Source organism: Pseudoalteromonas sp. Z1A2 (assembly GCF_011378755.1).
GTDB classification, from domain to species: domain Bacteria; phylum Pseudomonadota; class Gammaproteobacteria; order Enterobacterales; family Alteromonadaceae; genus Pseudoalteromonas; species Pseudoalteromonas distincta.
In genome coordinates, this window is sequence record NZ_WTKX01000007.1 from 1 (window position 1) to 57,671 (window position 57,671).

The 57,671-nt window shown below is 40.5% G+C and carries 53 protein-coding genes and 1 riboswitch; of the genes, 22 read left to right on the forward strand and 31 right to left on the reverse strand.

Features of this window, described 5'->3' with window-relative positions; translation table 11 throughout:
* Window positions 1–900, forward strand: a 900-nt coding sequence (gene tuf, locus GQR47_RS06915) for an elongation factor Tu (protein ID WP_165723659.1), incomplete at its 5' end; no start/stop codon positions are given.
* A 246-nt stretch (window positions 901–1,146) separates the two neighbouring features.
* Here tuf and GQR47_RS06920 read toward each other — a convergent pair.
* The 6 genes from GQR47_RS06920 to GQR47_RS06945 form a co-directional block, all read right to left on the reverse strand.
* Window positions 1,147–2,343 (reverse strand): dipeptidase, encoded by a 1,197-nt coding sequence (locus tag GQR47_RS06920; protein ID WP_024603593.1) that lies wholly within the window; start codon window positions 2,341–2,343, stop codon window positions 1,147–1,149.
* Between the two features lie 64 nt (window positions 2,344–2,407).
* Entirely contained in the window at window positions 2,408–2,662 is a 255-nt protein-coding gene (locus tag GQR47_RS06925; RefSeq protein WP_007378894.1) for a YheU family protein, read from the reverse strand.
* On the reverse strand, window positions 2,659–3,651 hold the full coding sequence (locus tag GQR47_RS06930; RefSeq protein WP_024595257.1) for a hydrolase: 993 nt from the start codon (window positions 3,649–3,651) through the stop codon (window positions 2,659–2,661). The genes GQR47_RS06925 and GQR47_RS06930 overlap by 4 nt, the downstream gene beginning before the upstream one ends.
* A gap of 112 nt (window positions 3,652–3,763) precedes the next feature.
* Window positions 3,764–3,910: a hypothetical protein gene (locus GQR47_RS06935; protein ID WP_004335931.1), complete on the reverse strand. Its 147-nt coding sequence runs from the start codon at window positions 3,908–3,910 to the stop codon at window positions 3,764–3,766.
* 616 nt (window positions 3,911–4,526) lie between these two features.
* Window positions 4,527–4,949, reverse strand: a complete 423-nt coding sequence (locus GQR47_RS06940) for a TIGR02444 family protein (RefSeq protein WP_024595256.1) — start codon at window positions 4,947–4,949, stop codon at window positions 4,527–4,529.
* Window positions 4,933–6,855, reverse strand: coding sequence for an ATP-binding cassette domain-containing protein (locus tag GQR47_RS06945; protein ID WP_024595255.1), 1,923 nt, complete (start codon window positions 6,853–6,855; stop codon window positions 4,933–4,935). The genes GQR47_RS06940 and GQR47_RS06945 overlap by 17 nt, the downstream gene beginning before the upstream one ends.
* A 132-nt stretch (window positions 6,856–6,987) precedes the next feature.
* On the opposite strand from GQR47_RS06945, the gene GQR47_RS06950 reads away from it, so the two are divergent.
* Window positions 6,988–7,191, forward strand: coding sequence for a YheV family putative zinc ribbon protein (locus GQR47_RS06950; RefSeq protein WP_007378899.1), 204 nt, complete (start codon window positions 6,988–6,990; stop codon window positions 7,189–7,191).
* A 32-nt stretch (window positions 7,192–7,223) separates the two neighbouring features.
* Here GQR47_RS06950 and GQR47_RS06955 read toward each other — a convergent pair whose 3' ends face one another.
* Together GQR47_RS06955 and GQR47_RS06960 are read right to left on the reverse strand one after the other, a co-directional pair.
* On the reverse strand, window positions 7,224–7,439 hold the full coding sequence (locus GQR47_RS06955) for a SlyX family protein (RefSeq protein WP_007378900.1): 216 nt from the start codon (window positions 7,437–7,439) through the stop codon (window positions 7,224–7,226).
* Window positions 7,426–8,424, reverse strand: coding sequence for a hypothetical protein (locus GQR47_RS06960; protein WP_024595254.1), 999 nt, complete (start codon window positions 8,422–8,424; stop codon window positions 7,426–7,428). The genes GQR47_RS06955 and GQR47_RS06960 overlap by 14 nt, the downstream gene beginning before the upstream one ends.
* 215 nt (window positions 8,425–8,639) lie before the next feature.
* Here GQR47_RS06960 and fkpA point away from each other — a divergent pair, with 215 nt between their 5' ends.
* Window positions 8,640–9,386 carry an FKBP-type peptidyl-prolyl cis-trans isomerase gene (gene fkpA / locus GQR47_RS06965; protein ID WP_024595253.1) on the forward strand — a complete coding sequence of 249 codons (747 nt, stop codon included), beginning with the start codon at window positions 8,640–8,642 and terminating at the stop codon, window positions 9,384–9,386.
* A gap of 65 nt (window positions 9,387–9,451) precedes the next feature.
* Here fkpA and GQR47_RS06970 read toward each other — a convergent pair whose 3' ends face one another.
* A complete protein-coding gene (locus GQR47_RS06970; RefSeq protein WP_007582240.1) occupies window positions 9,452–9,922 on the reverse strand; it encodes an Rsd/AlgQ family anti-sigma factor in 471 nt (156 codons plus the stop codon).
* A gap of 530 nt (window positions 9,923–10,452) precedes the next feature.
* Here GQR47_RS06970 and hemE point away from each other — a divergent pair.
* A complete protein-coding gene (gene hemE / locus GQR47_RS06975; protein WP_002961084.1) occupies window positions 10,453–11,517 on the forward strand; it encodes a uroporphyrinogen decarboxylase in 1,065 nt (354 codons plus the stop codon).
* Window positions 11,518–11,625: 108 nt separating this feature from the next.
* Here hemE and sthA read toward each other — a convergent pair whose 3' ends face one another.
* Window positions 11,626–13,056 (reverse strand): Si-specific NAD(P)(+) transhydrogenase, encoded by a 1,431-nt coding sequence (gene sthA / locus GQR47_RS06980; protein ID WP_024600008.1) that lies wholly within the window; start codon window positions 13,054–13,056, stop codon window positions 11,626–11,628.
* A gap of 13 nt (window positions 13,057–13,069) precedes the next feature.
* Window positions 13,070–14,203 carry a fatty acid desaturase gene (locus GQR47_RS06985; RefSeq protein ID WP_024589509.1) on the reverse strand — a complete coding sequence of 378 codons (1,134 nt, stop codon included), beginning with the start codon at window positions 14,201–14,203 and terminating at the stop codon, window positions 13,070–13,072.
* A gap of 126 nt (window positions 14,204–14,329) precedes the next feature.
* On the opposite strand from GQR47_RS06985, the gene fabR reads away from it, so the two are divergent.
* The 5 genes from fabR (at window position 14,330) to leuD (ending at window position 20,046) form a co-directional block, all read left to right on the forward strand.
* Entirely contained in the window at window positions 14,330–14,953 is a 624-nt protein-coding gene (fabR, locus tag GQR47_RS06990; RefSeq protein WP_010555448.1) for an HTH-type transcriptional repressor FabR, read from the forward strand.
* A gap of 406 nt (window positions 14,954–15,359) precedes the next feature.
* On the forward strand, window positions 15,360–16,913 hold the full coding sequence (gene leuA / locus GQR47_RS06995; protein ID WP_008171909.1) for a 2-isopropylmalate synthase: 1,554 nt from the start codon (window positions 15,360–15,362) through the stop codon (window positions 16,911–16,913).
* Window positions 16,910–17,986, forward strand: a complete 1,077-nt coding sequence (gene leuB / locus GQR47_RS07000; RefSeq protein ID WP_024600010.1) for a 3-isopropylmalate dehydrogenase — start codon at window positions 16,910–16,912, stop codon at window positions 17,984–17,986. Before leuA ends, leuB begins: the two co-directional genes overlap by 4 nt.
* A gap of 60 nt (window positions 17,987–18,046) precedes the next feature.
* A complete protein-coding gene (gene leuC, locus GQR47_RS07005; RefSeq protein WP_165723660.1) occupies window positions 18,047–19,447 on the forward strand; it encodes a 3-isopropylmalate dehydratase large subunit in 1,401 nt (466 codons plus the stop codon).
* Window positions 19,447–20,046 carry a 3-isopropylmalate dehydratase small subunit gene (gene leuD / locus GQR47_RS07010; protein ID WP_024597046.1) on the forward strand — a complete coding sequence of 200 codons (600 nt, stop codon included), beginning with the start codon at window positions 19,447–19,449 and terminating at the stop codon, window positions 20,044–20,046. Before leuC ends, leuD begins: the two co-directional genes overlap by 1 nt.
* A 93-nt stretch (window positions 20,047–20,139) precedes the next feature.
* Here leuD and GQR47_RS07015 read toward each other — a convergent pair whose 3' ends face one another.
* A complete protein-coding gene (locus GQR47_RS07015) occupies window positions 20,140–21,639 on the reverse strand; it encodes a DUF3360 family protein (protein WP_165723661.1) in 1,500 nt (499 codons plus the stop codon).
* Between the two features lie 416 nt (window positions 21,640–22,055).
* Between GQR47_RS07015 and GQR47_RS07020 the strand changes: the two genes are divergently transcribed.
* Window positions 22,056–23,042, forward strand: coding sequence for a hypothetical protein (locus GQR47_RS07020; RefSeq protein WP_165723662.1), 987 nt, complete (start codon window positions 22,056–22,058; stop codon window positions 23,040–23,042).
* Window positions 23,043–23,128: 86 nt separating this feature from the next.
* Here the strand turns inward: GQR47_RS07020 and GQR47_RS07025 are convergent, their stop codons facing one another.
* Window positions 23,129–24,754, reverse strand: a complete 1,626-nt coding sequence (locus GQR47_RS07025; protein ID WP_165723663.1) for an endonuclease — start codon at window positions 24,752–24,754, stop codon at window positions 23,129–23,131.
* Between the two features lie 303 nt (window positions 24,755–25,057).
* On the opposite strand from GQR47_RS07025, the gene GQR47_RS07030 reads away from it, so the two are divergent.
* From GQR47_RS07030 to GQR47_RS07045, 4 genes are all read left to right on the forward strand, one after another.
* Window positions 25,058–26,872 (forward strand): assimilatory sulfite reductase (NADPH) flavoprotein subunit, encoded by a 1,815-nt coding sequence (locus GQR47_RS07030; protein ID WP_138489932.1) that lies wholly within the window; start codon window positions 25,058–25,060, stop codon window positions 26,870–26,872.
* Between the two features lie 61 nt (window positions 26,873–26,933).
* Window positions 26,934–28,631 carry an assimilatory sulfite reductase (NADPH) hemoprotein subunit gene (gene cysI / locus GQR47_RS07035; protein ID WP_002961104.1) on the forward strand — a complete coding sequence of 566 codons (1,698 nt, stop codon included), beginning with the start codon at window positions 26,934–26,936 and terminating at the stop codon, window positions 28,629–28,631.
* Window positions 28,632–28,674: 43 nt separating this feature from the next.
* Window positions 28,675–29,415, forward strand: a complete 741-nt coding sequence (locus GQR47_RS07040) for a phosphoadenylyl-sulfate reductase (RefSeq protein ID WP_002961106.1) — start codon at window positions 28,675–28,677, stop codon at window positions 29,413–29,415.
* Between the two features lie 145 nt (window positions 29,416–29,560).
* The gene (locus GQR47_RS07045; RefSeq protein WP_154903737.1) at window positions 29,561–30,109 is read left to right on the forward strand and encodes a DUF4124 domain-containing protein; all 549 of its coding nucleotides are present in this window, start codon (window positions 29,561–29,563) and stop codon (window positions 30,107–30,109) included.
* Here the strand turns inward: GQR47_RS07045 and GQR47_RS07050 are convergent, their stop codons facing one another.
* From GQR47_RS07050 to GQR47_RS07065, 4 genes are all read right to left on the reverse strand, one after another.
* Window positions 30,110–30,364: a hypothetical protein gene (locus GQR47_RS07050; RefSeq protein ID WP_154903738.1), complete on the reverse strand. Its 255-nt coding sequence runs from the start codon at window positions 30,362–30,364 to the stop codon at window positions 30,110–30,112. It abuts the gene before it with no gap.
* Between the two features lie 119 nt (window positions 30,365–30,483).
* A complete protein-coding gene (gene acnA / locus GQR47_RS07055) occupies window positions 30,484–33,228 on the reverse strand; it encodes an aconitate hydratase AcnA (RefSeq protein WP_002961112.1) in 2,745 nt (914 codons plus the stop codon).
* A 205-nt stretch (window positions 33,229–33,433) separates the two neighbouring features.
* On the reverse strand, window positions 33,434–33,862 hold the full coding sequence (locus tag GQR47_RS07060; protein WP_154903739.1) for a hypothetical protein: 429 nt from the start codon (window positions 33,860–33,862) through the stop codon (window positions 33,434–33,436).
* Between the two features lie 98 nt (window positions 33,863–33,960).
* Window positions 33,961–34,344: an RNA-binding S4 domain-containing protein gene (locus GQR47_RS07065; RefSeq protein ID WP_154903740.1), complete on the reverse strand. Its 384-nt coding sequence runs from the start codon at window positions 34,342–34,344 to the stop codon at window positions 33,961–33,963.
* A 245-nt stretch (window positions 34,345–34,589) separates the two neighbouring features.
* Between GQR47_RS07065 and GQR47_RS07070 the strand changes: the two genes are divergently transcribed.
* Both GQR47_RS07070 and GQR47_RS07075 read left to right on the forward strand, forming a co-directional pair.
* A complete protein-coding gene (locus GQR47_RS07070) occupies window positions 34,590–34,877 on the forward strand; it encodes a hypothetical protein (RefSeq protein ID WP_165723664.1) in 288 nt (95 codons plus the stop codon).
* A gap of 56 nt (window positions 34,878–34,933) precedes the next feature.
* Complete coding sequence (locus tag GQR47_RS07075; protein ID WP_154903742.1) at window positions 34,934–35,599, forward strand: hypothetical protein; 666 nt, start codon at window positions 34,934–34,936, stop codon at window positions 35,597–35,599.
* Between the two features lies 1 nt (window position 35,600).
* On the opposite strand, the gene GQR47_RS07080 is transcribed toward GQR47_RS07075, so the two are convergent.
* From GQR47_RS07080 to glnA, 5 genes are all read right to left on the reverse strand, one after another.
* The gene (locus GQR47_RS07080) at window positions 35,601–36,059 is read right to left on the reverse strand and encodes a cyclic nucleotide-binding domain-containing protein (protein ID WP_002961116.1); all 459 of its coding nucleotides are present in this window, start codon (window positions 36,057–36,059) and stop codon (window positions 35,601–35,603) included.
* A 29-nt stretch (window positions 36,060–36,088) separates the two neighbouring features.
* Window positions 36,089–37,474 (reverse strand): nitrogen regulation protein NR(I), encoded by a 1,386-nt coding sequence (gene ntrC / locus GQR47_RS07085; RefSeq protein WP_002961117.1) that lies wholly within the window; start codon window positions 37,472–37,474, stop codon window positions 36,089–36,091.
* A gap of 14 nt (window positions 37,475–37,488) precedes the next feature.
* Complete coding sequence (glnL, locus tag GQR47_RS07090) at window positions 37,489–38,559, reverse strand: nitrogen regulation protein NR(II) (RefSeq protein WP_002961118.1); 1,071 nt, start codon at window positions 38,557–38,559, stop codon at window positions 37,489–37,491.
* An 82-nt stretch (window positions 38,560–38,641) separates the two neighbouring features.
* Window positions 38,642–39,163, reverse strand: a complete 522-nt coding sequence (locus GQR47_RS07095; protein ID WP_138489940.1) for a DUF4124 domain-containing protein — start codon at window positions 39,161–39,163, stop codon at window positions 38,642–38,644.
* 113 nt (window positions 39,164–39,276) lie between these two features.
* On the reverse strand, window positions 39,277–40,683 hold the full coding sequence (gene glnA, locus GQR47_RS07100; protein WP_002961121.1) for a glutamate--ammonia ligase: 1,407 nt from the start codon (window positions 40,681–40,683) through the stop codon (window positions 39,277–39,279).
* Between the two features lie 507 nt (window positions 40,684–41,190).
* On the opposite strand from glnA, the gene typA reads away from it, so the two are divergent.
* Window positions 41,191–43,014: a translational GTPase TypA gene (gene typA, locus GQR47_RS07105; protein ID WP_002961123.1), complete on the forward strand. Its 1,824-nt coding sequence runs from the start codon at window positions 41,191–41,193 to the stop codon at window positions 43,012–43,014.
* 353 nt (window positions 43,015–43,367) lie between these two features.
* On the opposite strand, the gene GQR47_RS07110 is transcribed toward typA, so the two are convergent.
* The 3 genes from GQR47_RS07110 to GQR47_RS07120 form a co-directional block, all read right to left on the reverse strand.
* On the reverse strand, window positions 43,368–44,096 hold the full coding sequence (locus tag GQR47_RS07110) for a CBM9 family sugar-binding protein (RefSeq protein ID WP_154903743.1): 729 nt from the start codon (window positions 44,094–44,096) through the stop codon (window positions 43,368–43,370).
* A 67-nt stretch (window positions 44,097–44,163) separates the two neighbouring features.
* Window positions 44,164–45,243, reverse strand: a complete 1,080-nt coding sequence (locus GQR47_RS07115; protein ID WP_154903744.1) for an MBL fold metallo-hydrolase — start codon at window positions 45,241–45,243, stop codon at window positions 44,164–44,166.
* 74 nt (window positions 45,244–45,317) lie between these two features.
* Complete coding sequence (locus GQR47_RS07120; RefSeq protein WP_002961128.1) at window positions 45,318–45,974, reverse strand: DUF2959 domain-containing protein; 657 nt, start codon at window positions 45,972–45,974, stop codon at window positions 45,318–45,320.
* An 87-nt stretch (window positions 45,975–46,061) separates the two neighbouring features.
* On the opposite strand from GQR47_RS07120, the gene GQR47_RS07125 reads away from it, so the two are divergent.
* The gene (locus GQR47_RS07125; protein ID WP_002961130.1) at window positions 46,062–46,967 is read left to right on the forward strand and encodes a virulence factor BrkB family protein; all 906 of its coding nucleotides are present in this window, start codon (window positions 46,062–46,064) and stop codon (window positions 46,965–46,967) included.
* A complete protein-coding gene (gene dtd / locus GQR47_RS07130; protein WP_024597209.1) occupies window positions 46,968–47,405 on the forward strand; it encodes a D-aminoacyl-tRNA deacylase in 438 nt (145 codons plus the stop codon).
* On the opposite strand, the gene GQR47_RS07135 is transcribed toward dtd, so the two are convergent.
* On the reverse strand, window positions 47,394–48,107 hold the full coding sequence (locus GQR47_RS07135; RefSeq protein WP_165723665.1) for a methyltransferase: 714 nt from the start codon (window positions 48,105–48,107) through the stop codon (window positions 47,394–47,396). The two genes, dtd and GQR47_RS07135, sit on opposite strands and share 12 nt — an antisense overlap.
* A gap of 247 nt (window positions 48,108–48,354) precedes the next feature.
* Between GQR47_RS07135 and GQR47_RS07140 the strand changes: the two genes are divergently transcribed.
* Entirely contained in the window at window positions 48,355–49,248 is an 894-nt protein-coding gene (locus GQR47_RS07140; RefSeq protein ID WP_002961136.1) for a bifunctional GNAT family N-acetyltransferase/hotdog fold thioesterase, read from the forward strand.
* 72 nt (window positions 49,249–49,320) lie between these two features.
* Here the strand turns inward: GQR47_RS07140 and GQR47_RS07145 are convergent, their stop codons facing one another.
* The 5 genes from GQR47_RS07145 to dapA all read right to left on the reverse strand — a co-directional run bounded on the left by GQR47_RS07145 (window position 49,321) and on the right by dapA (window position 54,706).
* Window positions 49,321–50,355, reverse strand: a complete 1,035-nt coding sequence (locus GQR47_RS07145; RefSeq protein ID WP_165723666.1) for a phospholipase A — start codon at window positions 50,353–50,355, stop codon at window positions 49,321–49,323.
* 378 nt (window positions 50,356–50,733) lie between these two features.
* Complete coding sequence (locus tag GQR47_RS07150) at window positions 50,734–51,855, reverse strand: succinylglutamate desuccinylase/aspartoacylase family protein (protein WP_165723667.1); 1,122 nt, start codon at window positions 51,853–51,855, stop codon at window positions 50,734–50,736.
* Between the two features lie 5 nt (window positions 51,856–51,860).
* Entirely contained in the window at window positions 51,861–53,066 is a 1,206-nt protein-coding gene (locus tag GQR47_RS07155; protein ID WP_165723668.1) for a PLP-dependent decarboxylase, read from the reverse strand.
* The gene (locus GQR47_RS07160; RefSeq protein ID WP_002958799.1) at window positions 53,066–53,806 is read right to left on the reverse strand and encodes a 2,3,4,5-tetrahydropyridine-2,6-dicarboxylate N-succinyltransferase; all 741 of its coding nucleotides are present in this window, start codon (window positions 53,804–53,806) and stop codon (window positions 53,066–53,068) included. Before GQR47_RS07160 ends, GQR47_RS07155 begins: the two co-directional genes overlap by 1 nt.
* 15 nt (window positions 53,807–53,821) lie before the next feature.
* On the reverse strand, window positions 53,822–54,706 hold the full coding sequence (gene dapA, locus GQR47_RS07165; RefSeq protein ID WP_165723669.1) for a 4-hydroxy-tetrahydrodipicolinate synthase: 885 nt from the start codon (window positions 54,704–54,706) through the stop codon (window positions 53,822–53,824).
* Window positions 54,707–54,896: 190 nt separating this feature from the next.
* Window positions 54,897–55,097, reverse strand: a riboswitch (Lysine riboswitch).
* A gap of 191 nt (window positions 55,098–55,288) precedes the next feature.
* On the opposite strand from dapA, the gene GQR47_RS07170 reads away from it, so the two are divergent.
* Together GQR47_RS07170 and GQR47_RS07175 are read left to right on the forward strand one after the other, a co-directional pair.
* Window positions 55,289–55,987 (forward strand): DNA-3-methyladenine glycosylase I, encoded by a 699-nt coding sequence (locus tag GQR47_RS07170; RefSeq protein ID WP_024597214.1) that lies wholly within the window; start codon window positions 55,289–55,291, stop codon window positions 55,985–55,987.
* A gap of 8 nt (window positions 55,988–55,995) precedes the next feature.
* The gene (locus GQR47_RS07175; protein ID WP_165723670.1) at window positions 55,996–57,405 is read left to right on the forward strand and encodes a protein adenylyltransferase SelO family protein; all 1,410 of its coding nucleotides are present in this window, start codon (window positions 55,996–55,998) and stop codon (window positions 57,403–57,405) included.
* Window positions 57,406–57,671: the final 266 nt, after the last annotated feature.

Below are 57,671 nucleotides of genomic sequence, written 5' to 3' on the forward strand. Positions count from 1 at the left end.
GCTGCTCAAATGGACGGCGCGATCTTAGTAGTTGCTGCGACAGATGGCCCTATGCCACAAACGCGTGAGCACATCCTTCTTTCTCGTCAAGTTGGTGTTCCTTACATCATCGTGTTCATGAACAAATGTGACATGGTTGATGACGAAGAGCTACTTGAACTAGTAGAAATGGAAGTTCGTGAACTTCTTTCAGAATACGATTTCCCAGGTGATGACTTACCTCTAATCGCGGGTTCTGCGCTTAAAGCGTTAGAAGGCGAGAAAGAGTGGGAAGATAAGATTGTTGAGCTTGCAAACGCACTTGATTCTTACATCCCAGAGCCAGAGCGTGACATCGATAAGCCATTCATCATGCCTATCGAAGACGTTTTCTCAATCCAGGGTCGTGGTACAGTTGTAACTGGTCGTGTTGAAGCTGGTATCATCCGCATCAATGACGAAGTAGAAATTGTTGGTATCAATGATACAACTCGTTCTACTTGTACTGGTGTTGAAATGTTCCGTAAGCTTCTAGACGAAGGTCGTGCTGGCGAAAACATCGGCGCACTTCTACGTGGTACTAAACGTGAAGACGTTGAACGTGGTCAAGTACTAGCTAAGCCTGGTTCAATCAACCCACATACTACATTCACTTCAGAAGTATACGTACTTTCGAAAGATGAAGGTGGTCGTCATACTCCATTCTTCAAAGGTTACCGTCCACAGTTCTACTTCCGTACAACTGACGTAACTGGTGACGTACAGTTACCAGAAGGCGTAGAAATGGTAATGCCTGGTGATAACATCAAGATGACAGTAACTCTAATCGCACCAATCGCGATGGATGAAGGTCTTCGTTTTGCTATCCGTGAAGGTGGCCGTACTGTAGGTGCTGGTGTTGTAGCAACTATCGTAGCGTAATAATTAACGTTAAAGTTAATTGTTAGAAAAAGGTCACTTAGGTGGCCTTTTTTAATGCCTATAGAAAAGTGATTAGCTTTGAGTTATAACTTTCTTGCCGTAGCTTGGGTTGAGTTTTACGAAACCCGAGGAAAAAGGTTGCTGAAAATAACTGAGCTCTTAAATATAAAAAAAGCACGGCTAGGCCGCGCTTATATTGAGTTAGCTCTTGGTCTTTTAGCCAATTACTAATATATGATAAAAGCTTTAATGCTTTTTAGTATACTCTTCAGCTTGTTTTAAAACTCTTAATAAATTACCGCTAAGGATTTTTTTAATATCTTTGTCGCTGTAATCTCTATCCATTAAACCTTGGACAAGATTTGGGTAGCTAGATACATCTTTTAAGCCGATAGGTAATGAATCGCCAACTCCATCATAATCAGAGCCAATACCTACATAATCAATACCAATTAGCTCAACTACGTGATCAATATGATCAAGCACCTGCTCAAGGCTTGCAAATGGATACGGGTTTTTAGCGCGGTACGCAGCATCAAAGTCTTTACTTAACTTACTGCCTTCTTTTTTAGCTGACTCTTTTGTACTTTTTAATTGCTTGCCCCAGCTACCTGCTTTAGCGGTAACAAAGCTTGAGCCAAAGTTGATTTGAATAACACCGCCATTTTCTTTAAGCGCCAATAGCATATCGTCATTCATATTACGCTCAAAGCCTGGCGTGTATTTACGAAGTGATGAATGCGAGGCTATTACTGGTGTCTTAGATAGATCCATAACTTGATAAAACGCATCATCAGAAATATGCGAAACGTCGATTAACATACCAATATTATTCATTTCAGTGACAAGCTTTTTACCAAATGGGCTTAAGCCTTTCCATTTACGGCGTATATCGTAAGAAGAATCCGAAATATGGTTGCTTTGCGAGTGCGCTAGCGTGATGTAGCGAATGCCACGCTCGTAAAAATGCTGAAGATTCTTCATATCCCCTTCGATTGGAGAGCCATTTTCCATACCCATTGCGATAGAGAGCTTACCTTGTTTAAATTGCTCCTCTATATCACTACTTGAGCTAGCAATAGCAAACTTATCGGGCGCGCGCTGGGCTATGGCTTCCATACTATCAATCATTTGATTGGCTAGCTGATAGCTTTTACCTTTACCTTCAAATTCCAAATGCGCAGGAATATAAATTGACATAAACGGTGCGTTTAAACCGCCTTTTACAGCGCGAGGGTAGTCAAAATCGCCATCAGTTGTCGCTTTAGTTACATCAACCCAGTTTTTATGAATTCGGTAAGGTACGTCGATATGGGTATCAATTAAAATAGTGTCTTTAGCGAGCTTAATTGCCTTTTCAGATGCTGTTATTGTTTGTTCTGCTTGGGCTTGGCTAGTTAATGCTAGTGATATGGCTACCACTAGAGTGCTGAGTTTTATCATGTTTTGGCTCTTTGGGTAAAAAGCCATTGTGTACGTTCAACTCAAAAGTTACAAGTACTACGCCTTAATCAAACGACTGTGCTTGATGCTCTTCACTTTGCAGCGCTTTAAATTCGCCCTTCGAAATAATAGTTACAGACTCATGAAGCTCTGAAAAAAACACCATGGCTTCGCCATTTTTAAGCTGAAGCTTAACTTGGTTAACTTTAGATTCAATGCTTGCTTCTACTTCGCCATAATCGGTGCCTTCACGTAAAACATAGCTTTCTATTAGGTTGTAAAGGGTATCTTTATCGAGTTGTTCAAAAGGAATAATCATAATTGCTCTTTGTTCGCATTGCCTAAAACATGTTGCCCAAAATAGCATGGCACGGCTTTCTCTAACCAAAATATAGGCTTAAACGGGTTTTTACCGCTAATAAAACCAACGTGTCCGCCCTTGTCAGAGATGCGCAGCGTAACATGCTCACTTACATCTTGCCTACTCGGTACGGCTTTAATTGAGAGCATCGGGTCGTCTTTGGCATGAATAATAAGTGTGGGTATAGCGATATCTTTTAAGTACGGCATAGCACTGGCTTTACGATAGTAATCGTGGGCATTTTCAAAGCCATGTAACGGTGCTGTAAGTTGGTTATCGAACTCTAATAAATCATCAATATTCATTAATTGATCGGTAGTTATAGGAATTTGCTGCTTAATTTGCGGTAATTTACGTTGCATCGACTTTTTCATGCGATCGAGCAAATACTTTTGATAAATTTTACCTAAGCTTTTACGAATAACATCACTTGATGATGATAAGTCATAAGGCGCCGATACCACTGCAGCTGCATTGAGTGGGCAGTTTGTATTCTCTTCGCCTAAGTATTTAGCAAGCACATTACCACCAAGCGAAAAGCCCACGGCAACCATCGCTCTATCTGGGTATTGTTGCTTAAGATGATTTATAAAAAAGGCTAAATCGGCGGTGTCACCGCTGTGATAAGCACGTGGAAGGCGGTTTACTTCAGTTGAGCAGTTTCTAAAGTGCATAAGCACAACTGCATAACCTTGTTTTTTTAAAGCCTTCATCATGCCTTTGGCATAAAAGCTATTTATATTGCCTTCAAGGCCATGCAAAACAACGGCAAGTGGTGCGGTTTCATTATGTGGAAGTGACCATGCGAGCTCAATAAAGTCACCATCGGGCGTATCAAGTTGCTCAAGTTCGTAGCGAGTGTGGTGAAATGGGCGGAAAAAACGCGGCATTATGGTTTGAACGTGACGATTGGTCATCCACCATGCTGGTTTGAACTGAGAGATCATGTTTGTACTACGCACTTTGTATTAAACGAAAAGCTAGTGTACCAAATTTTTCGCTTCAGAAAATAAAAAGCGCCTAACTAGTAAACTAATAAGGCGCTTTAGTGCGTCGTGCTTAATTTTGTTCGGGAATTTCTGCATCATGTATTTTTTTCAAAAAGAAAAAAGCAAAAAAGATACACAAAGAAACAACGATGGTTAAAAACCCAAAAGACATAAATAAAACTGGATCTGTAAAAAAGTCTCTAAAAAATACGTTCATGAGTTGTTCCCCTCGTTGTTGATGGGTTAATCATAGGCGGTGTTTGCTGGTTGCAACGTGATCGAGATCAAGTTATTTACATAAGCAGATGTAGGAGCGAAGCTAAGTTGATTTAGATCATGCTTTAAGGGTTACTAAGTTATTACCACTGAGAGCTAAGAGAGTTTTTTGCTTGAAATAGTGAGCTGATCTTAATTCATGCTTTTCCACTTCCCCTAAAAGCGTAGCGCTTTAAACTTTTTTGAGTAAACCACCTAGAGATTTTTTGCACAAAGAGAAAAGAATGAGAAGTAAATGAGGGTAGAGCAATAAACTGCTCAATATTTATATCTAAGTAATCTAGTTTGTTTTCCTCTAAAAGCGAAGCGCCTCTTAACCTCTTTGTGAGTAAATTACTTAAAGGTCTTTGCGCAAAAAAAAGAAAAAGAGAAGAAGATTAGGACAGGGTAATAAACTCCTCAGCTAAACAACCGCTCAATATTTATATCTAAGTAATTTAGTTTATTTTCCTCTAAAAGCGAAGCGCATCTTAAGCTCTTTGTGAATAAATCACTTAAAGGTTTTTTGCACAAAGAAAAGAGAATGAGCAGTGGAAGAGGGCACAAAAAGTAGCAGCCTAAGTGGCTTTCACATATAGCTCAATATTGTTTGGCTCTGTATGTTTGACTAATTCAAACTCATTTACTGCTTCAATCAACATATGTTGCTGTTGTTTTTCAAGCTTCAGCTCAGCGCTTAGCAACTCTTCGCGTATTGTGGCGTAATCACTTAACGTATTCTGATTAGCTTTTAAATAGCTGCGTGCGGCGCGCAGAGGCTGTAATGCGTGAGTATCAAACTCACTAGTTACATTTATTAACTCATTTAACTGTTGGGAATTAACACTTAAATTTAATGAATCTAAATAAAGCAGTAATAAGCATAAATTAACATTTTTTCCTTGCTGGTTTTGTAGTGCCAGCAAGGTTTTTTGTTGCTCAGGCTTTGCGTACAAGGTGCACGCAAACTGCCAAAAATGGTCGCTATTGAGCAAGTTCATCGGCGAATGCCTGCTCTTTTTCTTCCATTTCTTCAAGTGCTATAAGTAGCTCTTCTTCAATGTCGTTAAGTTTAGGTGTAAGCGTTGCTTGCTTAGCTAATAACTCTTTAAGCTTGGCTTTGTTATCATCGTTGTAGAGTTCGTTGTCGCCAAGGGCTACTTCAACTTCGCTAAGCTCTGCAGTAAATTTATCGAGTTGCTTTTCCAGCTTTTCAATTTGCTTTTTAAGTGGCTGAGTGGCTTTTCTAAATTCAGCTTCTAAGCGCTTTTGCTCTTTACGGTTAACACCTGGGTTTGCTTTAGGCTCGTCGTTTTGCTGCGCTTTAACCGCTTCTTTATTGGCATTCAGTAACCACTGATAATACGCATCTAAGTCGTAACCAAACTGGGTTACTTTGCCGCCATCTACTAAGTAAAACTCGTCGGCGGTGTTTTTAAGCATATGGCGATCATGCGATACGGTAACCATAGCGCCTTCAAAGCCTTGTAGTGCCATAACAAGTGCATGGCGCATTTCTAAATCAAGGTGGTTAGTTGGCTCATCGAGTAGTAATAAGTTTGGTTTTTGATATACCAACATAGCAAGTACTAAACGTGCTTTTTCGCCGCCCGAAAATGGGGCTACAGGCTCAAGGGCTTTATCGCCAATAAAGGCAAAACCACCTAAAAAGTCACGTAGTGATTGCTCAGTAGCTTTTGGGTCGAGGCGTTGTAAATGCATTATTGCACTGGCTTTTAAATCAAGAGATTCAAGCTGATGCTGCGCAAAGTAACCAATATTTAAACCGTGATGCTGAATAACTTCGCCAGCTTGCGGCTCTAAATCACCAGAAAGGAGTTTAATTAGCGTTGATTTACCCGCACCATTTCTACCAAGTAAAGCAATTCGGCTACCTGGTACAAGGTTTAGCTCTATATTATTTAAAATAGTGACGTCACCATAACCCGCTTTGGCTTTATCTATTGTCATTAGTGGGTTTGGTAATGCTTTTGGCTCTGCAAACTCAAAGTTAAATGGCGAGTCGGCATGTGCCGGCGCTAGTTTTTCCATGCGTTCAAGTGCTTTTACACGGCTTTGTGCTTGTTTAGCTTTACTGGCTTTTGCTTTAAAACGCGTTATAAACTGCTCAAGGTGCGCAATTTGATCTTGTTGCTTATCAAACATTGCTTGTTGTTGTAGTAAGCGCTCAGCTTTTTGGCGTTCAAACTGCGAGTAGTTACCTTTGTACACGTTGATAAGTTGCTTATCTACATGCCAAATTTGATCAACCACCGCATCTAAAAACTCACGGTCATGCGATATAAGTACAAGGGTGCCAGTGTAAGCACGTAAAAAACGCTCAAGCCAATAAACAGCATCTAAATCAAGGTGGTTTGTTGGCTCATCAAGAAGTAGTAAATCGGCGTCGCGTATTAATGCTTGGGCAAGGTTTAAACGCATACGCCAACCACCCGAAAACGAGCTTACAGGGTTTTCTATAAGGTTATTGGCAAAGCCTAGGCCATGTAATAGCTCACCTGCGGTTGATTCAATGCTGTAGCCTTTAATGTTTTCAAGCTGAATATGTACTTTGGCTTGTGTGTCGCCATCGTTGTTTTTCTCGGCCTCACGCAGTGCTATACGCATTGCGTAGTATTCTGGGTGGCCTTGAAGTACATAATCAATTGCGCTTATTTCAAGGGCGGGGGTTTCTTGTTTTACCGAGGCAATAGACCAATCTTTGGGAATACTGCAATTACCAGCATCGAGTTGCAATTCAGATTTTAGTAAACCAAATAACGTTGACTTTCCACAACCATTAGCGCCAACAAGGCCTACTTTATGTTCTGGAAATAACGTAGCTGATGCATTTTTTAATAAGGCTTTACCGCCACGAAGTAGTTCTATTTCTGAGATTTGGATCATGAATGCGTTACTTTGCTGTGCCCTTGTTAAGTTGGCGCTATCATAACATAGAACTTAATGCTCTTATCAAGCGTATCAACAAGTGAAGTTATACGATAAAATAGCAGTAGTTCAAACCACAGGAAAAATGTTGTGAGACAAAAGAAGCGATTTATTGCTGGTGCATCGTGCCCTGACTGCAAAGCCATGGATACTATGATGCTATACAGAGAACATGATGTTGAAAAAGTAGAGTGTGTTGAGTGTGGTCATAAAATGGCGCAACCCGATAACGCTGTTCAGGCGTCTACTCGCCAATTTGAACAAGTAATTGGTGTATTTAAACCGGGCGACTAACCCGGTTTTTTATTGCCTAATTTTTACCGGTTTTAGTAATGCGGTGGAGGCGGCTCAGGTGCTTCAGACATCATAGACGATGATGACTGCGACTCTTTAATTTTTTCTGCTAGCAGCTCAGTTTGGCGTTTCATTTTTGCTAACAGTTGCTGGTGCACTTTTATTTCATCATTTAAGACTTCAATTGTTTCGTCTTGAAAAGCCACTTTGGCTTCAAGTTCCATTAAGCGATGTTCAATTGTGTTCATTATTCTCTCGTATAATAAATCGCTCTGCGATACCGCTGGAGCTTTCGGTTAACAACGACTTACCGTTATCTGTAAATGTCACATCTAGCACCACCGCCGATTTAGGCTTACTGCCTTCGCGCGGGGTAACCTGCCAAGTTTGAATTTTTTCACCGCTTGGTATTTGCCATAAATCTACGCGCTTATTTGGCGAGCCAGTTGCAAGCAAAGTGCCTTGTTCGTTAAAACGCACAGCAGTAAAAATTTTCTGACGCGCAATATACTTCAGTTTACTCACAAGATCACCTGTAGTCAGCTTCCATACATTTGCTTGTGCCATACTATCGGCCGTAAACGCATAGCGACCTTGTGGATCGAGCGTTACTTGGGTAACACGCGTTGGGTGATTAAAACGATGAATTACTTGCCCTGTACGTGTATCCCAAAAGTAAGCAACATAATCGTTAGAGCCACTCAAAGCAAAGCGTCCGTTAGGTGATAGGTCAACAGTGTTAACTTTATCTTGATGACCTAAAAACTCAATACGACGTCCGGTTTCTAGGTTTACAAATACGACAACGCCGTCGCTACGGCCGTATAAAACACTACGGCCTTGATTGCTAATGGCAATATCGCGAATGCTGGCTTTTTGTATTTTGTAATAACCTCTATTTTTGCCTGTGGCTATATCCCACACAGCAAACGTGGTTTTTTCGGCGGTAACAGCCACGCTGTTATCAAAAGCAATAGCAACGGCGTATACCAAACTGTCTTGATCTTGCTGCTGAAACCATTGGTATTTTAGTACCTGCTGTTGATTATCCCACAGGGCGACCCCATGGTTGATAGAGGAGATCAAACTGTATTTACCATCGTTTGACAGTGTTGATGAAAACGCACCTTGTGCAGCATGTTCGTAACTTGCTACAGCGTGTTGTTTTTTATCGGTACAGGCGATGGCTAAAAAACAGCTAAATACGATTAAAAAAGTACGAAATATCGACATATTACAGGTATTTCCCCTTAACTCTTAGTGACTGAGAGGTTAGACTAGGACGCGTTAAATGCCTAGGTTGTTTGTCTAATCACTGGATATGTTTTTAGTTTAGCTAACAATGTGGAATTTAGTCATTAAACAAGCAGCCTATCATGTGGGCCGTTAATCTTTAACTAGTAATAATACATTAAAATGACAACTGCAAAGTGTGTCGGAGATTTAAAATGAAAAAGACGATTAGATTGTCATTGATTGCAGCGTCAGTTTTAGCGCTTACAGCTTGTAATCAAGAAGCAAAAAAAGAACAAGCTGAAGTTAAATTAGACACTGTTGAACAGCAACAAGCATACGGTATTGGTGCATCTGTGGGTAACTTTTTAAACAAAGACCTAGCAGACAAAACAGAAATTGGTATTGAACTAGACCAAGCACTTTTAATCCGTGGTTTTGAAGATGCACTTGCTGGCAATGCAAAGCTTGACGAAGAAAAAATTCGTGAAGTATTAACTGAATTAGATACATCAGTACGTACTAAGCAAGAAGAAAAAGCAAAAGTAGAGTCTGAAAAAAGCAAAGAAGCGGGTGTTAAATACCTAGCTGACAACGCTAAAAAAGAAGGCGTTACAGTAACTGAGTCTGGCCTACAGTACGAAGTACTTAGCGAAGGCGATGGCGAAAAGCCAGTAGCAACTGATGTAGTTAAAGTACACTACAAAGGTACTTTATTAGACGGTACTGAGTTTGATAGCTCATATGCACGTAACGAACCGACAACTTTCCCTCTTAACCGCGTAATTGCGGGTTGGACTGAAGGTTTACAACTTATGTCAGTGGGTTCTAAGTACAAGTTCACTATTCCTTCAGAACTTGCTTACGGCGACCGTGACTTAGGTAAGATTCCAGCTAATTCAACACTTGTATTTGAAGTTGAATTACTTGAAATTCAAAATGAAGAAGCACCAGCACAATAATAAGCTTATTGTGTAAATGCAAAAAGGGACCTTAGGTCCCTTTTTTAATGTGCGTAAATAACATATTAGTTTGCGTGATTAGAAAACAAGTTATCAATAAGCTCATCTTCAAGTGCAAAGCGTGCTTCTAATGCCTCGCCAATAACAGATAAGTCATCATCAAAGCCCTTTAACAAGTCTTCTTTGTCTACTTCAGCGTATTTATCATTAAAATCAAGCGCTATGTCGGTTGTACTAGAAATACGCGGGTAAATAGAGTTTGCTAACTCTTGGCTTTGTAAGCCCTTTTTTTCACATGCTTTTGCTATATCGTCATACACTTCAAAATGGCCTGCAGATAGGTAATCCATTAAAAGCTGGCAAAATGATTCAATTAGCTTTGGCTCTGGTAATGCCTGATCTTGCTTTTCGTACGGCGTAAAGCCTGCAATTTTGCAATAAAGTACAATAAGGTCTTGGCGTTCGTTTAGCCATTTATCAATTACTGTGTGGCTACCACCCCATTTTTGTTGAGCTTTTTCTACACGCGTCAGCATAATTATTCTCCTAGGCTGGGTTGGTTTTTAATTAAAAATATAATAACTCACTGTACATCAAGATATATTTAATTTGAGCGTATATCAACAAGTAAAGTAACCCAGTTGTGAGTTGTATCTTTTTATATTAATTAAGATGGGGGAGTTTTATTGCAGGCAAGAAAAAACCACCAGTTACGGTGGTCTAATTTCTTTCAGTGACTTGTTATAACAAGCTTTCTTATTTTTATGAGATGATTTTTATTGTTATTATTTTAAAACTTTTATTTTTATTGTTTTAAGATTTTTATTGTTGTTTTTGTTAACGCGGGACAAACAATAACAAGGTTTTTAGTATGTTGCAAACATATTAATAAAAAGTTTTAAATGTTATTCTTTTTTGCTTATTTTATAGTCAAAATGGATTAAAACACTCCATTATATTGATCTGCCTCTAGGTAAAGCTGTTTTCGTCCCTAAGCAATAGAGGGTCAGGGAATATGGTGGTACAATCTTGCACAATTTATACAAGTCTTAGGATCATTTACGCCATGAGCGAATTAAAAAACGACCGTTATTTACGTGCACTTGCAAAACAACCTGTTGATGTAACTCCGGTATGGATGATGCGCCAAGCAGGACGCTATTTACCAGAGTACCGTGCAACACGTGCACAAGCGGGCGATTTTATGAGCCTGTGCCGTAATGCAGAACTTGCATGTGAAGTAACACTGCAACCATTACGTCGCTACCCGTTAGATGCCGCTATATTATTTAGTGATATTTTAACAATTCCAGATGCGATGGGTTTAGGCTTGTACTTTGAAACTGGCGAAGGCCCTAAGTTTGAACGCCCTATTTCATCACTTGCTGATGTTAAAAAAATTCCAAAGCTAGACCCTACAGACGAGCTTGGCTACGTAATGAATGCAGTAAGCACTATTCGTCGTGAGCTTAAGGGCGAAGTACCACTTATTGGTTTTTCTGGTTCACCTTGGACACTAGCGACTTATATGGTTGAAGGCGGTAGCAGCAAAGTATTTGGTAAAATCAAAAAAATGGCGTTTGCAGAGCCCCAAACACTTCATTTATTACTAGATAAGTTAGCAGATTCAGTTATCGATTACTTAAATGCTCAAATTAAAGCAGGCGCGCAATCGCTAATGGTATTTGACTCATGGGGTGGTGTATTAAGCCCGCGCGATTACAATGAGTTTTCACTACAATATATGCATAAAATTGTAGATGGCTTAATTCGTGAATACGATGGTCGTAAAGTACCGGTTACTTTGTTTACTAAAAATGGTGGTCAATGGATTGAAGCTATTGCAGCAACAGGTTGTGATGCAATAGGCCTTGATTGGACTATTAATATTAGCGACGCTAAGCGCCGTGTGGGTGATAAAGTGGCTCTACAAGGTAATATGGACCCATCTATGTTACACGGTACACCAGAGCGTATTCGCCAAGAAGTAGGCACTATTTTAGAAGACTTTGGTACAGGCAATGGCCACGTGTTTAACTTAGGCCACGGTATTACACCAGATGTAGACCCTGAAAATGCTGGCGTATTCATTAATGCAGTACATGAGCTAAGTGCTAAGTACCATAAGTAATAGCCACTTAAACAAGCTTTAAAACTGTTTAAAAGTAAAAAGCCCGCTAATTAGCGGGCTTTTTGTTATTTATTTATAAAAGGCTTTAAAAAAACCTTACTCAATAACCTACTTAAATAAGCGATTTAAACCATTTAATGCCGCAACACGGTAGGCTTCAGCCATGGTTGGGTAGTTAAATGTGGTATTTACAAAGTAGTCGATATTATTGCCACCATTTTTTTGTTCCATAATGGCTTGGCCAATGTGAACAATTTCAGATGCACGCTCGCCAAAACAATGTACGCCAAGTACTTCTTTGGTTTCAGTGTGGAATAATATTTTTAAACTACCTACTTCAGTACCAGCAATTTGCGCGCGAGCCAAATGCTTAAACTGAGCACGGCCAACTTCATACGGTACTTTAGCGGCTGTAAGTTCTTGCTCTGTTTTACCTACTGAGCTCATTTCTGGAATGGTATAAATACCGGCCGGAATATCAACAATCAGGCGGTCGTCACAGTTACCACATGCAATTGCATCAGCAGCTATACGACCTTGGTCAAACGCAGCACTAGCAAGGCTTGGGTAGCCAATTACATCACCTACAGCGTAAACGTTATCAACTTCTGTTTGATATGTTTCGTTAACTTTTAATTGGCCACGGCTATCGGCTTTTAAACCAATGGCTTCAAGGTTTAATGTATCTGTATTACCAGTACGGCCATTAGCAAATAAAATACAGTCAGCTTTTACGCGTTTGCCTGATTTTAAATGCATAATAACGCAGTCGTCACGGGTCTCTATTCGGTCAAACTCTTCGTTATGACGAATAACAATACCGCTGTTCCAAAAGTGATAGCTAAGCGCGTCAGATATTTCAGCATCCATAAAAGCAAGTAGTCGGTCGCGTGTATTAACCAAATCAACTTTAGCGCCTAAACCTTTAAATATAGAAGCATACTCACAACCAATTACACCAGCGCCGTATATAAGTACGCGGTGAGGGTCGTGTTTAAGGCCAAGTATTGTATCACTTTCGTAAATACGAGAATGCGTAAAATCGACTTCTGGTGGGCGATAAGGGCGTGAACCCGTTGCTATAACAATCGTTTTAGCCGTTAGTCGCTCGGTTGAGCCGTCATTTCTTTTTACTTCAATCGTGTGCTTATCTACAAAGCTCGCATCACCTTGAAACATATGAATGCGGTTACGGTCGTAAAAGCTACTACGTAAATTAGATTGCTTAGAAATAACCGAACTGGCGTGACGTAAAATATCAGGAAAAGTTAAGCGGCTAGGGCGCTCACCAATATTAAATAACGGGTTTGCTTTGTATTCAATATAGCGGCTAACAGAATGGCGAAGCGCTTTTGAAGGAATTGTTCCCCAATGTACACAACCGCCACCAACAGCTTCTTGGCGTTCAATAACCGCTACTTTTTTGTCGTTTTTTGAAAGGTTCATGGCGGTACCTTCACCGCCAGGACCCGTGCCAATAATTATTGCATCATATTGGTATGTCACGGGTACTTTTTTTTGTTCTGGTTGTTTGGCCACAGCCACTCCTAAATTAATTAAAAGAGGCTTTTAATAACCTCGCATTAAGTGCTAGCCATGCCTGTTTTTGATTTTCCCAGGCGGCTTCCAACTCATGGTATTGTGCCATTAATGCTGAGCGTTCACACTGCTTTGCCATGTTATTTTTTTTAACTTCTAACACTTGTTTTTGTAGTGAACAATAATTTTGCAGTTTTTTCAGCAGTAAATCGTACTCTTGTTGTAATAATGTAATCTTATCTTGTGCTAAAGGCAATTTTGCAAGACGCGTTTGCGTTTTGCTCATTAGCGTTTCAGCCTTTGCTTTTTCGATACGTTCAACAGGTGTACGCTTCAATTTATTAGCTAAACCAACAGCTGCTAAAGAGCGGATCATCCATTTTGTTGGATCGTAATGAAACCATTTAATACCATTACGGTAGTCGCTTGCAAAAATATGGTGGAAGTTGTGATACCCCTCACCGTATGTAAATAACGCTAAAAAGCCGTTATCGCGTGCCGTATTTTTTTCGGTGTATGGGCGAGAGCCCCAAATATGTGCAACCGAATTTATAAAAAAGGTAAAGTGTTGGCTTAGTACTAAGCGTAGTAAACCTGCAAGAATTAACATACCCCACACATCACCAACTAATAAACCAAGCGCAAGAGGCAAACCGACGTTCATAGCAATAGCTAGTTTCAAGTAGTGCTTATGTTGCCACATAACGACTTTATTTCGTTGTAAATCACGACAATTACTATAGTCGTTGTAGCTATCGCCTTGGTAGTCACGTAACATCCAGCCGATATGGCTATACCAAAAACCATTGGTAGCCGCGTAAGGGTCTTTTATTGGGTCGTCAACTTGACCGTGATGTATACGGTGATCGCTACTCCAATGCAAAGCACTGTTTTGTAGTGCAAAAGCACCGCCTAGCGCAAAAATAAATTCAACTGCAGGGTGTGCGTTATAGGTTTTATGTGCCCATAATCGATGGTAGCCGGCAGTAATTGATAAGCCCGCATAAAACATGCAGCCTACAAAAGCAATCCAATGCGCGCTGGTAAATCCGTAGCTAATAGCGTACCAAGGTACAAGTGTGGCAGCCGCCAAAAAGGTTAGGCTAAAAAATAGGACGTTTGTCCAAATAATCGGTGGTTTATTCATAATTCTCAATCTCAGCGTACAACTGTAAGCTAAAATAGTATTTCAAACTCTCGTCGTCAAGTATTAGACTGTACAATTGAGCTAATATCACTAAATATTCATATAAAATAATTCAGGGAGCTGTTGATGTCGGGTGTTAGAGCGCAACAGAAACAAAAAACACGACAGGCGTTAATTCAAGCGGCATTTAATCAGCTGAGTGCTGATCATAGTTTTTCGAATTTAAGTTTACGCGAAGTAGCACGAGAAGCTGGTATTGCCCCAACTTCTTTTTATCGTCATTTTAAAGACATGGATGAGCTAGGTTTAACCATGGTAGACGAAGCCGGTTTAACTCTTCGCCAACTAATGCGTCAAGCACGCAGACGAATAGCAAACGATGGCGGCAGTGTTATAAATACCTCAGTGGTTACTTTTATGGAGTTTATTGATAACTCAAGTAACCAATTTAGGTTGTTGCTGCGAGAACGCTCAGGGACTTCTAAAGCATTTAGAGCCGCTGTAGCCCGCGAGGTAAAACATTTTATTTTAGAGCTGGCTCATTATTTAGAAAGCGAAACTAAATGTAATGCTATGCATGCCTATATTCAGGCGGAATCTATGGTAACGCTCGTATTTAATGCGGGTGCAGAGGCGCTCGATATAGAAGGATTGCAACGCGACGAATTGATTGAGCGCGTTATTTGGCAGCTGCGTTATATTACTCGTGGAGCCGGGCATTACGTAAGAGAAACGAATAAAGAAGCATAGCTTAAAAAAATTGTAAAAAGTTAATATAAGCACGGTATATTGCAGTGCTTATTAATTTAAGCGTCGCTAGTTACGTATTTGTTGTTTTAATTCCCAATATAGACCTATGTTGAATTAAAAAACCCAATTGAATCGTTTTTAAATCTATTGTGTAGAATATTTATGCTTGCTTGGTGCGGCTATGAATGTTAAAAATAGGCTTCACTGAACACACACACAAGAAAACAAGATGCATATTATTCGTTTAATTACACTAAAACTTAACCTCTTACTGCTATGGCAAGTAAGCGGGGATTAGTGTGTTTGCATCGAGTTGAACACTAAAAAACCCCGCAATTGCGGGGTTTTTTTTATCTCGCGGCTGGGATTAATTGAAATTTGGGTAATATAGGAATGAGGGGCAGTTATGCAAGAGCAAGATAAAGTATGGATTTTTGATACCACCTTACGTGATGGCGAACAGGCGCTTAAAGCAAGCCTTACTGAAGATGATAAAATTCAATTAGCACATACAATTAGCCGCTTGAATGTGGATGTGATGGAAGTTGGCTTTCCGGTTTCAAGCCCTGCTGATTTTCGCTCGGTGCAACGTATTGCAACCGAAGTAAAAGGTCCAATTATTTGTGGTTTAGCACGCTCAGTTGCTAAAGACATTGAAGCCTGTGGCGAAGCACTTCGCACAGCACAGCAAAGCCGTATTCATACTTTTATTGCTACAAGCCCTTTGCACCTTGAACATAAATTACGTATGAGCTTAGACGATGCAACGGCAATGGCTGTTAAATCAATTAAATTGGCACGTAACTATACTGATGATGTTGAGTTTTCGTGTGAAGATGCTGGTCGTACGCCGCATTGGGATTTATGTAAAATTGTTGAGCAGGCAATTAATGCCGGGGCTTCAACTATTAACTTGCCAGATACCGTTGGTTTTGTAACGCCAGACGAATACGCCGCGATGATCCGTCATTTAATGAATAACGTGCCAAATATTGATAAAGCGCGCTTAAGTGTGCATTGCCATAACGATTTAGGTTTAGCAGTAGCAAACTCGGTAGCCGCAGTGCAAGCCGGTGCGCGCCAAATTGAGTGTACTATTAATGGCATTGGTGAGCGGGCTGGTAACTGCTCGCTTGAAGAAGTGGCGATGATTATGAAAATGCGCCACGACCACTTAAAAGTATACACCGATATTAAAAGTGAAGAAATTTACCGCGCATCTCGTCAAGTGGCTAAAATTTGTAATATGCCAGTACAACCAAATAAAGCGATTGTTGGCGAAAACGCCTTTGCACATAGCTCTGGCATTCACCAAGATGGTGTATTAAAAGCGCAAAATACTTATGAGATTATGTCGCCAGAAAGCGTTGGTGTGCCAAGCAACCAATTAAATATGACTTCGCGTTCGGGTCGTCATGTTATTGAGCATCGCTTAGAAGAGTTAGGCTATCAAAAATCTGATTACGATATGGATGGCTTATACAAAAGCTTTATCGAATTGGCTGACCAAAAAGGCACCGTATACGATTACGACCTTGAGGCGATGATTTACTTTAATCAAATTAACGACAAAGATGAAAAATACCAATTAGAATTTGTTAACTCAGCCTCTAACTCACAATCAGTAGCAAGCTCTACGATTGGAATGCGAATTGATGGCGAAGCTAAACAAGAAGCCGCGACAGGTAATGGCCCAGTAGAAGCGTCGTTTGCAGCTATTGAACGCTTAACCGGTATGAGCGTTGAAATGATTGAATATAACTTAGAAGCAACAGGCCAAGGCGCAAGCTCATTAGGGCAAGTAAATATTATAGCTAAATACGATGGCCGACCTTACCACGGTGCGGGCATTGCAGCGGATGTGGTTGAAGCGTCGGTACGCGCCATGATCCGTGTTTATAACTTAATTTATCGTGCACAAAAAGTGTCTGATTTAAAACAACAAAGGAAAGCAGGATGAGTAAAACAAACTACAGCGTTGCAGTATTAGCTGGCGACGGTATTGGCCCAGAAGTAATGGCAGCAGCAGAGCAAGTACTTGATGCTGTGAGCAATAAGTTTGGTTTTACATTAAACCGTCAGCATCATGCTATTGGTGGCGCAGCCATTGATGAATTTGGTGAAGCATTACCACCAAAAACACTTAGTGCTTGTGAAAGTGCCGATGCCATTTTATTTGGTTCGGTAGGCGGTCCTAAATGGGAAAACTTACCACCAAACGAGCAACCGGAGCGCGCATCGTTATTGCCGCTTCGTAAGCACTTTGGTTTGTTTTGTAATTTACGCCCTGCACAGTTATTACCTGCATTAAGTGCAGCGTCGCCACTTCGCGCTGATATTAGCGAAAAAGGGTTTGATATTTTATGTGTGCGCGAACTAACTGGCGGCATTTATTTTGGTGAAAAAGGCCGCAGTGGTGAAGGCGCTGAAGAGTTTGCATTTGATACGCAAACATACTCACGAAAAGAAATTGAGCGTATTGCACGCTTTGCTTTTGAAGCAGCAAAACTACGTAGTAACCATGTTACCTCTGTTGATAAAGCCAATGTATTAGCATCAAGCGTATTATGGCGCGAAGTAGTCACCGAAGTAAGCAAAGACTACCCAGAAGTAAGCTTAGATTACATTTACGTAGATAACGCCGCTATGCAGTTAGTTAAGCAGCCTAGCCAATTTGATGTATTACTTTGTGATAACTTATTTGGCGATATTTTGTCAGATGAGTGCGCCATGATCACAGGCTCAATGGGCTTATTACCATCGGCAAGCTTGAATCAATCGGGTTTTGGATTGTACGAGCCAGCAGGCGGCTCAGCACCAGATATTGCAGGTAAAGGCGTTGCAAACCCAATAGCACAAATATTAAGTGCCGCATTAATGCTACGTTACTCGCTAGGGCAAGACGAAGCTGCTCGCACAATTGAAAAAGCAGTAGCAGAAGCCGTAGAAGCCGGCGTTGGCACTCCAGATATTTATCCAAATGCCGGTTACAGCACAAGCGATGTGGCAGCAGCTATCGTTTCACGCATTTAATAACATATTAAAGTTGCAGCACCGTTATGCTGCAACTCAAACAGATTAGGGAATTAGCAAGTGGCCCAAACGTTATACGAAAAAATTTGGCAAGCACACACCGTTGCCAGCATAAACGAGCAAACCGACTTACTTTATATTGACCGCCATTTAGTGCACGAGGTGACTTCTCCGCAGGCTTTTGCAGGTCTACGTGAAAAAAACCGTACTGTACGTTGCCCAGAAAAAACCTTTGCAACGATGGATCATAACGTATCGACTAAAAGCCGATCACTTGATGCCGCAAGCGAAGTATCTAAAAACCAATTAATGGCGCTTGATAAAAACTGTAAAGAGTTTGGTATTGTACTTTACGATTTAAACTCCATTAACCAAGGCATTGTGCATGTAATGGGGCCAGAGCAAGGTATTACTTTGCCAGGTACAACCATTGTATGTGGCGATAGCCATACCTCTACGCATGGTGCGTTTGGCGCATTAGCGCATGGTATTGGTACGTCTGAGGTTGAGCACGTATTAGCAACGCAAACGCTACAGCAAAAAAAGGCAAAGTCGTTAAAAATTCAAATTAACGGTGTTTTGCGTCCAACGGTTACTGCTAAAGATTTAATTATGGCGGTAATTGGTAAGTTAGGTACTGCTGGTGGCACAGGTTATGTAGCAGAGTTTTGTGGTGCAGGCATTGAAGCGCTTTCGATGGAAGCCCGTATGACGCTATGTAATATGAGTATAGAAATGGGTGCAAAGGCCGGTTTGATTGCATCTGACCGAATTACTTATGACTATTTAAAAGGTCGTCCGTTTGCACCAAAAGGCGCTGATTTTGATGCAGCCGTTGAATATTGGGAAACATTAAAAACAGACGAAGGTGCACACTTTGATTTAGTTGTTGAGCTAAATGCTGACGACATTCAACCGCAAATTACCTGGGGCACAAGCCCAGAGCAAGTAATTGGTGTTGATGAGTGCATACCTGATCCAGATAAAGAGCCAGATTTAATTAAAGCCGACGCTATACGCAGTGCGCTTAAATACATGGACTTAAAAGCGGGCGATAAATTATCAAGCGCGAAAGTAGACACGGTATTTATTGGCTCATGTACAAATAGCCGCATTGAAGACTTACGCGCGGCTGCAAAAATTGTTGAAGGCAAACATGTTGTAGCCGGTATAGAAGCATTAATTGTACCGGGCTCGGGCTTAGTTAAAAAACAAGCTGAAGACGAAGGCTTAGCTGATATTTTTAAAGCCGCAGGTTTTGAATGGCGCGAACCGGGTTGCTCAATGTGTTTAGCGATGAACGATGACCGCCTAGAAGCAGGCAAGCGCTGTGCATCTACTTCTAACCGTAATTTTGAAGGTCGCCAAGGTCGTGGCGGACGTACACATTTAGTTAGCCCTGCAATGGCGGCAGCTGCTGCAATACATGGTCACTTTGTTGATATTAGAGGAGAAGCCTAATGAGCGTATTTTTTAGTGGTTTAATGGCCCCACTTGATAAAAACAATGTAGATACTGACCAAATTATTCCTAAGCAATTTTTAACATCAACTAGCCGCGAAGGTTTTGATGCGGCATTGTTTTATGATTGGCGTTACCTAGATAACGACGAGCCAAACCCTGACTTTATTTTAAATCGCCCATGCTACCAAGGCGCGCAAATATTATTAACGCGTGATAACTTTGGTTGTGGCTCATCTCGTGAGCACGCGCCATGGGCGCTTAAGCAATATGGTTTTGAAGTTATTTTAGCTGAAAGCTTTGCAGATATTTTCTTTAATAACTGTGGCAACAACCAAATGTTAGCCATAGCGTTACCTGCCGATACGCTTGAGCAATTGTTTGTACTTAGCGAGCAGCACGACGATATTAACATTGAAATCGATCTTGAAAATCAAACACTAACAAGCAGTAAGTTTTCACCGATTAGTTTTGATATTAGTAAAGAAGTAAAAGAGCGCTTATTGAGTGGCTTAGACTTTATTGGTGTAACCGAAACGCTAAACCCACAGATTGATACGTTTGAAAAACAACTAGCAGCTGAGCGCCCTTGGCAGTAATTGTTTAATCTGTATATTGTAAAGTTACGTATTAAAAAGCACGGCAATTGCCGTGCTTTTTTGTGGGTAAATATTAGGATCTGTACCTAGGACTTAATGCCTAAAGTCAGCCATTAACGCAGGTATACCAGGCAACATGCCTACAATTGCCATTACAGTGGTAAGTAGCACAAACATAATAAGTGGAATCACCCAGCGGCTCATTTTAGTTAGCTCAGCGCTGCGCTCTTTGCAGCCAATAAGCCCTAAGTTATCAAGTAGCATAGTAAGCGACCAACCAAAAGCCGGATTAACCAAGGTTGAGGCAAACACCACAATAGCGGCTGATTGCGTTGTTTTGCCTTCGCGTGTCATTTCCATGCCAGCTTCAAGTAGCGGAATAAACACACCCACAATAAGCGCTACGCAGAGTACAGGCTGCCAAATGGCTAAATCCATAGGGTAACCCCATAAACCAGCAATAATACAAAATAATGCAGTTAAAATGGCGCCCGCCGGAATAGGGCGCTTAGCAATAGCGGCAGGTACAATGTAGGTTCCCCACGATGAGGTAAAGTTAGCACCACCGGCAAGTGAGCCAAATGTTTGTCTAACCGATGCGCTTAGCATTGTATCGTCGATATTCATTTGTACTTTTTCAGTACGTTGCGGATAGCTTATTTTTTGAAATACTTGATGACCTAAAAAATCAGGTGACCACATAGCAACAGCGAGCACTGCAAACGGGAGTACAACAACAAAGCTTTCAAGCGTTGGCAGGCCAAGCATCCAACCTGTGTTTTCGCCCCACCAGTATGCTGGGTTCATATTTGGTAAACCCGGTGCAGTATGAAACTCAAAGGGTGCACCTAAAGCAAAAGCAACCATGCCACCAATAAGGCAGCTTAACGGCACGGCTAACCAACGCTTTTTAAAGTGCTCCAATAGCGCATACAATAAAATGGTGGCTAAAATAACAATAAACGCAATATGCGCCATATCAATGGCTTCAGCCCAAGCAAACAGCTTTTTAACTTGCGAAATAGTACCAATAAAGCCTAAATAAATAAGTAGCCCGCCACATACACCTTTACTGGTTAGGCGCGCGAGCATACTTCCTCCTTTGGTTATGGCCAAAATAAAACCAAAGGCACCAATGAGTAAGCCAAACGCCATAGGGTGGCCGCCAGCTGCAACTACAATAGGAATTAACGGTATAAGAGGGCCGTGAGTACCAGCCAAGTTGGCTGTTGGTAAAATAAAGCCTGAAAATAAAATGATAAAAATAGAAACAATGAGTAATTCATAACGTACATTTTCTAAAACAAAGGCATCGCTTAATCCAAGAGGCGCTGCAAATGTTGCCGCAATAGCACCCACCATAACGACTTTACCAATAGTGCCCGCCATTGCTGGAATGGTGTCTTCAAATTCAAATCGGTAATCTCTAAACGGTAAATTAGGACGCCAGCGTTTAGGCTGCATAATCTGTAATTCATGTTCGAGATACTCGTCGCGAGTATTAAACTCTGAACTCGGTTTGTGAAGCTGCTCGTAGCTTTGAGCATTCTTGTGCGTGTTTGATGGTGCATCACCGGGTGGTGTAGTTTGCATGCGTTCTCCTGCAACATTGTTGCTTAATCAAATAAATACGGCTTTTGTTAAAGCAAATGAATATTGAACATGCAGGGTAGATCAGCTTTTAGGCTGCTATGTATAGGCAAAAGGTCGTGCATGGTTGTTTTTAATACAGTTAATCTGACAATCAGCTTTACGTTAAAAATTATAAAACTACACAAAATGATTTAAAATCACTATAAATCAATGGCTTGTTTTTATTTTTAAAGAATTTGATCACTGTTTATAGCGGGAAATAGTGTTAATGGCAGGTTATTATCCTTTAGTCTTAGTGGCTGTGAAAGCCGTTTTATTTCAAGCTATTTGCTTGCAGGAGCCGTTAATATTGTTTTATTTGTGGTGGAATAATACTTCTGTTACTTTCTGATTGTTAATAACAATAAAGAATAGACATGCAACTCAACTCCCCTAAATCAATTGGTATTTTACTTGGTACGCTTTACGGCATATTTATGCGGCTGTTTATAGAGCTACTTGATACTTATAATTTAAGTAGCCTAGTCTCTATATCATTTATGTTTTTAGTGCCCGTTGCAATTGGTTATATTCGTGTTCACTTTGAATTTAAGAGCTCAAAAACATTAACTAAAAGGCAAATGGTCACGATTGCTTGGCAGCCTATTTTTGTTTTTTTATTTGTAAGTGTAATTACTTTGCTTGAAGGGAGCATTTGTGTGGCTATGGCTTTGCCTGCTTTTATGTTTTTTGCCAGCATTGGTGGATTACTTGCGGGTTTTGTTAGAAAGCGTGAAATAAAAAAAGCGAATAGTTCTTTATTATCAATCGCGTTGTTACCTATATTGCTCTCACCTATTGAAGTTAACTTTTTACATTTATCAAAAACATACGAAGTAACAAATTCAATAGCTATTAACGCGCCCATCAATGTTGTGTGGCAGCAGTTAGCTAATGTGAGTGACATAAAACCACAGGAAGTGCCTTTTTCACTCACTCAATTAATTGGTGTACCAAAGCCATTAAAGGCAAGTATGAATGCAAGCGGTATAGGCGCTGTTCGCACAAGTACTTGGCAAAAAGGGGTTATATTTAAAGAAGTTATTACGGACTGGCAACCAAATAAACAGATGCTTTATAGATTTGACATAGACCCAGATGCTATTCCCGATGACGCACTCGATAAACACGTAAAACTTGGCGGTGAATACTTTTCTCCACTTTACGGTGGTTATCAGCTAAGTGAAGATAAAAGCGGCAATACGATTTTAACGTTAAAAACGACCGTGCAAGATAATACAAATTTTGGTGTTTATTCGCGAATATGGGGTGAGGTGATATTTCAAGATTTTCATCATTCACTTTTAACGTTGATGAAAAACAGAGCTGAAAAATCACTTATTGCAGCTGTTTCTTATAATTAGCTTAAAGCATTGTGTTTATAAAAATATTACACGCTAAAAGGTAAAGCCTTTGCATTTGCAAAGGCTTTTGTTTTAACTGCTAACTTTTACCAAATCATTTCTACAAATTCAGGGTGGTCGATATACGGGTTACGATTACCTTGAAATTCAAAGGCTGCTTGGTTACGGTCAAGTTCCATTTGGCTTACAGGATCGCTGTTATGCCAGTTAAGCAGCATGGCTACAACCCAGCTTTCAAACACTTGGTTGCTTGAACCATTAAGCACAGCATTACTTGAGGTCGTTTTGGTTTGCCAAGTGCCTATTACATTTTCGTAGCGCGTTGCCATGTAAAAATAAGCACGTGCAAAGTCACCTTTAAATTCGTCAATTGGCTCAAATACAGTACCTGAGTAATTTAATGAACTTGAGGCAGAACCTAATTTACTTCCGTTAGTTGATGTAAATGAAGCGCTTGCTACTTCACCAAATGGGAAGTTACTACGTTTTGAGTTTACATAACCGTCGGTTGCGTAAATATGATGCACATCTGAGTTCATTGGTTCAATAGTGCCGCCAAACCAGCTTTTAGGAAATGAATGTTCACGGTTGTAACAACCGCCTTCTCCACTATAGTTACCACATTGATCGCTCACCGCAGTATAATTGTAGCTATCTGAGCCGTTTGGTTTTTCGCTATACATATCTAAAATGCTGTTATCGTTTTCAAAGTATTTATCACGTGCAGATGAGTCGTAAAAATTCCAAATAGCTGAGTAACCCTGTGCATTATGATCTTTAATAATATTATAAAGCTCAGTTTTTAGTGCATAACCTGATAACCCTTGAGCAGTAACATAGTAGCCAGTGGGTGTCGGGTTGGTCCCGCCGCCATCACCAGAGCCACTACCTAAAGTAAATGCCGTGCTGTCTGTATTATTAAAACTTGCACCGTTAGCAAGTGTGGTAGAGCCTTGCTTAAGCGCATAACTGCCACTACCTGTTGAACAACACATACCATCGCCGTAACTGTCGCTAATAACAAGTGTGTAAGTACCATCAGTTAGGCATATTTGCTCATCATACTGAGTGTTTGATGCGTAACCACTGCCGTTAGCAACAGCGCTACCTTGATTATTATTAACGGCCCAGCTAGTTTCGCTACCGTAATTATCGGTGTTAAGCGTTAAAGTAAGGCTATTGTCGGTGCAACTTGTTGATGCGTTGCCATCAGTATTTGGTAAAAAGTTATCTACGTATACGGTTTCGCTGCCATCAAATCCACTTACATCGTAAAACCTAAGCCCAACACTAATTGTTTTATCACTGCTTGCTGTATAGCTATGGCTAATTGTTTGCCATTGGTTAGTTTGTGCTTGATTTGAATAGCCTTGATAGCCATCTACATATAAGCGCGCTTTAATTTTACCTTCGGTGTGGTAAACATCAGCCGAAAAGTTATAGGTTTTACCAGCTTCTACAGCAACCTGTTGTAGTAAATCAGTGTTACTTTGCGATCCTGTTGTTACATTGACAGCAGCAGAGCTACTACCGCTTTTAACTGTACTAGTTGAGCGCGTTAAGCTGATTCCGCTATCAATAGTGCTCCAAGAGCTAGGTGTATTACCTGACCATTGTTCAAATCCGCCATTAGCTACATTGGCCATTACAGGTAATGAGCCAAGTAACAAAGCGGTACTAAGTAGATTATTTTTATATTTCCCGTGTAACATAGTTGTTCCTATTTTTATTTTGAATGAAGAATATACCCTACATTAGTTAGGTTACAAAATTGTTAATTTAAAGTGCAGTAAAAAGCAATAACAAGTCTTTAATCTGTTTTTGAAGGTATTTTTATAAATTAATAACTAAATGGAATATCAAAGCAGATTCTATTCTTTTTTTATCTATGCTGAGCCCGTTATCCTACTAACTTAGAAAACCTCAACAGATACGCTCTGGATGAGGTAAAACTCATTTTTAACAATACACAAAGTGTGTTGTGTTTAATTTTCAGGGTTATGGGGAATCGATTCATGTTGTTAGGTCAACTAAATGCTGCGGCAAGCCCGCTATCGCAAGATCAAGTACAAAAGCTGCAAGGTTTAGTGGCTGAACTTAATCCAATTCAACAAGCGTGGGTAAGTGGTTACTTAGCTGCAAATGCTAATTCAGCTGCGTTAGGTGCTCCTACGGCAGGCGTACCGGCTGCGGGTGATGCAGCAGCGCTAACTATTTTATATGGTTCGCAAACAGGTAACGCAAAAGGTGTAGCTACCAAAATGAAAGAGCAGGCTGAGTCGCGAGGCTTAGCAGTTAAGCTTGTTAGCATGTCAGATTACAAACCAACAGCCCTGAAAAAAGAAAAGTTTTTAACTATCGTTGTATCTACTTACGGCGAAGGTGAGCCACCAGAAGACGCAGAAACACTCCACGAATTTTTAGCCACTAAAAAAGCGCCAAAACTAGACGATGTGAAAATAGCGGTTATTGGCTTAGGTGATTCTAGCTATGAGTTTTTCTGCCAGACAGCAAAAGATTTTGAAGAGCGTTTAAATAAACTCGGTGCACAAACTATCTATCAACGTGCTGATTTAGATGTAGATTACGAAGATGAAGCCGCTACGTGGATCGCCGGTGCAGTTGATGCATTTGAACCTGATTTAAAAGCGCAGCAAGAAGCCGCTGGTGGTCAAGTTGTATCAATGCCATTTGGCGCTCCTACCTCTGCAGCAAGCCAATATACAAAACAAAATCCATTTGAAGCAGAGCTATTAACTGTTCAAAAAATTACCGGTCGCGACTCGACTAAAGATGTACGCCACGTTGAAATTTCGCTTGAAGGTTCTGACATTACTTACACGCCAGGTGATTCATTAGGTGTGTACTTTTTAAATGACGATGTATTAGTTGATGAAGTACTTACACTTACTCAAATAGATGCAACAAGCATTGTAAAAGTAGGTGATGAAGAGCTAAGCGTACGCGATGCACTTATTGAAAAACTAGAGCTGACTCAGTCGTACCCAGGTTTTGTAGAAAAATACGCAACAGCAACAGGTACGCCTGAATTATTAAAGCTTGTAGAAGATAAAGCGGCAATGCGTGCGTATATTGAACCTCGCCAAATATTTGATGTGATTCGCCAAAATCCAGCAAAGATTGATGCGCAAACATTAGTAGATTGCCTACGTAAACTACAAGCTCGTTTGTACTCAATTGCATCTAGCCAAGCTGAGGTTGAAGACGAAGTACATTTAACACTAGGTCTAGTGCAGTTTGATGCATTTGATAGCGAGCATTTAGGTGGCTGTACTGGTTACTTAACTCGTCGTGCAGAAGAAGGTTGTAAAGTTAAAGTATTTAGCGAACACAACGACAATTTCCGCCTACCAACTAACGATGATACACCGGTGATTATGGTTGGTCCTGGTACGGGTATTGCGCCGTTCCGTGCATTTTTACAAGAGCGTGATTCGCGTGAAGCGCAAGGCAAAAACTGGTTGTTCTTTGGTAACCCACATTTCACTCAAGACTTTTTATACCAAGTAGAAATACAGGGTTATTTAAAATCGGGTTTACTTAACAAAGTAGATGTTGCATTTAGCCGTGACCAAGCAGAAAAAGTATACGTACAAGACAAATTACGCAGTAACAGTAAAGACGTGTTTGAGTGGTTAGAAGCCGGCGCTCACTTTTATATTTGTGGCGATGCAAATCGCATGGCAAAAGATGTACACAACGCCTTGGTTGATATCGTTAAAGAAAACACAGGCAAGAGCAATGAAGACGCAGAGCAATATTTAAAAGATTTGCGTAGCGCAAACCGCTATCAGAAAGACGTGTATTAATCACGTTTCTTATTTTATTTAACAGCTAGCAGCCGTCACTGTAACAAATTTAGGATTTAAAATGAGCGAACAAGATAAAAACGTAAAACTTTCTGATAACGAACGTTTGAAAAGAGAAAGTAACTTTTTACGTGGCACCATAGAGCAAGATTTAAAAGACGAAATTACCGGTGGTTTTACTGCCGATAACTTTCAGTTAATACGTTTTCATGGCATGTACCAACAAGATGACCGCGATATACGTGGTGAGCGTGCTAAGCAAAAGCTAGAGCCGCTACATAATGTAATGTTACGTGCACGTATGCCTGGCGGTATTATTAAGCCAGAGCAGTGGTTAGCAATTGATAAGTTTGCTGATGAAAAAACAAGCTACGGCAGCATTCGTCTAACTACGCGTCAAACGTTTCAGTTTCATGGTGTATTAAAGCCGAATATTAAAGGCATGCACCAAATGCTTAACAGCGTAGGTATAGACTCTATTGCAACTGCGGGCGATGTTAACCGTAACGTGCTTTGTACTACTAACCCTGTTGAGTCTGAGTTACACCAAGAAGCTTACGACTGGGCTGCAAAAATTTCTGAACATTTATTACCAAAAACGAAAGCGTATGCTGAAATTTGGCTAAATGGCGAAAAGGCAGAAACCACAGAAGAGCCAATTTTAGGATCTAACTACTTACCGCGTAAATTTAAAACAACGGTAACCATTCCGCCTAATAACGAAGTTGATGTGCATGCGAATGACTTAAACTTTGTGGCAATTGCTGATAACGGAAAGCTTGTTGGCTTTAACGTACTTGTTGGTGGTGGCCTTGCCATGACTCACGGTGATACGGCTACGTATCCGCGTAAGGCTGATGACTTTGGCTTTATTACGCTCGAAGATACCTTAAAAATTGCAGAGCATGTTGTATCTGTGCAGCGCGATTGGGGTAATCGTTCAAACCGTAAAAATGCAAAAACTAAATACACATTAGACCGTGTTGGCGTTGATGTATTTAAAGCAGAAGTTGAAAAGCGCTCAGGCGTTACGTTTGCACCAAGCCGTCCGTTTGAGTTTACTCATCGTGGCGACCGCATTGGTTGGGTTGAAGGCATTGATGGTAAGCACCACTTAACGCTATTTATTCAAAGTGGTCGTATTTTAGACTACCCAGGCAAGCCGCTTAAAACAGGTTGTCGTAAAATCGCAGAAGTTCACCAAGGTGACATGCGTATGACGGCAAACCAAAACTTAATTATTGCTGGCGTACCTGCAGATCAAAAAGCCGTGATTGAAGAGATTGCACGTAGCCATGGCCTGATTGACGACAAAGATTCGCAGCAGCGTAAAAATTCTATGGCGTGTGTTTCACTGCCAACGTGCCCACTTGCAATGGCCGAAGCAGAGCGTTACTTACCAAGCCTAGTAGAAAAAACTGAAGCATTACTTGCCAAGCACGGTATACCAGATGACAGCATTATTATGCGCGTTGTAGGTTGCCCTAACGGTTGTGGCCGCGCAATGCTTGCAGAAGCTGGTTTAGTGGGTAAAGGCCCAGGTAAGTACAACGTTTACCTAGGTGGTAATTTAGAAGGTACACGTATTCCTAAATTGTACCTTGAGAACGTAGGCGAAGACGTTTACCTAGAAGCATTCGATAAGCTCATTGGGCAATGGGCAAAAGAGCGTAACGATGGTGAGTGTTTTGGTGACTTTGTTATACGCAAAGGCATAGTTGCTGAAGTAAAAGTATCAGTAACCGATTTTCACGCTTAATTAAATACCAGCGCCAAAGCGCTGGTGAGGTTTGGAATTTACCATGAGTGAATTTAAAAACATTTTACAGCTAGATAAACAAAGCCAAGCGGCTATGTTAGCTGATGCTAATGGTTTGCTAGCGAATATGAGCGCAGAACAGCGTGTTGCATGGGCGCTTGATAACTTGCCTAATACGGCTTTTTTATCATCTAGCTTTGGTATTCAAGCGGCAGTAATGCTGCATTTAATGACCTCACAACGTCCAGATATTCCCGTTGTATTAACCGATACAGGCTATTTATTTCCTGAAACGTATCAGTTTATTGAACAAATGAGTGAGCGTTTATCACTTAACTTAAAGGTGTATAGAGCGCAGCTAAGCCCAGCATGGCAAGAAGCTAAGTTTGGCAAGTTGTGGGAGCAAGGCGAGGACGGCATTAAGCAATATAACCAGCTTAATAAAGTTGAGCCGATGACCCGCGCACTTAAAGAGATCGAAGCGGGCACGTGGTTTAGTGGTTTGCGTCGCGATCAATCATCTACACGTGCTGATAAACAGTTTGTAGAAATAAGCCGTGGTACCGTTAAAGTGTACCCGATTATTGAATGGTCTAACCGCGACGTGTATCAGTACCTGACTAAGCATGATTTACCTTACCACCCATTATGGGAACAAGGTTATGTATCGATGGGTGACGTACATACAACACGTAAATTAGAACCAGGAATGACAGAGGAAGAAACTCGCTTTTTTGGCTTAAACCGAGAATGCGGACTGCACATGGATGGTGACGGTATTTAACGTCACTACGATGTAGTTAAATCGCAAATAAAAACGCAGCTTCGGCTGCGTTTTTATTTTCTTTTATTCGGGTACAAAAAATTGCCTAATTAAGTATTTTTTATTAGACTCAAGGCATTAAAGGATTAATTAAAGCAGGAACGCTATGAAATACTTTACCTACTTAGCTATATCAATTATGGCTATTGCAGTCATCTCTTTGTTTTATCTAAAAAAGCCCGATGGTCAAACATGGCTTTCTGCATCATCAATTAGCAGTGAATCTCAGCAAATTAAAGAAAGAATGGTCGCGCTATCTAGCAGTACTTTGGACCAAGCAGTGCAGGGCGTTCAGCAAGCTGGCGATAAAATTGCGAGCAGTATTTCTGATGAACCAATTGCTGCAAATGCTACCCCAAGTGGTAAAATTTTTAAGTGGCAAGACGAAACAGGCCAATGGCACTTTTCTGATACACCTAACCCGCATGTAAAAAGTATTGAAGTAAAACTCGATCCTAAAGATATTACAGTTATTGCTGCAGAAGACACGTCTATTTTAAATACCTCTTCAACTCCAAACACAATATCGGCTGCACCAGAGGGGATCAGTATTTTGAACCCAGATTCGGTTAAAAAGCTATTTAATGACGCCGAAAATGTAAAAGACAAACTAGAAAAACGTAATAAAGAAATTAATAATTTAAGTGCACTTTAATTATTTAGAATGAGTGCTTTTATGGTTTTTTAAATAACGTTTTTCGGCTTCCATCAATAATACTGTTAAATATATTTTAGTGGGAAGCGACAGCAGCACGCCTACAGCAATGCATGCCGTCGCTGTAATTATTCCTTTAATACCATGCTCGACAGTAAAGTAGTTCGACACAATTAAAGTATGGCCAGTCACGATAAGGCACAACCCAAGCATTATTGTTGTTTTAAGCAGCCTAATTATCATTGTTTGCGACATAGTTACCTCAGTAGGCACGCTTTAAATGTTTAGCATTGATTTAAGACAACAAACAACACATATAAAAAAGCCCAGCTTATTACTAAGCTGGGCTTTTAAATGATTAACTACTGTCTTTGTTAGTCGAGCATATTACGCAGTACATATTGTAAAATGCCGCCGTGTTTGTAGTAATCCCACTCTTTAGGGGTATCAATACGTACGTCTGCACTCAAGGTTACTTTTTTACCTTCGGCATTTGTGGCAATAACGGTAACTTCATCGGTTTTATCGTACAGGCCATCAATATCAAATTGTTCTTGCCCTGTTAACCCATGTGTCTCGTAGCTTTCACCCTCTTTAAATTGCAGCGGTAATACACCCATACCAATTAAGTTAGAGCGATGAATACGTTCATAGCTTTGTGCTACAACGGCTTTAACGCCTAATAAAAGTGAACCTTTAGCAGCCCAGTCACGAGATGAACCCGTGCCATATTCTTTGCCCGCTAAAATAATGAGTGGAGTATTATTTTTTTGATACTCCATTGCTGCATCATAAATGCTCTCTAGCGTATCGCCGGGTTGAGTACGTGTTACGCCGCCCTCAGTACCAGGAGCTAGTAAGTTTTTAAGGCGCACATTAGCGAACGTTCCTCGCATCATTACTTCGTGATTACCACGGCGTGAGCCGTACGAGTTAAATTGCGCTTTATCTACACCTTTCTCTTGCAAGTATAAACCTGCTGGCGCTTCTGCTTTAATAGCACCCGCTGGAGAAATATGGTCAGTGGTTACTGAATCCCCAAGTTTAGCTAAGCAACGTGCACCTTCGATAGAAGGAATGCCCGGTGGTTCTACTTTCATACCATCAAAAAAGGGTGCTTTTTTAATGTAGGTAGATGCATCATCCCAATCGTAAAGTTTGCCATCCGGTATTTTAATTTGCTGCCAACGGCTATCGCCTTCGTAAACGTTAGCGTAGCTTTTTTCAAACATTTCTTTAGTTACGGTTTCTTTAACTAAGTCACTTACTTCTTTAACGCTTGGCCAAATGTTTTTAAGGTAAATATCGTTACCGTTAGCATCTTGAGCAAGGGGTTCGTTGTATACATCAATATCGGTTCTACCTGCAATGGCATAAGCTACAACAAGCGGAGGAGAGGCTAAAAAGTTCATTTTAACATCTTGGTGAATACGCCCTTCAAAGTTACGATTACCCGATAAAATAGAGCTCACTACTAATTTATGTTTTTGAATCGCGTCTGATATTTCAGTTGCAAGTGGCCCTGAATTACCAATACACGTAGTACAGCCGTAGCCAACTAAGTTAAAGCCTAGGCTTTCTAGGTCATCCATCAGGCCAGCTTTTTCTAGGTAGTCGGTAACTACTTTTGATCCTGGAGCAAGTGATGTTTTAACCCAAGGTTTTACATTAATGCCTAACTGTTTTGCTTTTTTAGCAACCAAACCAGCAGCTAAAATAACACTTGGATTAGAGGTGTTGGTACAGCTGGTAATTGCGGCAATAACACAAGCGCCATCGTTTAGCTCAAACTCTTGGCCTTTAAATTTAACCTTAGCGGCACCCATAAACTGCGCTTCGTTAACTGGCTCATCTGGATTTGTTGTCGGCCCTTCACTCTCAATACGAGCTTGTTCTTCATCGCTTTTATCACGACGAGCCATACGTTCGTCTTGGAAGCCTTTTAAATGATCGCCAATAACTTTGCCAGCTTCGTTTAAGGCAATCCTATCTTGTGGGCGTTTAGGGCCTGCAAGGCTTGGTACAACGTCATCTAATTTAAGCTCAAGTGTATCGGTATAATTAGCTTCGTCGCCATCGTTACGCCATAAGCCTTGATGCTTAGCGTAATCTTCAATTACTTTTAAGTGTTTTTCGTCGCGGTTTGTTAAGCGAAGGTAGTTAATGGTCTCATCATCAATTGGGAAAATACCACATGTAGCGCCGTATTCTGGTGCCATATTGGCTATGGTTGCTCTATCGGCAAGTGGTAGGTCGGCAAGGCCGTCACCATAAAATTCTACAAATTTACCCACTACGCCATGATTACGCAGTATTTCGGTTACTGTTAACACTAAATCGGTTGCGGTAGTACCTTCAGGTAAACGTCCGCTTAGCTTCATACCTACTACTTGTGGAATGAGTAAGCTAATTGGCTGACCAAGCATGGCTGCTTCAGCTTCAATGCCGCCTACACCCCAACCAAGCACGCCTAAGCCATTAATCATGGTGGTGTGAGAGTCAGTCCCTACAAGCGTATCTGGGTAAGCGAATTTTTTGCCGTCGCGCTCTTCATTAAAAACAACGCGCGCTAAGTATTCTAGGTTTACTTGGTGAACAATACCGGTTGCTGGTGGCACTACTTTTAAATTATCAAAAGCGGTTTGTCCCCAACGTAAAAATTCGTAACGTTCTTTATTTCGGTCGTACTCAAGTTTTGCATTTAAATCAAATGCACCATCATTTCCGTAGCCATCTACTTGTACCGAATGGTCAATCACAAGTTCAGCAGGCGATAACGGGTTTATTTTTGCAGGATCTCCACCTAGCTTTTCCATTGCGTCACGCATCGCGGCTAAATCTACAATAGCGGGTACGCCGGTAAAATCTTGCATAACAACACGGGCGGGGGTAAAGGCAACTTCAGATGCAGGCTTTGCTTGAGGATCCCAATTAAGAAGGGCTTGAATGTCTTGTTCTTTTATATTTACGCCATCTTCGTTACGAAGAAGGTTTTCAAGTAGTACTTTTAAGGAAAAGGGCAATCGTTTCGCTTTGTCGCCAAGTCCTTTTAGAGAATGAATATGATATTGCTCACCATTTATTGTGAGCTGATGTTGGGTATCGAAACTATTATTCATTATTTGCCCCTTTATGAATTATAAAAATGTTTTGAAGAGTGACCTCTGTAGTGTTCGAGTTGCAAAGTACATACCAGTGTAAAAAATCGCGTTTAGAGAACGAATTTTATACAGTTATTATAGTAGAGATGATGCTGAAAAATTTAATTTCAAGAGATGATTTAAAAGAAGAGATAGGGTCAAAAGTTATTTCGACCCTTATTAATTACTGTAACCAACCTTGTTGCTTACCTTTAATACTCAAGCAAAGTAAAGCGATGGCAATAATGATTACAAAAATAGGCATAAATACCGCACTTGCGCCAAGTAGCTCAATACTATTTATGACCACAAAATTATAATATTGCTGAATTAAAATAGCGCCGAGCGATAGCGAAAAAGTAGGTGTTGCCAGCGCGTTTTTAGCAAGTAAAAACAGACAACCCAAAGTGCTTCCAAATACAGCTACAGCAAATGCAATGGTTGACCAAAGAGGGATGTCAGAGTAGGCAGCTTGTTGATCTAACGGAAGTTTACCTATCATTTCGGGTGTCATCATCATGTGCATAGCAAATGCAATAACGCCAAGTAAGTTCCATACGAGTGCCGCCCATACAACGGGTTTAAACCAATTTTTAGGTGTGTTTACAGACATTTTATAACCTTGTTTTTATTATTAATTAGGTTATTAAAGAGTAAAAAGGCCAACTATACAAGTTGGCCTTTTTATATAAAAAGAGTGCTTTTAAATGCTTAACCAAATGAAATAGGACGACGACCTGTTTTATCATCTACTTTTGGTTTTTTAGTTCGCTTACGCTTACTTTTAGCTGGTTGATTTGTTGGTTGTGGTGCAACTTGCTTTGACTCTGCTTGAGTTTGTACCGCAGGTTTTTCTACAGGGATTGCATCTTCACTTAGTGAGAGTTTAAAAAACTCACCATCAAACTCTAGTACATCACCACTGTATAATTTTTTCCGTTTAATTGTACAAATTTCATGGTTAACACCCACATAGCCTTCAGTAATTAGGTTTTTAGCTTGGCCGCCACCTTCAACTAAGTTTAGTACTTTTAATAATTTACAGAGCTCAATCGGCTCTTCTTCTAATTCTATTTCTATGTATTCTTCGTTCATATTTGCTCTCGGTGGGGTAACGCACAAGCTGTAGTATAAAGGCTTGCAGCTACTTTTGCACCAAAGCAAGTAACTTTAGCTAATTGTAATAGGGAAATAACGACGAAAGTTTTTATGTATTTTATCTGTCTTTAAAAAAACTGAAGCAATTGAAGAGTAATCTTTGCAGCAGTTAATTTTACGTATGGCCTGCTAATTGCTAAAACTTTGGCGGAATAAATATTTTTCATTAAATGGAGTAGGAAATGGGCGTAAGATTAGCAATGAAAAAAGAGCTAATGGGCTTAGATAATTCAGATATGTTGACCGCAGATGATGTTAGGTCACATCTTACTAATCAAGTAAAAGAGCAAAAGGAAAATGCTGAGCGCGGTTTTTCTGTAATTTCAAAATTCAATGATACCCATAGCCGTTTAGTTAGTGGTGATGCCACGAGAAAAACAAAACTTGAATTTGAACGTCATCGTTTATTTAAAGAAGTTTTATATACTCGCAAAAGTGTTGATGCTTGGTTAGATAGCCAAACAAATTAAATTGCGATAAATAGTTACCTTTAATAGACTACAATTGTAATCAAAAAGGGGTAACTATGAAAAGTGGAATTTTAATATGTGTGTTGGCATTACTATTAGCTGCGTGCCAACAACCTACCGTGTATGTATTTAGTGAAAACTTGCAAGATGAACAGCGCAACCAGCTCGATGCTGCGCTAAAAGCACAATCGCTCCCTTATGAATATGTAGAGCTGGCAATCCCACCTGATTTTGGTGAAGCCACATTACTCTTATCAAGTGATAAGATTTATCCTAAAGAAACTGAGCAACTTGCGGCTATAATGCAAGAGCTGGGTTACAAGCCACAAGTTAACTACACGACTCGTTCAAATCACTTTTATGGTGATGGCAATATAGGCTTTTATTTAAAGAATATAGTGGCGGGTACTACCTTTGTTATGCCTAAAAAGTTACGAACAACTCAATGCAGCGAAGAGAAGTACAATGATTTACTTGTCACATTTACAGATAAATATGCTGACTTTAGTTTACCCAGTGGCGCTGTTGTAAGGTTAGGTTGGGAGTTTTTATACGGTTACGTTGTTATTTATTATAAAACCTATTCGCAAACATATCGTCATTCACAGCCGTTTGTAAATACCCCCTTTGGTGCCAAGCCTTCAGATACTTACACTTTTACTGCGCACGTTAATAAGCCCAGTTGGCTTGATTGCTCATTGCAAATTGTTTATATGGATTGAACTAACCGTGAGTTTCTATATGCTCGCTTAATTTGGCAATGCGCAGGCTCATACCTTCAATAATTCGGTCTTTAATTTTTTCGCGGATAACATTAGGTAAGCGGGTTAGTGCTTCAGGGGTAATGGCAAGTACTATGGTGTCGGTTTTAGCGCGAGCACTGGTACTACGCTCTCGGTTATTTATAAAGGCACCTTCACCTATAAATTCACCGGGCTCTATAGTGCCAAGTTCTAGTAAATGGTTATGCTTAAATACTAATAATGCGCCGCTAAGTACAATGTACAAGCGCTTGTCGTTATCGTATTGCTTAAATAAAAATTGATGCTGACTTACTAAATATAACAGGCCGAACGACTCCAATAAGACTTGGCGCTCGCTGAGCGTAAATTCTTTAAAAAAGTGCAGCCTGTTTATAATTTCCATTTGTTTGAATAATGGAATATGTTCGATTAGCTTCATCAATAACCAAATGTGTTAAAAGCGTTTAATCAGCTAATATTGCGCTCTTTTAATTTTCGGGTCAACGTGTTGCGTCCCCAACCAATTTTTATAGCAGCATCTTGCTTATGACCAGAACAATTAGCCAGGGCTGTTTTTATTAAGCGAGTTTCTAGTTGAGCTTGAATGTCAGGCCAAATATTTTCTTTGCCTTTTTTTAGCTCTTGATTAAGCCATTGTTGGAATGCATCGAGCCAATCACCTTCTTCTTGGGTTGGTGAAGCATCCAGAATCTCCGGCGGTAAATCTTGCTCGCTTACAAGCTCACCCGGTGCCATAACTGTCAGCCAGCGACAGGTGTTTTCTAATTGGCGTACATTACCTGGCCAATTAAATAAACGTAATTGCTCAGTCGCTTTAGGGCTCAGTACTTTACTTTCTACTTGTAGCTCTTTAGCGCTTTTATGTAAAAAGTGTTGCGATAAGCTTTCTATATCTTCAGTACGCTCTCGAAGAGCGGGTAAACGTAGGCGCACAACATTAAGACGATGAAATAAATCATCCCTAAACTTGCCTTGTTTAACTAAATCTTCAAGGTTTTGGTGCGTAGCTGCAATAATGCGTACGTCCACTTTTATACTTTGATGGCCACCAACGCGATAAAACTCACCATCGGCAAGAACGCGTAATAAACGTGTTTGCACATCGAGTGGCATATCACCAATTTCATCTAAAAATAGTGTACCGCCATTGGCTTGCTCAAAGCGGCCTTTACGTACGCTATCGGCGCCCGTAAACGCGCCTTTTTCGTGGCCAAATAACTCTGACTCAACAAGCTCTTTTGGAATGGCCGCCATGTTAAGTGCAATAAATTGATTTTCTTTACGTGGGCTATGGTTGTGCAGGGCGCTGGCGACAAGCTCTTTACCTGTGCCAGATTCACCATTTATTAATACGCTCATGCTAGAGGCCGATAGTTTACCTATCGCTCTAAACACTTCTTGCATAGCGGGTGCTTCACCAATAATGTGGGCACTTTTTGGTGGAGCTTGCTTTCGCTTAGTTTTTTTAGTGGAGTTTGCTCTGCATGCGCTCTCGACTAGCGCCACTGCTTCGTTTAAATCAAACGGCTTAGCTAGGTATTCAAAAGCACCTTTTTGGAATGCATTAACTGCAGAGTCCAAATCTGAGTGGGCAGTCATTATAATAACTGGCAGCCCAGGGTTTTGCTCTGCTATAAGCTCAAGCAACGCCATGCCATCCATACCAGGCATTCGTACGTCCGAAACTAAAACAGTAGGTTGACTAAACTTTAATGCGCTTAATACATCTTGCGCATTAGCAAAGCTTTCTGCGTTAAACCCTGCACGGGTTAGTGCTTTTTCAAGTACAAATCGAATAGAAGCATCATCATCTACAAGCCAAACTGTTTTCATGCAAACTCCAAACATTAATCTGCAAATGGCAGATAGATATTAAATTCAGTATGTCCAGGCCAGCTATCACATTCTATATAGCCATCATGTTGATCTATCAGCGTTTGCGCTATTGAGAGTCCTAACCCTGAGCCATCTTCTTTATTGGTGATCATAGGGTAGAACAGTGTTTCACGTACACTGGGATCAATACCTGGTCCGTTATCAGATATTTGGATCAACAAGGCTTTTTTAGGTGCTTTACCTGGGCGACGATGCTGATGATTAATGCGGGTTTTTATTGTTATTTCACCGCCATCTACAAGCGCCTGCTGAGCATTTCGAACAATGTTTAATACTACTTGCTGAATTTTACCTTGATCAATGTATACATCAGGAATGCTTGGGTCGTAATCCTTAACCAAGCTAATGTTAGAACAATTATCTAACGTACTTAGTCGTGCAACTGATTCAAGTGATTGATGTATATTGCCATACGATTTTTGCGGAAGCTGATTTGGCCCTAAAAGCCTATCTACTAATTCGCGTAATCGGTCAGCTTGCTCAATGATAAGTTCAGCACATTGGTCTCTTTCTTGTTGATCAACCTCATACTGCAATAACTGCGCCGCTCCGCGAATTCCACCTAAAGGATTTTTAATTTCGTGAGCTAAGCCTCTAATTAGATTTCGGGCTGCTTGGTATTGATGCATTTGATTAGACGCTTGGTCGTGCTTAATTTCGTCATCAGTTTGGCGCCACTCAAATAAAATATAAAGTGAGCCATCAAACTTAATTTGTCGTGTACTTACGGCTACTTTTGCATGGCGAGAATCGCTAAAAACCACGTCAGCTCTGTGCTGCTGGCAATCTACACCTTCAACTAATGAGTATTGTTCTATACGCTGCAAATCGATTGAATGGTAATTAAAAAGACTGTCGAAAGGCTGATCTAATAGGCGCTTGTTACCAAGGCCAAGCAGTTCGCTAGTACTGGTATTGGCATAGACAACGGTGAAGTTTTTATCAAGCAACATGATAGCGGTTGTTTGATTTTGCCAAATAGCATCGAGTAGCTCAGGGCTAAAGTTTTTATTATTAATCATAGCTGCACCATTTTAGTGCGTGGATATTTACAAGCAAGTTATATAGTAAAATACACTGCTGCACGTTTAGTAATGCCCCAATTTAGTTACTTAGGTTTAGCCCTTTTCGGTGCATAAAAAATATGCAGGGCTCACTTATAGCAATAACTTGGTTTTTACTATTAAAAAGCTTTAATTGTAGTGTGTGCTCACCACGTTCTACATCTCTTATTGCAAAGGTTGAACTGTCACTGGCTGGGCCATGTGCTTTGCCATCAATAAAAAGTTGTATAGTAAAACCAGTTTCAAAGCGTGGTTTTATTCGGCTAGTAACATAAACAGTGCCGGTATTTTCACGAATAGTCTGGTTATGATCAGGTGAGGAAATGGCAATACTAAAGCCCGCTTGTTGAGGCTGGGGTTGCTCGTCAAAAATGTCAGTATTTGTTGCAGGCATATTAAGATCTTGGCTGGTAAGCTTTACCTCTTTAGCACCTTTATGAGGGGTGTCAGAGAACACTAATACGCCATTTTTATCTTTCCAAGCGTATATCTTTGTTTCACCAGCGTAACCATAATTGCTTAATCCTAAAGCAATTAATAGTAATAAAATCTTGTTGTTCACTCTGCAGCCCTGCATTTTTGTCGGTAACTTAACTTTAGTGGAGATTGATTAATTTTACCATTAAAAAAGCCCGCAAAGCGGGCTTGAGAACACACATATTTTATACAGCTAAATTAACAGCTGTAGTACATTTCAAACTCAACTGGGTGAGTTGTCATGTTAAGCTTTTCAACTTCTTTAGATTTAAGTTCGATGTAAGCATCGATTAAGTCATCAGTGAATACACCACCTTGAGTTAAGAATTCACGGTCTGCGCTAAGTGCAGATAGTGCTTCGTCAAGTGATGCTGCAACAGTTGGGATTTCTGCTGCTTCTTCAGCTGGTAAGTCATATAAATCTTTATCCATAGCATCGCCAGGGTGGATCTTGTTTTTGATACCATCAAGGCCAGCCATAAGCATTGCTGAGAAAGCAAGGTATGGGTTAGCTGTTGGATCTGGGAAGCGTACTTCAATACGACGACCTTTTTCAGATGGAACCACTGGGATACGGATTGATGCAGAACGGTTACGTGCAGAGTATGCAAGCATAACTGGTGCTTCAAAACCTGGTACTAAACGTTTGTACGAGTTAGTAGAGGCGTTTGCAAAAGCGTTAATTGCTTTAGCATGCTTGATGATACCGCCAATGTAGTAAAGCGCATCTTCAGAAAGGCCGCCGTACTTATCACCAGCAAAAAGGTTTACACCATCTTTAGCAAGTGACTGGTGACAATGCATACCAGAACCGTTATCACCAACAACTGGCTTAGGCATAAACGTTGCTGTTTTACCGTATAAGTGAGCCATGTTATGGATAACATATTTCATTTCTTGGATTTCATCCGCTTTTAATACCATTGTATTAAAGCGAGTAGCAATCTCGTTTTGACCTGCTGTTGCAACTTCGTGGTGATGTGCTTCTACTACTTGACCCATTTCTTCTAGAACTAGACACGTAGCTGAACGCCAATCTTGGAAGTCATCAACAGGAGCAACTGGGAAGTAACCGCCTTTAATACCTGGACGGTGACCTGTGTTGCCATCTGCATATTCTTTATCTGAGTTCCAAGCAGCTTGCTTAGAATCAATTTTGTACATAGAACCAGACATATCTGATTTGTATTTAACGTCGTCAAATACGAAAAACTCTGGCTCAGGGCCAAATAAAACTGTATCTGCAATACCTGTAGAACGCATGTAATCTTCAGCACGCTTAGCAACAGAACGCGGGTCGCGCTCATAACCTTGAAGTGTTGAAGGCTCTACTACGTCACAACGTACGATTAATGTTGATTCTTCAGTGAAAGGGTCTAGTTTGATTGATTCAGCAACTGGCATTAATACCATGTCTGATTCGTTTATGCCTTTCCAGCCTGCAATTGAAGAACCGTCAAACATTTTACCGTCTTCAAAAAAGTCTTCATCAACTTGGTGATGAGGAATAGATACATGTTGTTCTTTACCCTTAGTGTCAGTAAAGCGTAAATCAATGAACTTGACGTCATTTTCTTTAATAAAATCTAAAACCGATTGTGACATGTGTCCTCCAACTATTGGGTTTTGTTATTGCTGCATAATTGCTTTGGGATTTACTAAGCTGATTTTGTGCCATTTTTATAACTAGCTGTTTATAAATTAAAAAAATATCGTTGCATCAAAATGGAATGTACAAACGCACTATGTTGGTGCGTAAATTTTCCTTTTTGGTGCAAAATTTACAGGGCACAATTTGCTGCTAATTTAATCGCTCGGAAATAGCATAACCTAAATGCAAAAGAGTACCAAAAAGATCAGCAAAATAGCCAAAAAGGCTGTTTTTCAAAAAAAAATTGAAATTTAATTCATATAATTGTCATATATAAAACAGATACTTAGTAAAAGTATTGAGAAAGTTTTGAAATTTATATTGGATAAACTTTCATCCATGTCATTAATGAGGGATAATATGCGCCCTTTTAAATCCTATGCTGGGACATCTCGCGAAAGCGTGGATGAGTGCGTAGATCTTGCAGGATCAATGAGAATTTAATTTCTCTGAGTAAATATATGAGCATCGAACAGTTAAGAAATATAGCGATTATCGCGCACGTTGACCATGGTAAAACAACACTGGTTGACAAACTACTTGAGCAATCAGGTACATTAGAAACACGCGGCGGTAACGAAGAGCGCGTGATGGACTCAAACGACATTGAGAAAGAACGTGGTATTACCATTTTGGCTAAAAACACAGCCATTTCTTGGAATGACTACCATATCAATATCGTAGATACCCCGGGACACGCCGATTTCGGTGGTGAAGTTGAACGCGTACTTTCGATGGCTGACTCAGTATTATTACTTGTTGATGCTCAAGAAGGTCCAATGCCGCAAACGCGTTTCGTTACGCAAAAAGCATTCGCGCAAGGCTTAAAGCCAATCGTCGTTATCAATAAAATTGATAAGCCAGGCGCTCGTCCAGATTGGGTTATGGATCAAATCTTTGATTTATTCGACAACCTTGGCGCGACTGACGAACAGTTAGACTTTAAAGTAATCTACGCTTCAGCAATCAACGGTTGGGCAACACTAGATTTAGACGAACCATCAGACAACATGGAACCTATGTTCAAGATGATCGTTGAAGAAGTATCACCACCGGATGCAGATCCTGAAGGTGACTTCCAAATGCAAATTTCTCAACTAGATTACAACTCTTATGTTGGTGTAGTTGGTATTGGTCGTATTAAACGTGGTTCTGTTGCTCCTAACCAACAAGTTACTATTATCAGTGCTGATGGCACTACACGTAATGGTAAAATTGGTGCAGTACAAAGCTACCTAGGTCTTGAGCGTATCGAAACTGATAGAGCTTACGCTGGTAACATCGTAACTGTAACAGGTATTGGTGAGCTTAAGATTTCTGACACAGTTTGTTTCCCAGGAAACGTTGAAGCATTACCACCACTAAGTGTTGATGAGCCAACTGTAACAATGACATTCTCTGTAAATAACTCACCTTTCTGTGGTAAAGAAGGTAAGTTTGTAACGTCACGTAATATCCGTGAGCGTTTAGACAAAGAATTAGTACACAACGTAGCACTTCGCGTTGAAGATACTGCAAGCCCAGATAGCTTCCGTGTTTCTGGTCGTGGTGAATTACACCTAGGTATCTTAATCGAAAACATGCGTCGTGAAGGTTACGAGCTTTCAGTTTCTCGTCCAGAAGTTATCTTACGTACTGTAGATGGCGTTCTAGAAGAACCGTTTGAAACAGTGACTATTGACTGTCAAGAAGAGCATCAAGGTTCTGTTATGGAACAAGTTGGCCTACGTAAAGGTGAACTTACTAACATGACTCCAGATGGCAAAGGCCGTATGCGTTTAGACTTCATGATCCCTAGCCGTGGTTTAATTGGTTTCCAAACTGATTTCATGACACTTACTTCGGGTTCTGGTCTTATGTACCATACGTTCGATCATTATGGTCCTCACAAAGGTGGCGCTATCGGCGTTCGTAAGAACGGCGTAATGATTGCAAACGCAACTGGTAAAGCACTTACAAACGCATTATTTAACTTACAAGAACGCGGCCGTTTATTCATCGGTCACGGTGTTGAAGTATACGAAGGTATGGTTATCGGTATTCATAACCGTGATAACGACCTTACAGTTAACGCCCTTAAAGGCAAGCAGTTAACTAACGTACGTGCATCTGGTACTGATGAAGCGCAAACGCTTTCTCCGCACCTTAACTACTCACTTGAGCAAGCGCTTGAGTTCATCGATGATGACGAGCTAGTTGAAGTTACTCCACTAAACATTCGTATCCGTAAGAAACACCTTACAGAAAACGAACGTAAACGTGCGGGTCGTGCACCTAAGTCATAATCTATTAATTTAGAATAATGATTTTAAAAGCCGCTGTATTGCAAAATACAGCGGCTTTTTTGTGGATGAAAATAAGAGCTGTTAGCTATAGTCGTCAGTTGAAAGTATTTAGTTAAAAATTATATGACTACTGTTTTGAGATGAAATTTCCATAATATATTTACCTCTAAAAGCGCAGCGCCTCTTAACCTCTTTGTGAATAATTTACTTAAAGATCTTTTGCACAAGGAGAAGAAAGAGAGAGAGCTGAAACAGCCGATAATGCAAAGTATCTGTGTTTTTTGGTGGGGGGGTCGTTGGGTCTCGCTTCGCTCAACCCAACATACATGTTCAATTATTTTATTGGTAGTAACTTACTTTTTAGGAAGTAGGGTTATTTTGCCAAATACGTCGGCATCTATAAAACCACGATTTCTGTCGCCATTTACTGGTTGTACTTCGTGTGAGCCCATAAAGTGCTCGCGCACGTCACTGCCATCGTTATCGCAATACGCTAACATAAACCCGATTACTTGCTTTTCGCTAAGTGTAAGTGGGGTGTTTTTAGCCCCTTCTTTATAATTATTAGGGTAGAGCTTTATCGCTACTTCCCAGGTGATGTTAAAGGGCGCGGTGGTGTTGCGCTTCCAGTTACTAACTAGGTGGTCGGTATACAAATGGGCTTTTTTATCAGGTCCGTAATCGGCAGCTTGGTTATCAAGGCCAATATGGTACGCCAATGCGGTGTGATTAAATTGATGATTACCACCCGATGCATCGCTATCAATAAATACTTCAAGCGCATCGTCATCCCAATATTTATAGGTTGGATCTGCGTGTGTATCTATTAAAACATCATCCACAATATCGGCTTGTAGGTATAAATAGTTTTGATCCCACAATAAACGATAACGCCCTTTAAAGTCGGCATCGTTTGTTGGCAGTGTGCCATCCATTAAATAAGGCATGTCGTGCCAAGCGGCTTTATCCCATGCGCTTTCTGATACGCCATCAATACTAATTGGAGTTGAGGTATGTTCAACATCAATAGCCATTGCTGGCGTGCTTAATAAAAAGCTTAAGGCGAGTGCTAATTTTTTCATTAATCTCTCAATTTTATTGTCGATTCGTCTTAATGTAATAACAATCTTAAAACAGCTAAGTGAATAGTTACAGTGAAATACTTTCGCCTTCGTTTAAAATATACAGCGGCACTTTTGAATCCATTTTATTGTACATATGCAATAAGCGAAGTAAGGCTGAATGACTGCTGTGGTCGCCCATTTTCCAACTTGAGTTACCGTATCCCCACGGTATCATTACTTTGCAGTTAAGCTCTTGTGCTGCGTTGAGCGCGTCTTCTGGTGTGGTGTGAACGTAACGATAAAATTTACCACTTTCTTTACTGTAGTAAGAAGCGATTGGCATTAAGCAAATATCGATATCGCCGTATTTTTGCTGTATGTCTTTAAAATGTTTTGAGTAGCCTGTATCGCCTGCAAAAAATAAGGTGCTACCGTTTTGTTCGAGCAGCCAGCCATTCCATAAGTCTTTATTGTTATCTTCGTAAATAAAGGGCACTAATACGCGAGCGCTAAAATGATGAGCTGGCACGGCGTTAATAACTAAGTCGTCAATGTTGGTTGTTGAGTACCACGGCATTTCGCTAATATTAAAACCGCCGGTAGGGAAGTTGTCGGCCATACCGAGAGGTGTTAAATAGCGAGGTTTATTGCCAATGCTTTGTATGTCGGCTTTATTAAAATGATCGTAATGAATATGCGAATACATTACCGCATCAATATTTTCCAGTTCTTGCTCACTAGGCCAAGCGCCTGCTTTACGATAAGTGCCACCGCTGAGTTTAAAGCCAAGTGCGACTGGAGAATCAAACTGATTTTTTACCGGATCAAACAGCACACTTTGACCATTTGGTGTGTTAATTACAAAACTAGCGTGGCCAAGCCAGCGCACAGTATAGCCAGTGCTAAGTTGTGGTTTAGTTTGCTGGCCTTGGTACTGGCAGTTTTCGCTGCCGGTTTTGCATAGTAAGTCTGGGTGAGCTGGGTAGCAGTTTTCAGTACAGGTAGTGGGATATGTTTTTTCACCTGTGTATAAATTTTTATAACGGCCGTTCTTATCATTAATAACAACAACTGAGTCAGAGCTGGTAATACGATTAATATTATTAGGTGCACCGCAGGCCGTTAATATACATAAGAGAATTGTTGCGATTAAAAAGCGTTTCATTGTAAATCCCTTTTAGTATTCCCTTTAACATAAAAAAGCCTGCAGCTAAGCAGGCTTTTTAAAGTAACAAATGATTAGCCAGCGCTGTTCATTTGTTCAATAAATTTATTTGAATCGGCAATCGATTTGTTCATGTCGTTCATCAACAATTGAATATCGCGCTTAAGGTTAGTGAATTCACCTTTAATAGCCGATACCGCTTGTGCATTTAAGTTATGCTTTAAGTATAAAACGTTATCATGAAGCGAGGTTAATACTGGCTCCATTTTACTCTCTGCGCTGCGCATTGAGCGTAATAGCTGATCAAATTGACGCTTAGTCGCGGTTAGCTTTTTGCTGCTTTCACGCTTAAGTGACGCGCTTTTGTATTGCTCTAACTCATCGCTCCACTCATCAAATAGCGCTTCTGCCACGTCTTCTACTTTATTGATGTTAGTTGACACTTCGTTAGCGGCATTTAAGCTCGACTCGTAATCGTCATTTAACTGATTATAAGTGTCTTGTAGTTCGCCACCATTAAAATCGATTAGAGTCGTTAAGCGCTCTAGTGCCGATTTAAATTCTTCTTGTGACTCTTGTTGCGAGTCTTTGGTTTCTTCTACGCGGTCAATAAGAATATCGCGTTTGTGAACACCCACTTTTTCCATCGCAGAATAATAAGCTGATTGGCAGCCAGTTAAAGTAAGTGTTACTACAAGCATTGAAACACTGAGTAATGTTTGTTTTTTCATTTGAATTCCTGTTTACGAGCGTTAGTGCTGTAAATTATGGCGCTGATTGTTATTATAATCAAAACTATATAAGCACAAGTCAATTGTATGAATGATAAGCTCTCACATTACAAACAGCAAGTTAAGTCCTTTATACGCCAGCAGCCTGGTTGGTGGATGCAGTATTTTAATCGTTGTATAGACGATCAGATAACGGTTAATGCAGGTTACCTTGCTTACGTAACCCTTCTTTCTTTAGTGCCATTAATTGCGGTGGGTGTTGCTATATTTTCAGCTTTTCCGGGCTTTGAATCTACTCGCATGGAAATTGAGAGCTTTTTGTTTACCAACTTTGTCCCTACCTCTACCGATGTTATTAGAGAGCATATTAGCTCCTTTGCCGGTAACGCTAATCAAATGACGGCGGTAGGTATTGGCTTTTTAGCTGCAATAGCCTTGCTGTTAATACGTAATGTAGATGCCACACTAAATCGAATTTGGCGAATTAAGAAAAAACGCCCAATGATGATCTCATTTGCTGTGTACTGGATGGTTTTGAGCTTAGGGCCTGTATTACTCGGAGCGAGTATTGGTGTTACCTCTTATATTGTATCTTTGGTATCGTTTGCTGATCAGGGTATTCCTGGGTTTAGCGGGTTTTTGTTAAAGTTATTGCCGTATGGGATTTCGATGGTGGGCTTTATTATGCTCTACACCTTAGTGCCTAATACGCGTGTATCGTTCAGAGCGGCAATACCTGGCGCTTTTTTTGCGGCACTTTTATTTGAGCTGACTAAAAAAGGGTTTGCACTTTATATTAGCCATTTTCCTTCGTACGAAGTTATTTACGGCGCAGTAGCAACCATTCCTATTTTGTTTGTATGGGTGTATTTATCGTGGGTCGTTGTTTTGCTTGGCGCTGAATTTACTGCGTGTATTAGCCCAAATGATATTCCAGAAACACCAGAACTTGAACTAGAAGATGATGAACCAGCAGTAAAGGACACAGTTTAAATGCAAGGTTTAATACAACGCGTAAAGCATGCCAAAGTAGAAATTAACAACCAAGTAGTAGGTGAAATTAGCCAAGGTATATTGTTGTTGCTGGGCGTTGAAAAACACGACGATACGCAAACGGCCGATAAGCTTTTACACAAGGTAAGTAATTATCGTATTTTTACTGACGAAAACGACAAAATGAACTTAAGCCTTAAAGATATTAAAGGTGAGTTACTGGTGGTTTCGCAATTTACGCTAGCGGCTGATACTAAAAAGGGTATGCGCCCTAGCTTTTCATCTGCGGCAACGCCAAGCCAAGCTAATGAGCTTTACGAGTACTTTGTTGCTCAAGCTAAAGAGTTGGGGCTTACAATAGCCACCGGTGAGTTTGGTGCCGATATGCAAGTAAGCTTGTGTAACGATGGGCCCGTTACGTTTAACTTATCTGTTTAAGTTTTTGGTTACCACGACAATATGATTTACATAGCCCGTAATTTTTTGCGGGCTAACATTACAACCAAATACATCGAGTAATAGCTGCTGAAGTTGCTTTAATTGCGACTCATGCTGCGATAAAAAGTTAATAAATAGCACACCGTTGTTATTTAAAGCCGAGTAAATTTTTTTATAAAATGCCTCTTCAAATAAAAATCGAGGTGCATCTATCTGGCTAAACAAATCTAAAATAATCCAATCAATATTTTGCGCACTTTTTAAAATCTTTTGCGCATCGGCGCAAAGCAGTTGCTCATTTTTATTTGACGAAAAAAATTGGGTATAGCAATCAATAATATCGGCGTTTTTTTCAACCGATGTTATTTGTGCTTTAGGGTATTTGTATTGTAAATAATTACGAATTGCTCCGCCGCCGAGGCCTAGTTCTAACACTTTTTGTGGCGGCTTAAGAGCCTGCCAATGCTTACCTAGGCATAATAAATGTGGAAAAAGTAATAAATCCGGGTTATTTAAATCAATAACAGATTGAAGAGTGTCGTTAATCAGTAACCAGCGTAACGGCTCGTGCTCACGTACTTGAATGTGATCGCCACTGCATTTATGCCAATAGATTAACTGACCAATGCTGTGGCTATTTTCAATAAATTGATCGCCCAGCAAACCCGTCAGTGAATTTATATAATTGATTTTTTCCATCATATTCTCAGCATAAACTAGCAACGTTAAAGCGCAATGGCCTTTGCCATTATTTTTTACGTTATTTTACAGCCATCACCAAAGTCGTATTTGCAGTTTTTTTAAGATGGAGTATGGTATTTGCCATAAATAATACCAACGGACTTAATTATTTAAGCTTTTTAGTTTGGTAGATAATCAATACTATTAGTATAGCGCCGTAGCCTTTTTTTGACTTTTATTTACGGCTTATATAACAACAGGAGTATGTATGTTTCAGGTAAGCACCCCACAAAGTAGCGAAGATTGGCAAGCCTATTACCAGTTGCGTTGGCAAGTATTACGCGCGCCTTGGGGCGAGCCTCGTGGCTCTGAACAAGACGATATGGAACAAGACTCTGAGCACCGCTTTATAAAAAATAAAGAAGGCGAAGTGCTAGGTGTAGCACGTTTGCACTTTAACAATCATGAGCAAGCACAAGTGCGCTATATGGCGGTTGCAGAGGGTAATCGTAACCAGCATATTGGTAGTCGCTTACTACACGAGCTTGAAAAAATTGCATGGGTTCAAAACGCAGGCGAGCTTGTATTGTTTGCACGCGAACGAGCGCTTGAGTTTTATAAACGCCACGGTTACGAATTAAAAGAAAAAGCGCACTTAGCGTATGGCGATGTTCAACACTTTAAAATGGTAAAGCAAAAACCGTCTGAGCCAGGTTGGTTTCGTCACCCTAATTGGACGCAAGTACTACAAAATACGTGGCGTGAGTCTATTCCAATTAGTGACGCGATGGGTATTAAGGTAGAAAGCTATACCGATTGGCAATTTACAACCAGCGCCGACCTAGACGCTAACTTAAACCTACATAACACAATGTTTGCAGGTTCTATTTATAGCTTGGCCACGCTAACAGGTTGGGGCGCTACGTACTTAGCACTTAAAGAAGCTGGGCTTGAAGGTAATATTGTATTAGCCGATGCTAACATTAAGTACTTAAAACCGCTTACTACCGACCCACGTGGTTGTGTTGATATACAAACCTGTAAGGGCAAGTTAAGCGATTTAGAAACCGACGGTAAAGCAAGTTACGTAGTGCCAGTAACTATTTACGATGGTGATAACGTGGTTGCAGAATTTGAAGGGCAGTTTGTAGTAAAAAAATAACTGTTTAGCTGTTCAAAACACAAAAAAGCCAAGCAATGCTTGGCTTTTTTGTGCGTAAAATTTAGGGAAGTATTACAGCAAATCGGTTAATAATATACCGACACCAATACGTTCTACATCCGCATTGTAATCAATTAAGCTTTCGCCATAACCGTTAAAGTATTGTGCATAACCACGAACGCGACCCCATAAAGGAAACGACCAGTCGAGTTGAATTGCACCGCGATTATCTGAATTTAAATTGTTACGCGTCATAAAGCTAAATTCATGGTCATGAAAACGATACGCGCCGCTAAATTCAAAGTAACCCATGTATTTGTATATGTCTGGGTTGTCGTCGCCATTGGCTTCTAAAATATCTTCTTTTTCGTCCTCAGCTATTCGGTACCAAGGTTTAAAGCTAAAAACAAAGCCCCTATTTTCCCAAATAAAGTCTGCGTAAATACGGTTCCACGAACGCGAGTTTGGTTGGCTTCGACCGTTTGATTGGTGCGAGATACCTAATGCGATTGCCATTTCGTCGCCCCATAATACGTTTTCTGGGTCGAGGTAATTAATCCAAAATATCTCTGGTTCGTAGTTTGTTTCACGAAATGGAGACGAAATTTCTGAGTTATAAATCTGCCAATATGATTGCAGTGTAAAGCCAAAAAATATGGCTTGGTCTTTATCCGAAAAATCATCGTAAAGAGGCACTTTTATCGATAGCTGATATTTTGCTTCTAGGTTGTCGAGCGGTTCGCCGTCGCTATCATCTGTTAGTGCATCAAAACCATCAAAAGGGCGATCGTTTGGGTGTGATACGTACGAAAGCGGTAAAATATAGTTACGCTTATGTGGCGTAATTACATTTCTATTTTTTTTACCTACTTCTTCACGGGCTTGGCGTTTATCAAGCGCGGTAAGTTGTTTATTTTCTTCAAGAGCTGAACACTTTTTACGAAGATCGTCTAATGTCTGTTTACCATCTCCGCCAATTACCTCATTTAAAATACACTGTTTTACAAGCTCAATGTCGTTATCTTGCTCGTTTGTAGCAACTTCTTCTTGTGCGAAGGTAGCGGTACTAATTAAAGCAGAAAGAGTTATCCAGTGGCGCCAGCTCATTGTAATTCCTTGTGAGTTTGGGTTGTTGTATGCGTTAATTTAATTATAACGTCTTTTTACATATGTAACGGTGAACTTTTACTGAATTTGCATTTATAACAAGGTCTATACGTATACAAAGTAAGTATAGATCAAAAGAAAAGCGGCCTAAGCCGCTTTTCTAATGCAAATTAACTATTTTAGTTAATTTATACCAATTTTATTAAAAACATGATCATTCTAGCGTATTAAATAAGTCACTAACTACGTTAAAAATTATTTATATAGAACAACTATGTACCATAATTTTAGCCTTGTTATTAAGCTATTTCCTTATCGCTATAATAGATCACTAATTTAATGCAATTGGTATTACTCTCACGCAATGAGAAGGGTGAGCTAAAGCTCAAATATGTTAGTAAAAAACTTATAAAGCTCGGTACCTTGATTAACACTCGCTGAGGCAAAGTGCAAAATAGCAATTGCATCGCAATCAAGAGTAAGTGTTTGCAATGGTTGCTCACTTAAGTAGCGCTCCATGCGTAAAATATTGGCAATAGGCTCACCAGCTTTAATGTGCCCGCCAAGTGGGGCTAAGTATTCAACCATGCCGCCAATAGGGGCGTAATAAGCAAAGTAGTCATCTAAATTACATGCATAACGAGTCATATTGGCTGGCGTATGCGGTGCGTTTTGTAATACGCCTTTGTGATTTAAGTAACTTAAAATGCTGTTTGCATCGTTTAATGCTTCTTTTAAGTCTATTTTTTCTTGGCTGCCTAGCTCTACAGTAAATGCTTCTACAGGTATTGATAATTCGCGACCTTGTCCGCTAAGCGCATCACTTAAATGCCACCATGGGCAAAAGTTAGCTTCATCCATAGCGCCGTCAAAATCACTAGGAATAAGCAATACATGTTCAATATTAAAGTAACGTGCGCTGTCGGTTGCATAGGTTGGGCAGTACAGATGCTTGCTTGAAATAGGGCCTGTGTGTAAATCGAGTACTATATCAGCCTGATGAGCGAGCTTTTGTAAGTTAAGCGCAATGCGTTTACCCGTATTGAGTAAATAAGCAGGGCCGTTAAGTTTGCTATCTACTTCGTCAATAAGTGCCTGTTTGAAGTTACTTTTTAATGTAGCGTCGTCATACTGAGTATGATTTTGTGCAAACTGTGCCACTAAATTTTTATTGTAGTGATACATGCGATTCCAATTAGTGCCCGTAATCGGATCGAACCTGCCAAGGGTAAACTCGCCAGATTTTTGATTACAGCCAATCGGATTTGCATAAGGTACAAGGGTAATATCGCCACTAAGGTTAAGGTGTTTTAATTGCTCAAGCAGCTGAAAAATAACTGCGTTACCTTGCACTTCAGCGCCATGCATATTGGCCTGAATGTAAACACTTGGCCCTGTGCCATCACCTTTTAAACGATACACAGGAATTGTAAGTGGTAAGCCGTTTGCAACTTCCCCTACTACAATGTTCTCTTGGCTAATGTGTGTTGTATTACTCATACTTGTTACCTTAAATAATGGCTGGCATTTTCGGCTTGGCGAACACAGGTAAGTGTACCGTTTTGCAAGGTGTACTCAGCAGCTAGCTCATGGCATAAAAAATACGGCATACTTTCGGTAAAGCCGTAAGCACCGCATTGGCTAAACACTAGCCAGTCGTGCTCATTTAAATCGCTTGGTAAGTTATGTTCACCCAAGCAATCAAGCGCTGTACAAAGTGGGCCATATAAAGTGACCGCTTGAGTTTTAGCACTGGATTCACGCAGTAATGCAGCAGGAAAGTCCTGGCTGGTAACAGCAGGGCGTAATAAGTGATTTATACCGCCGCTTAAAATTACTTGTTCTTGATTGTAGTTTTGTTTGCGCTCTACTACTGGGTTTGCGTAATGACCGCATTCGCCAACGGCATAGCGACCAAGTTCCATCCATAGCTCTTCTACACCCGCATCATTTTTAATTTTAGCGAGCGCAGCAATTAAGTCATCCCAATCAAGTATTGCTTCGTTTTGTGTATAAGGAATACCTAAACCGCCGCCTAAATCGAGAATCTTAAGGCTAATATTTAAATCGCTGGCAAGTTGGCTAAGAGGTGCAATCATTTGTGACCACAAGTCGCTTAGTTTTTGCGTGCTAAGCATGTTGCCCCACTGAAAAATATGCAGGCCGTCAAATTTAAGCGCAGGGTAGTCAGCTACATTGAGTGCTTGCCACTCATCACAACCCAAACCAAACGGCGTAAGGCTGTCGCCGCCCAGTGGGTTTTTTTCACCTTCAGGCCAGCGTAATTGTACACGCAGTAATACTTGTAACTGCGTGTTTTGTAGTTGCGCTTGTTGGTTTAACCAACGTACTTGATTGAGGCTTTCTGCTACGAATATACGCACGCCGCGCTCAATAAAGTGTTTTATTTGTTTAGGCCTTTTTGCAGGCCCTGTGTTGAGCACGCGCTGCGAGCTAATACCTTGTGCTAGTACTTGCTCAAGCTCACCTTTACTTGCTACGTCAAAATTAAAGCCAGCACTGTCTAAGCTTTGAATAATTTTAGACAGTGGGTTTGCTTTTACCGCGTACCACAGTTTTACATCGGTTTGCGCAACTAAACGCGCAAGATGCGTGTTTAGTTGATCTAGGTCGTAAACAAAAAAAGGTGTATCAAGTTGTTGTGTAATCGTATTTACAGCGGTTTTGATAGGCGTGCTCAAAAAGCTCATTATCGTAAAACCTCTTCAAGCAATAACGATGCATCGCTTTTCTCGTCGCGGTATTTAACTATTAACGCACACGACATGCTTAGGCCTTGCTCGCGCGCCCATTCGTTTGACGCAGGGCGAGAGCCCGGTATTACAATCGCGTACTCTGGGATTGGCTCGCCTTTATCTAGTTGGCGCTCGTTTACGCAGTCGTATACTGGAATAGTTGCTGATAAACGCACGCCAGGGGCAAGTACTGCGCCTTTTTTAATGACTACGCCTTCAACAATAATACAGCCTGCACCAATAAATGCGTCATCTTCAACCACTACTGGGCTTGCACCAATTGGCTCAAGTACACCACCAAGCTGAACTGCAGCACTTAAATGTACGTTTTTACCTACTTGTGCACAAGAACCCACCAATGCGTGGCTATCTACCATTGTGCCTTCGTCGATATATGCGCCAATGTTTACATACGCTGGTGGCATAATAATCGTGCCTTTAGCAACATAAGCACCACGGCGAACACTTGAGCCACCTGGTACCATACGGACGCCATCATCAGTACTAAATTCTTGCGGAGCTAGGTTATGTTTATCAACAAAGCCGCCTGCAAATTCAGTATTAGTGCCATTTTTAAAGGCTTCTAAAATGCCTTGCTTTACTTCTACGTTAGCTTGCCATTGGCCGCTTTCGTTTTGTGATGCAGCGCGCACTGCGCCCGATTCTAAATTATTTAATAGTTCTAACCAGCTCATTATAAAAACCTGTATTTAATGCCAAGATAAAATGGTGTTGTTTGCAGTTGTAATGCAATCGGTTTGAGTTAACTCAAGATGTGTTAAAGGTGGACGAAGTTGCGGGCTGCTTAAGCGGCCTTGCAAATGCATCAGTACCTTTACGGGAATAGGGTTTGCGACAGCAAATAGGCTATTAATAGCGCTTGACCACTGGGCAAATAAATTAGGATGTTGACCACTTAAACTGCGCTTAACAAACTCGTGAGTTTGTTCAGGCCATGCGTTTGCAGCTACCGACACCAAACCTTTTGCGCCAGCTTGAGCAAAATAAGGCATTAGCGCATCGTCGCCACTAAAAATAGCTAAATTAGGCGCCGCTTGGCGGTAAGCTTCAAACTGAGCAATACTGCCGCTCGCTTCTTTTAACGCCCATAAATTTTTATTGTTTTGTAAGTTTTGAATTGTTGCCGCTGGGATGCTAACAGCGCTTCGACCGGGTACGTTATAAAGCATACATGGATGAGCGCTTGCATTTAGTAGGCTTTCAAACCAATGAGTTTGACCTATAGCGCCAGGCTTTGCATAAAGCGGTGAGCCAAGTAAAAAGCTATGAATTGGGAGTGTATTACAGTAGTTAACCCACTCAATTTGTTGCTTTAAGTTACTACCGCCCACAGCTACCATGAGTGGTACTGTTGGTTTTAGCTGGCATACGTGCTCAACAACGGCTTGTTGCTCTTTTAGCGTTAGTGCTAAACCTTCGCCCGTACTGCCAAGTAGCAAAATACCGTTATGTGCCGCTTCTTGATCGCTAACCAACTTAGTTAACGTGTTGTAGTCAACATCGCCGTGTTGATCAAATGGCGTTACGAGCGCGGTCCACAGTGAGTAGTCGTTTAAATTGAAGTTGTTGATCATCTCTCACGAACTTATAATTTGTACCAATTTTATTAAAAACGTGATCATTTTAGCGATAACTAATTTAATGCAATTGGTATTATTCGAAGAGTTAAAAAGCTTTATGGAAGGAGCCGCATTAACGTCGTTCGAACTAATAATTCGAAGAGCGAATGGGCTTAAAATAATAGGGCGCACGGCCTTAATATTTAAGACCAGAAGCTCTCCACCAAACTAACAAGCTGCTTTTTATAAGCAGCTATTGGTGACAGTCGCTAGGGTTCAACCTAGTCGCCCGAAATAAACACCTCGCAAAAGTGGTTACTTCTCGGCGTTAATTCCCCTCACGTATGCTTGCTGGAGTTTGCGCTCCTAACATACGCTACCTGAATAACGCACCTCTTCTAGCCCTTTGCACCTGTTTGTAGAGTAAAACTTACAAACCTGTGCAATTTAAATAGGGTAATTACGGCGATTAAAGCATTTTAGCCGTCTAGGTGTCAAGCGACTAAATACAGATTAATTCATCGAAAAGAGGGGTGGTTACGTATTAGGTGCTTTTCTCGTACACTAGCAATATAAGTAGTGAGGTATTTAATTAGTATGGAAAAATTTAGCGATATTTATAAGCGAGCGGTAGAGCGAAAAGGCTCTGAAAAAATGCTTAAGTTATTACTTGCAAAACCGCTATCTAAAAAACAACTAAGCACGTTAAGTGACGACGATTGGCTTGAAGAATTTACTCGAAAAGTATTTCAAAGCGGCTTTTATTGGTCAGTCATAAATAATAAGTGGGCAGGCTTTAGAGAGGTTTTTTGGGATTTTAGCGTTGATAAGTTATTAATGATGCCACCAGATATGCTGGAACAAAAAGCAACGGATGAGCGCATTGTTCGTAACTATAAAAAAGTAAAAACAATTACCGAAAATGCTTACATGATCCACGAAATAGCAGGGGAACATGGCAGTTTTAGCCAGTTTATCGCTAATTGGCCAACAGACGATATTATTGGTTTGTGGGCATATTTAAAAAAGCATGGTTCGCGTTTAGGCGGAAATACAGGGCCTTATGCGCTGCGAGCACTTGGTAAAGATACATTTTTACTATCACGCGATGTAGAGAATTATTTGCGTGCCCATAAAATTATAGACGGCGGCTTACAAACTAAAAAGTCACTAAATGCAGCCCAAGCTTTTTTTAACGAAATGCAAGAGCAAAGTGGCTTAAGTATGCAAGAGTTAAGCTTAATTGTTGCTTATGGCGTAGGTGACAACCGTGTTGGTATAAGTCAGCAACAATAGGAATTACCATGAAATTAGTGCCAAGATACACAGATGTTGCAGAAAACTTCGCGATAGAAGATTTCCCTGCAAGTGTCGCCTCTCCTCAGTTATTGCTGTGGAACGAGAGTTTAGCAAAACAATTTAATATTAACGTTGCGGCTGATTTGCGTGCCAGCACTTTTAGCGGTAACGAAAAACAGGCGATTCCTGCAGTAGCACTTGGTTACTCTGGGCACCAATTTGGATATTTTTCACCACGCTTAGGCGATGGACGAGCGCACTTACTGGGCGCTATTAGTGATGATGAAAACCAGTTATGGGATATTCAATTAAAAGGCTCTGGTGCTACTCCTTACTCAAGAGGTGGGGATGGACGTTGTGCTCTTGGTCCTGCTATTCGTGAATACGTAATGAGCGAAGCAATGCATGCACTGGGAGTTAAAACCACACGCTGCTTAGCGGTTGTTGGTAGTGGTGAAACGGTTTATCGTAATCCGCCACAAGCAGGGGCTATCGTTACGCGTGTAGCAACGAGTCATATTCGTGTTGGCTCGTTTCAATATTTAGCGACGCAAGGCGATGTTGAAGGGCTTAAAAATTTAGCCGATTTAGCTATAGAGCGACACTACCCAGAAATAACCGATACAGGATCGCAGCGTTATTTAGCATTTTTAGGTGCTGTGATTAAAAACCAAGTTAAGCTAGTTGTGAGCTGGATGCGTGTTGGCTTTATTCACGGAGTAATGAATACCGATAATACGCTAGTAAGCGGAGAAACCATTGATTACGGCCCGTGTGCCATGATGAATAGCTTTGATTTTGATACCGTATTTAGCTCTATAGACAAACAAGGCCGCTATGCATTCGGTAATCAACCTAATATAGCTAACTGGAACTGCGCACGCTTAGCTGAGAGTTTAATACCGCTTATTAGCGATGATGACGAGCAAGCAGTTTTATTAATGACGCCATTTATTAATAGTTTTGCTGAGCAGTTTAATGCTGAGTTTACGGCTATGTGGGCACAAAAACTGGGTTTAACTGAATCTAGCGATAGTAGTGGCGAGTTAATAGCAGAGCTGTTAACGCTATTAAAAGATAATCAGCTCGACTACACCAATACCTTTGATGCGCTTACTGAATCTTTAAAAGGAGAAAAAAGCGTACCTGAGTCGCTAATTGAATGGAGAGCTAAGTGGGTAAGTTTAACTGACGATAATAGTTATGAAGTAATGAGAGCGGCAAATCCTCGTGTAATACCGCGTAATCATGTGATCGAAGAAATAATTGCACAATATAACGCTACAGGATCCAGCGAGTTGCTACAGCGCTTTATAAAAATAGCCGGTAATCCATACTCTTACGGTGAAAAGTTATCAGAATTTTGCTCTCCACCGACGAATGATAATGACTACCAGACTTTTTGTGGTACTTAATACTTAACTTTAAATATAACCACATGATTAAAAAGAGTCATTTTTTAATCAAACATGCGCATATACCTAGGGGAATGCTAATTCTGGTGGTATTATGCGCACAATTAAAACCAAGCAATATTTCTTTGCATTTATAAGTGCATTTAATTTAATTGCTCTTACATTCCTTGCTAAGTACTAATTTACAAAAAACTACTATATTTATTTTTCAATAAAGTTTTAATTTCGCCTATAGTAAGTGGATGTGTGTTGCGACAAGGCATAGA

Coding starts and splice junctions, on each gene's coding strand:
- GQR47_RS06920 (WP_024603593.1), bottom strand. CDS start 2,343: ATGATAAAACTCAGCACTCTAGTGGTAGCCATATCACTAGCATTAACT.
- GQR47_RS06925 (WP_007378894.1), bottom strand. CDS start 2,662: ATGATTATTCCTTTTGAACAACTCGATAAAGATACCCTTTACAACCTA.
- GQR47_RS06930 (WP_024595257.1), bottom strand. CDS start 3,651: ATGATCTCTCAGTTCAAACCAGCATGGTGGATGACCAATCGTCACGTT.
- GQR47_RS06935 (WP_004335931.1), bottom strand. CDS start 3,910: ATGAACGTATTTTTTAGAGACTTTTTTACAGATCCAGTTTTATTTATG.
- GQR47_RS06940 (WP_024595256.1), bottom strand. CDS start 4,949: ATGAACTTGCTCAATAGCGACCATTTTTGGCAGTTTGCGTGCACCTTG.
- GQR47_RS06945 (WP_024595255.1), bottom strand. CDS start 6,855: ATGATCCAAATCTCAGAAATAGAACTACTTCGTGGCGGTAAAGCCTTA.
- GQR47_RS06955 (WP_007378900.1), bottom strand. CDS start 7,439: ATGAACACAATTGAACATCGCTTAATGGAACTTGAAGCCAAAGTGGCT.
- GQR47_RS06960 (WP_024595254.1), bottom strand. CDS start 8,424: ATGTCGATATTTCGTACTTTTTTAATCGTATTTAGCTGTTTTTTAGCC.
- fkpA (WP_024595253.1), top strand. CDS start 8,640: ATGAAAAAGACGATTAGATTGTCATTGATTGCAGCGTCAGTTTTAGCG.
- GQR47_RS06970 (WP_007582240.1), bottom strand. CDS start 9,922: ATGCTGACGCGTGTAGAAAAAGCTCAACAAAAATGGGGTGGTAGCCAC.
- hemE (WP_002961084.1), top strand. CDS start 10,453: ATGAGCGAATTAAAAAACGACCGTTATTTACGTGCACTTGCAAAACAA.
- GQR47_RS06985 (WP_024589509.1), bottom strand. CDS start 14,203: ATGAATAAACCACCGATTATTTGGACAAACGTCCTATTTTTTAGCCTA.
- fabR (WP_010555448.1), top strand. CDS start 14,330: ATGTCGGGTGTTAGAGCGCAACAGAAACAAAAAACACGACAGGCGTTA.
- leuA (WP_008171909.1), top strand. CDS start 15,360: ATGCAAGAGCAAGATAAAGTATGGATTTTTGATACCACCTTACGTGAT.
- leuB (WP_024600010.1), top strand. CDS start 16,910: ATGAGTAAAACAAACTACAGCGTTGCAGTATTAGCTGGCGACGGTATT.
- leuD (WP_024597046.1), top strand. CDS start 19,447: ATGAGCGTATTTTTTAGTGGTTTAATGGCCCCACTTGATAAAAACAAT.
- GQR47_RS07015 (WP_165723661.1), bottom strand. CDS start 21,639: ATGCAAACTACACCACCCGGTGATGCACCATCAAACACGCACAAGAAT.
- GQR47_RS07020 (WP_165723662.1), top strand. CDS start 22,056: ATGCAACTCAACTCCCCTAAATCAATTGGTATTTTACTTGGTACGCTT.
- GQR47_RS07025 (WP_165723663.1), bottom strand. CDS start 24,754: ATGTTACACGGGAAATATAAAAATAATCTACTTAGTACCGCTTTGTTA.
- GQR47_RS07030 (WP_138489932.1), top strand. CDS start 25,058: ATGTTGTTAGGTCAACTAAATGCTGCGGCAAGCCCGCTATCGCAAGAT.
- cysI (WP_002961104.1), top strand. CDS start 26,934: ATGAGCGAACAAGATAAAAACGTAAAACTTTCTGATAACGAACGTTTG.
- GQR47_RS07040 (WP_002961106.1), top strand. CDS start 28,675: ATGAGTGAATTTAAAAACATTTTACAGCTAGATAAACAAAGCCAAGCG.
- GQR47_RS07045 (WP_154903737.1), top strand. CDS start 29,561: ATGAAATACTTTACCTACTTAGCTATATCAATTATGGCTATTGCAGTC.
- GQR47_RS07050 (WP_154903738.1), bottom strand. CDS start 30,364: ATGTCGCAAACAATGATAATTAGGCTGCTTAAAACAACAATAATGCTT.
- acnA (WP_002961112.1), bottom strand. CDS start 33,228: ATGAATAATAGTTTCGATACCCAACATCAGCTCACAATAAATGGTGAG.
- GQR47_RS07060 (WP_154903739.1), bottom strand. CDS start 33,862: ATGTCTGTAAACACACCTAAAAATTGGTTTAAACCCGTTGTATGGGCG.
- GQR47_RS07065 (WP_154903740.1), bottom strand. CDS start 34,344: ATGAACGAAGAATACATAGAAATAGAATTAGAAGAAGAGCCGATTGAG.
- GQR47_RS07070 (WP_165723664.1), top strand. CDS start 34,590: ATGGGCGTAAGATTAGCAATGAAAAAAGAGCTAATGGGCTTAGATAAT.
- GQR47_RS07075 (WP_154903742.1), top strand. CDS start 34,934: ATGAAAAGTGGAATTTTAATATGTGTGTTGGCATTACTATTAGCTGCG.
- GQR47_RS07080 (WP_002961116.1), bottom strand. CDS start 36,059: ATGAAGCTAATCGAACATATTCCATTATTCAAACAAATGGAAATTATA.
- ntrC (WP_002961117.1), bottom strand. CDS start 37,474: ATGAAAACAGTTTGGCTTGTAGATGATGATGCTTCTATTCGATTTGTA.
- glnL (WP_002961118.1), bottom strand. CDS start 38,559: ATGATTAATAATAAAAACTTTAGCCCTGAGCTACTCGATGCTATTTGG.
- glnA (WP_002961121.1), bottom strand. CDS start 40,683: ATGTCACAATCGGTTTTAGATTTTATTAAAGAAAATGACGTCAAGTTC.
- typA (WP_002961123.1), top strand. CDS start 41,191: ATGAGCATCGAACAGTTAAGAAATATAGCGATTATCGCGCACGTTGAC.
- GQR47_RS07110 (WP_154903743.1), bottom strand. CDS start 44,096: ATGAAAAAATTAGCACTCGCCTTAAGCTTTTTATTAAGCACGCCAGCA.
- GQR47_RS07115 (WP_154903744.1), bottom strand. CDS start 45,243: ATGAAACGCTTTTTAATCGCAACAATTCTCTTATGTATATTAACGGCC.
- GQR47_RS07120 (WP_002961128.1), bottom strand. CDS start 45,974: ATGAAAAAACAAACATTACTCAGTGTTTCAATGCTTGTAGTAACACTT.
- GQR47_RS07125 (WP_002961130.1), top strand. CDS start 46,062: ATGAATGATAAGCTCTCACATTACAAACAGCAAGTTAAGTCCTTTATA.
- dtd (WP_024597209.1), top strand. CDS start 46,968: ATGCAAGGTTTAATACAACGCGTAAAGCATGCCAAAGTAGAAATTAAC.
- GQR47_RS07135 (WP_165723665.1), bottom strand. CDS start 48,107: ATGATGGAAAAAATCAATTATATAAATTCACTGACGGGTTTGCTGGGC.
- GQR47_RS07140 (WP_002961136.1), top strand. CDS start 48,355: ATGTTTCAGGTAAGCACCCCACAAAGTAGCGAAGATTGGCAAGCCTAT.
- GQR47_RS07145 (WP_165723666.1), bottom strand. CDS start 50,355: ATGAGCTGGCGCCACTGGATAACTCTTTCTGCTTTAATTAGTACCGCT.
- GQR47_RS07150 (WP_165723667.1), bottom strand. CDS start 51,855: ATGAGTAATACAACACACATTAGCCAAGAGAACATTGTAGTAGGGGAA.
- GQR47_RS07155 (WP_165723668.1), bottom strand. CDS start 53,066: ATGAGCTTTTTGAGCACGCCTATCAAAACCGCTGTAAATACGATTACA.
- GQR47_RS07160 (WP_002958799.1), bottom strand. CDS start 53,806: ATGAGCTGGTTAGAACTATTAAATAATTTAGAATCGGGCGCAGTGCGC.
- dapA (WP_165723669.1), bottom strand. CDS start 54,706: ATGATCAACAACTTCAATTTAAACGACTACTCACTGTGGACCGCGCTC.
- GQR47_RS07170 (WP_024597214.1), top strand. CDS start 55,289: ATGGAAAAATTTAGCGATATTTATAAGCGAGCGGTAGAGCGAAAAGGC.
- GQR47_RS07175 (WP_165723670.1), top strand. CDS start 55,996: ATGAAATTAGTGCCAAGATACACAGATGTTGCAGAAAACTTCGCGATA.